Annotated in this window: 54 protein-coding genes and 2 pseudogenes (2 of these 56 running past the window's edge); 37 read left to right on the forward strand and 19 right to left on the reverse strand. The window is 70.3% G+C overall.

Annotated elements, in window-relative coordinates; genetic code table 11:
- Together ABZ898_RS03680 and ABZ898_RS03685 are read left to right on the forward strand one after the other, a co-directional pair.
- On the forward strand, positions 1-513 hold the 3' portion of the coding sequence (locus tag ABZ898_RS03680; RefSeq protein WP_361653098.1) for an ABC transporter substrate-binding protein. The gene continues 501 nt to the left of window position 1, outside the view; only the last 513 of its 1,014 coding nucleotides appear in the window; the start codon falls outside the window, past its left edge; it ends in the stop codon at positions 511-513.
- Between the two features lie 16 nt (positions 514-529).
- On the forward strand, positions 530-1,687 hold the full coding sequence (locus ABZ898_RS03685; protein WP_361652383.1) for an LLM class flavin-dependent oxidoreductase: 1,158 nt from the start codon (positions 530-532) through the stop codon (positions 1,685-1,687).
- A 39-nt stretch (positions 1,688-1,726) separates the two neighbouring features.
- Here ABZ898_RS03685 and mltG read toward each other — a convergent pair whose 3' ends face one another.
- Together mltG and ABZ898_RS03695 are read right to left on the reverse strand one after the other, a co-directional pair.
- Entirely contained in the window at positions 1,727-2,611 is an 885-nt protein-coding gene (mltG, locus tag ABZ898_RS03690) for an endolytic transglycosylase MltG (RefSeq protein WP_361652385.1), read from the reverse strand.
- A 43-nt stretch (positions 2,612-2,654) separates the two neighbouring features.
- Positions 2,655-4,472 (reverse strand): ABC transporter ATP-binding protein, encoded by a 1,818-nt coding sequence (locus tag ABZ898_RS03695; RefSeq protein WP_361652387.1) that lies wholly within the window; start codon positions 4,470-4,472, stop codon positions 2,655-2,657.
- 141 nt (positions 4,473-4,613) lie between these two features.
- Between ABZ898_RS03695 and ABZ898_RS03700 the strand changes: the two genes are divergently transcribed.
- The 5 genes from ABZ898_RS03700 to ABZ898_RS03720 all read left to right on the forward strand — a co-directional run bounded on the left by ABZ898_RS03700 (position 4,614) and on the right by ABZ898_RS03720 (position 9,899).
- Positions 4,614-5,060, forward strand: coding sequence for a MarR family transcriptional regulator (locus tag ABZ898_RS03700; protein WP_361652389.1), 447 nt, complete (start codon positions 4,614-4,616; stop codon positions 5,058-5,060).
- A 160-nt stretch (positions 5,061-5,220) separates the two neighbouring features.
- Positions 5,221-7,080 (forward strand): ABC transporter ATP-binding protein, encoded by a 1,860-nt coding sequence (locus tag ABZ898_RS03705; protein WP_361652391.1) that lies wholly within the window; start codon positions 5,221-5,223, stop codon positions 7,078-7,080.
- Entirely contained in the window at positions 7,077-8,858 is a 1,782-nt protein-coding gene (locus ABZ898_RS03710) for an ABC transporter ATP-binding protein (RefSeq protein WP_361652393.1), read from the forward strand. Before ABZ898_RS03705 ends, ABZ898_RS03710 begins: the two co-directional genes overlap by 4 nt.
- A 264-nt stretch (positions 8,859-9,122) precedes the next feature.
- On the forward strand, positions 9,123-9,593 hold the full coding sequence (locus tag ABZ898_RS03715; protein WP_361652395.1) for a DUF5709 domain-containing protein: 471 nt from the start codon (positions 9,123-9,125) through the stop codon (positions 9,591-9,593).
- 42 nt (positions 9,594-9,635) lie between these two features.
- Positions 9,636-9,899 carry a type B 50S ribosomal protein L31 gene (locus ABZ898_RS03720; protein ID WP_361652397.1) on the forward strand — a complete coding sequence of 88 codons (264 nt, stop codon included), beginning with the start codon at positions 9,636-9,638 and terminating at the stop codon, positions 9,897-9,899.
- A 14-nt stretch (positions 9,900-9,913) separates the two neighbouring features.
- On the opposite strand, the gene ABZ898_RS03725 is transcribed toward ABZ898_RS03720, so the two are convergent.
- Positions 9,914-10,708 (reverse strand): metal-dependent hydrolase, encoded by a 795-nt coding sequence (locus ABZ898_RS03725; protein ID WP_361652399.1) that lies wholly within the window; start codon positions 10,706-10,708, stop codon positions 9,914-9,916.
- Positions 10,709-10,853: 145 nt separating this feature from the next.
- On the opposite strand from ABZ898_RS03725, the gene ABZ898_RS03730 reads away from it, so the two are divergent.
- Both ABZ898_RS03730 and ABZ898_RS03735 read left to right on the forward strand, forming a co-directional pair.
- Positions 10,854-13,367 carry a DUF3516 domain-containing protein gene (locus tag ABZ898_RS03730; RefSeq protein WP_361652401.1) on the forward strand — a complete coding sequence of 838 codons (2,514 nt, stop codon included), beginning with the start codon at positions 10,854-10,856 and terminating at the stop codon, positions 13,365-13,367.
- Positions 13,368-13,386: 19 nt separating this feature from the next.
- Positions 13,387-14,253, forward strand: a complete 867-nt coding sequence (locus tag ABZ898_RS03735; RefSeq protein ID WP_361652403.1) for an acyl-CoA thioesterase II — start codon at positions 13,387-13,389, stop codon at positions 14,251-14,253.
- Here ABZ898_RS03735 and ABZ898_RS03740 read toward each other — a convergent pair.
- A complete protein-coding gene (locus tag ABZ898_RS03740) occupies positions 14,240-15,253 on the reverse strand; it encodes a DUF6397 family protein (protein WP_361652405.1) in 1,014 nt (337 codons plus the stop codon). The two genes, ABZ898_RS03735 and ABZ898_RS03740, sit on opposite strands and share 14 nt — an antisense overlap.
- Before the next feature lie 124 nt (positions 15,254-15,377).
- Entirely contained in the window at positions 15,378-15,791 is a 414-nt protein-coding gene (locus ABZ898_RS03745; protein WP_161150532.1) for a roadblock/LC7 domain-containing protein, read from the reverse strand.
- A gap of 93 nt (positions 15,792-15,884) precedes the next feature.
- Here ABZ898_RS03745 and ABZ898_RS03750 point away from each other — a divergent pair, with 93 nt between their 5' ends.
- Positions 15,885-16,313: a PPOX class F420-dependent oxidoreductase gene (locus ABZ898_RS03750; protein WP_361652407.1), complete on the forward strand. Its 429-nt coding sequence runs from the start codon at positions 15,885-15,887 to the stop codon at positions 16,311-16,313.
- A 7-nt stretch (positions 16,314-16,320) separates the two neighbouring features.
- Here the strand turns inward: ABZ898_RS03750 and ABZ898_RS03755 are convergent, their stop codons facing one another.
- The 5 genes from ABZ898_RS03755 to ABZ898_RS03775 all read right to left on the reverse strand — a co-directional run bounded on the left by ABZ898_RS03755 (position 16,321) and on the right by ABZ898_RS03775 (position 21,321).
- Positions 16,321-16,923: an ATP/GTP-binding protein gene (locus ABZ898_RS03755; RefSeq protein ID WP_361652409.1), complete on the reverse strand. Its 603-nt coding sequence runs from the start codon at positions 16,921-16,923 to the stop codon at positions 16,321-16,323.
- A 184-nt stretch (positions 16,924-17,107) separates the two neighbouring features.
- A complete protein-coding gene (locus ABZ898_RS03760) occupies positions 17,108-17,521 on the reverse strand; it encodes a DUF742 domain-containing protein (RefSeq protein ID WP_361652411.1) in 414 nt (137 codons plus the stop codon).
- Positions 17,522-17,539: 18 nt separating this feature from the next.
- Positions 17,540-17,977 (reverse strand): roadblock/LC7 domain-containing protein, encoded by a 438-nt coding sequence (locus tag ABZ898_RS03765; RefSeq protein WP_361652413.1) that lies wholly within the window; start codon positions 17,975-17,977, stop codon positions 17,540-17,542.
- Positions 17,974-20,499: a nitrate- and nitrite sensing domain-containing protein gene (locus ABZ898_RS03770; protein WP_361652415.1), complete on the reverse strand. Its 2,526-nt coding sequence runs from the start codon at positions 20,497-20,499 to the stop codon at positions 17,974-17,976. Before ABZ898_RS03770 ends, ABZ898_RS03765 begins: the two co-directional genes overlap by 4 nt.
- 48 nt (positions 20,500-20,547) lie before the next feature.
- Positions 20,548-21,321 carry an MHYT domain-containing protein gene (locus ABZ898_RS03775; protein WP_361652417.1) on the reverse strand — a complete coding sequence of 258 codons (774 nt, stop codon included), beginning with the start codon at positions 21,319-21,321 and terminating at the stop codon, positions 20,548-20,550.
- Positions 21,322-21,494: 173 nt separating this feature from the next.
- Between ABZ898_RS03775 and ABZ898_RS03780 the strand changes: the two genes are divergently transcribed.
- Entirely contained in the window at positions 21,495-22,094 is a 600-nt protein-coding gene (locus tag ABZ898_RS03780; protein WP_361652419.1) for a class I SAM-dependent methyltransferase, read from the forward strand.
- A gap of 87 nt (positions 22,095-22,181) precedes the next feature.
- Here the strand turns inward: ABZ898_RS03780 and ABZ898_RS03785 are convergent, their stop codons facing one another.
- Positions 22,182-23,081, reverse strand: coding sequence for an oxygenase MpaB family protein (locus tag ABZ898_RS03785; protein WP_361652421.1), 900 nt, complete (start codon positions 23,079-23,081; stop codon positions 22,182-22,184).
- A 106-nt stretch (positions 23,082-23,187) separates the two neighbouring features.
- Here ABZ898_RS03785 and ABZ898_RS03790 point away from each other — a divergent pair, with 106 nt between their 5' ends.
- Together ABZ898_RS03790 and ABZ898_RS03795 are read left to right on the forward strand one after the other, a co-directional pair.
- Entirely contained in the window at positions 23,188-23,475 is a 288-nt protein-coding gene (locus ABZ898_RS03790) for a hypothetical protein (protein WP_361653100.1), read from the forward strand.
- A gap of 142 nt (positions 23,476-23,617) precedes the next feature.
- Entirely contained in the window at positions 23,618-24,496 is an 879-nt protein-coding gene (locus tag ABZ898_RS03795) for a hypothetical protein (protein ID WP_361652424.1), read from the forward strand.
- Positions 24,497-24,551: 55 nt separating this feature from the next.
- Here the strand turns inward: ABZ898_RS03795 and ABZ898_RS03800 are convergent, their stop codons facing one another.
- Both ABZ898_RS03800 and xylA read right to left on the reverse strand, forming a co-directional pair.
- The gene (locus ABZ898_RS03800) at positions 24,552-24,734 is read right to left on the reverse strand and encodes a hypothetical protein (protein ID WP_361652426.1); all 183 of its coding nucleotides are present in this window, start codon (positions 24,732-24,734) and stop codon (positions 24,552-24,554) included.
- Positions 24,735-25,017: 283 nt separating this feature from the next.
- Entirely contained in the window at positions 25,018-26,184 is a 1,167-nt protein-coding gene (gene xylA / locus ABZ898_RS03805; RefSeq protein ID WP_361652428.1) for a xylose isomerase, read from the reverse strand.
- Between the two features lie 157 nt (positions 26,185-26,341).
- On the opposite strand from xylA, the gene xylB reads away from it, so the two are divergent.
- The 5 genes from xylB to adh all read left to right on the forward strand — a co-directional run bounded on the left by xylB (position 26,342) and on the right by adh (position 33,193).
- Positions 26,342-27,787 (forward strand): xylulokinase, encoded by a 1,446-nt coding sequence (gene xylB / locus ABZ898_RS03810; protein WP_361652430.1) that lies wholly within the window; start codon positions 26,342-26,344, stop codon positions 27,785-27,787.
- A 121-nt stretch (positions 27,788-27,908) separates the two neighbouring features.
- Positions 27,909-29,117 (forward strand): ROK family transcriptional regulator, encoded by a 1,209-nt coding sequence (locus ABZ898_RS03815; protein WP_361652432.1) that lies wholly within the window; start codon positions 27,909-27,911, stop codon positions 29,115-29,117.
- A gap of 481 nt (positions 29,118-29,598) precedes the next feature.
- Positions 29,599-30,201, forward strand: coding sequence for an N-acetylmuramoyl-L-alanine amidase (locus ABZ898_RS03820; RefSeq protein ID WP_361652434.1), 603 nt, complete (start codon positions 29,599-29,601; stop codon positions 30,199-30,201).
- A gap of 77 nt (positions 30,202-30,278) precedes the next feature.
- Positions 30,279-31,613, forward strand: a complete 1,335-nt coding sequence (locus tag ABZ898_RS03825; protein WP_361652436.1) for a GAF domain-containing protein — start codon at positions 30,279-30,281, stop codon at positions 31,611-31,613.
- 56 nt (positions 31,614-31,669) lie between these two features.
- A complete protein-coding gene (gene adh, locus ABZ898_RS03830) occupies positions 31,670-33,193 on the forward strand; it encodes an aldehyde dehydrogenase (protein WP_361652438.1) in 1,524 nt (507 codons plus the stop codon).
- Between the two features lie 161 nt (positions 33,194-33,354).
- On the opposite strand, the gene ABZ898_RS03835 is transcribed toward adh, so the two are convergent.
- Together ABZ898_RS03835 and ABZ898_RS03840 are read right to left on the reverse strand one after the other, a co-directional pair.
- Complete coding sequence (locus ABZ898_RS03835) at positions 33,355-34,743, reverse strand: integrase (protein WP_361652440.1); 1,389 nt, start codon at positions 34,741-34,743, stop codon at positions 33,355-33,357.
- Positions 34,740-34,937 (reverse strand): DNA-binding protein, encoded by a 198-nt coding sequence (locus tag ABZ898_RS03840; RefSeq protein WP_356401247.1) that lies wholly within the window; start codon positions 34,935-34,937, stop codon positions 34,740-34,742. The genes ABZ898_RS03835 and ABZ898_RS03840 overlap by 4 nt, the downstream gene beginning before the upstream one ends.
- Before the next feature lie 787 nt (positions 34,938-35,724).
- Here ABZ898_RS03840 and ABZ898_RS03845 point away from each other — a divergent pair.
- A pseudogene (locus ABZ898_RS03845) lies at positions 35,725-35,954 on the forward strand (transposase family protein); the annotation flags it as partial.
- A gap of 333 nt (positions 35,955-36,287) precedes the next feature.
- Here ABZ898_RS03845 and ABZ898_RS03850 read toward each other — a convergent pair.
- The 3 genes and pseudogenes from ABZ898_RS03850 to ABZ898_RS03860 form a co-directional block, all read right to left on the reverse strand.
- Positions 36,288-36,653 (reverse strand): annotated as a pseudogene (locus ABZ898_RS03850) (TrmO family methyltransferase); the annotation flags it as partial.
- A 191-nt stretch (positions 36,654-36,844) separates the two neighbouring features.
- Positions 36,845-37,546 (reverse strand): haloacid dehalogenase-like hydrolase, encoded by a 702-nt coding sequence (locus ABZ898_RS03855; RefSeq protein WP_361653102.1) that lies wholly within the window; start codon positions 37,544-37,546, stop codon positions 36,845-36,847.
- Positions 37,547-37,548: 2 nt separating this feature from the next.
- Entirely contained in the window at positions 37,549-39,099 is a 1,551-nt protein-coding gene (locus ABZ898_RS03860) for a helix-turn-helix transcriptional regulator (RefSeq protein WP_361652442.1), read from the reverse strand.
- A 154-nt stretch (positions 39,100-39,253) separates the two neighbouring features.
- On the opposite strand from ABZ898_RS03860, the gene ABZ898_RS03865 reads away from it, so the two are divergent.
- The 15 genes from ABZ898_RS03865 (at position 39,254) to ABZ898_RS03935 (ending at position 51,707) form a co-directional block, all read left to right on the forward strand.
- Entirely contained in the window at positions 39,254-39,694 is a 441-nt protein-coding gene (locus ABZ898_RS03865) for an ATP-binding protein (protein WP_361652444.1), read from the forward strand.
- Between the two features lie 233 nt (positions 39,695-39,927).
- A complete protein-coding gene (locus tag ABZ898_RS03870) occupies positions 39,928-41,805 on the forward strand; it encodes a glycoside hydrolase family 15 protein (protein WP_361652446.1) in 1,878 nt (625 codons plus the stop codon).
- 37 nt (positions 41,806-41,842) lie between these two features.
- Entirely contained in the window at positions 41,843-43,447 is a 1,605-nt protein-coding gene (locus ABZ898_RS03875; RefSeq protein ID WP_361652448.1) for an ATP-binding protein, read from the forward strand.
- Positions 43,448-43,476: 29 nt separating this feature from the next.
- On the forward strand, positions 43,477-43,905 hold the full coding sequence (locus tag ABZ898_RS03880; RefSeq protein WP_361652450.1) for a roadblock/LC7 domain-containing protein: 429 nt from the start codon (positions 43,477-43,479) through the stop codon (positions 43,903-43,905).
- 1 nt (position 43,906) lies between these two features.
- Positions 43,907-44,278, forward strand: a complete 372-nt coding sequence (locus ABZ898_RS03885) for a DUF742 domain-containing protein (protein ID WP_361652452.1) — start codon at positions 43,907-43,909, stop codon at positions 44,276-44,278.
- Positions 44,256-44,876, forward strand: a complete 621-nt coding sequence (locus ABZ898_RS03890) for an ATP/GTP-binding protein (protein WP_361652454.1) — start codon at positions 44,256-44,258, stop codon at positions 44,874-44,876. Before ABZ898_RS03885 ends, ABZ898_RS03890 begins: the two co-directional genes overlap by 23 nt.
- Complete coding sequence (locus tag ABZ898_RS03895) at positions 44,876-45,541, forward strand: GAF domain-containing protein (protein ID WP_361652456.1); 666 nt, start codon at positions 44,876-44,878, stop codon at positions 45,539-45,541. Before ABZ898_RS03890 ends, ABZ898_RS03895 begins: the two co-directional genes overlap by 1 nt.
- Positions 45,542-45,625: 84 nt before the next feature.
- Positions 45,626-46,882 carry an acyl-CoA dehydrogenase family protein gene (locus ABZ898_RS03900; protein WP_361652458.1) on the forward strand — a complete coding sequence of 419 codons (1,257 nt, stop codon included), beginning with the start codon at positions 45,626-45,628 and terminating at the stop codon, positions 46,880-46,882.
- Between the two features lie 111 nt (positions 46,883-46,993).
- Entirely contained in the window at positions 46,994-48,070 is a 1,077-nt protein-coding gene (locus ABZ898_RS03905; protein ID WP_361652460.1) for a helix-turn-helix transcriptional regulator, read from the forward strand.
- A gap of 94 nt (positions 48,071-48,164) precedes the next feature.
- Positions 48,165-48,641 carry a hypothetical protein gene (locus ABZ898_RS03910; protein ID WP_361652462.1) on the forward strand — a complete coding sequence of 159 codons (477 nt, stop codon included), beginning with the start codon at positions 48,165-48,167 and terminating at the stop codon, positions 48,639-48,641.
- Positions 48,638-49,285: a hypothetical protein gene (locus tag ABZ898_RS03915; protein ID WP_361652464.1), complete on the forward strand. Its 648-nt coding sequence runs from the start codon at positions 48,638-48,640 to the stop codon at positions 49,283-49,285. Before ABZ898_RS03910 ends, ABZ898_RS03915 begins: the two co-directional genes overlap by 4 nt.
- Complete coding sequence (locus ABZ898_RS03920; RefSeq protein WP_361652466.1) at positions 49,282-49,866, forward strand: DUF6624 domain-containing protein; 585 nt, start codon at positions 49,282-49,284, stop codon at positions 49,864-49,866. Before ABZ898_RS03915 ends, ABZ898_RS03920 begins: the two co-directional genes overlap by 4 nt.
- Before the next feature lie 39 nt (positions 49,867-49,905).
- The gene (locus ABZ898_RS03925) at positions 49,906-50,358 is read left to right on the forward strand and encodes a DUF6082 family protein (RefSeq protein ID WP_361652468.1); all 453 of its coding nucleotides are present in this window, start codon (positions 49,906-49,908) and stop codon (positions 50,356-50,358) included.
- Between the two features lie 90 nt (positions 50,359-50,448).
- The gene (locus ABZ898_RS03930; protein ID WP_361652470.1) at positions 50,449-51,528 is read left to right on the forward strand and encodes an endonuclease/exonuclease/phosphatase family protein; all 1,080 of its coding nucleotides are present in this window, start codon (positions 50,449-50,451) and stop codon (positions 51,526-51,528) included.
- On the forward strand, positions 51,525-51,707 hold the full coding sequence (locus ABZ898_RS03935; RefSeq protein ID WP_361652472.1) for a hypothetical protein: 183 nt from the start codon (positions 51,525-51,527) through the stop codon (positions 51,705-51,707). The genes ABZ898_RS03930 and ABZ898_RS03935 overlap by 4 nt, the downstream gene beginning before the upstream one ends.
- Before the next feature lie 31 nt (positions 51,708-51,738).
- Here ABZ898_RS03935 and ABZ898_RS03940 read toward each other — a convergent pair whose 3' ends face one another.
- Positions 51,739-53,061 (reverse strand): XRE family transcriptional regulator, encoded by a 1,323-nt coding sequence (locus ABZ898_RS03940; protein ID WP_361652474.1) that lies wholly within the window; start codon positions 53,059-53,061, stop codon positions 51,739-51,741.
- A 279-nt stretch (positions 53,062-53,340) separates the two neighbouring features.
- Here ABZ898_RS03940 and ABZ898_RS03945 point away from each other — a divergent pair, with 279 nt between their 5' ends.
- The 3 genes in view from ABZ898_RS03945 to ABZ898_RS03955 are tightly spaced (at most 18 nt apart) and all read left to right on the forward strand, a layout consistent with a single transcriptional unit that may run on beyond the window.
- Entirely contained in the window at positions 53,341-54,267 is a 927-nt protein-coding gene (locus ABZ898_RS03945) for a CoA ester lyase (protein WP_361652476.1), read from the forward strand.
- Complete coding sequence (locus ABZ898_RS03950) at positions 54,267-54,806, forward strand: MaoC family dehydratase (RefSeq protein WP_361652478.1); 540 nt, start codon at positions 54,267-54,269, stop codon at positions 54,804-54,806. The genes ABZ898_RS03945 and ABZ898_RS03950 overlap by 1 nt, the downstream gene beginning before the upstream one ends.
- Positions 54,807-54,824: 18 nt before the next feature.
- Positions 54,825-55,960, forward strand: partial view of a GNAT family N-acetyltransferase gene (locus tag ABZ898_RS03955; RefSeq protein ID WP_361652480.1) — the 5' portion only. Its footprint extends 25 nt past the window's final position; only the first 1,136 of its 1,161 coding nucleotides appear in the window; the start codon lies at positions 54,825-54,827; the stop codon falls past the right edge of the window.

Raw genomic sequence — 55,960 nt, forward strand, 5'->3', positions numbered from 1 at the left:
AAGGTCAAGTACCTCCAGCCGGCCGACGCCCTCGCCGCGTTCAACTCCGGCAAGGTCGACGCCTGGGCGGTCTGGGACCCGTACACCTCGCAGATCCTGCGAAGCAAGCAGGGCCGGATCCTCACCACCGGCGACGGTGTCACCAACGGGCTGACCTTCCAGGTCGCCTCGCCCTCCGCTTTGGGGAATCCCAAGAAGGCCGCCGCCATCAAGGACTACCTCGCCCGGCTGCGGCGCGCTCAGGACTGGGTGCACGGGCATCAGGAGGCGTGGGCCAAGGTGTGGGCGAAGGACACCGGACTGCCCTACGACGTGGCGCTGGACTCTGTACGCCGCAGCAACTCCACCCGTGTCTCCGTCGCCGTGGACAAGCCGCTCGTGGCATCCGAGCAGAAGATCGCCGACGCCTTCACCGAACTGAACCTCATCCCGAAGAAGGTCGACTTCGACGACTTCGTCGACCCCCGTTTCAACGGCGACCTGCCGCCCTCGACCACTGCCGCCAAGCACTGACAACGGAGGCTCCTTTATGACCGTACGACTGCACTGGTTCCTGCCGACCGGCGGCGACGGCCGCACCCTGGTCGACCGGCACGCCTACGGCTCCAACATCGGCCGCGAGACCCGTGGCCTGCGCACCCCCGACATCGAGTACCTGGCGCAGATAGCCAAGGCCGCCGAGCAGCTGGGCTTCGAGGCGGTGCTGACCCCGACCGGCACCTGGTGCGAGGACGCCTGGCTGACCACGGTGGCGCTCGCACAGCACACCGAGCGCCTGAAGTTCCTGGTGGCCTTCCGTCCCGGACTGCTCTCGCCCACCCTGGCCGCCCAGATGGCGGCGACCTACCAGCGTCTGACCCGCGGACGGCTGCTGCTCAACGTCGTCACCGGCGGCGACTCCTCGGAACAGCGCCGCTTCGGCGATTACCTCGACCACGACCGCCGCTACGAGCGCACCGACGAGTTCCTGTCCGTCGTGCGCGGCGTCTGGCGGGGCGAGCCGTACGACTTCCACGGCGCCCACTACGACGTGGACGGCGGCCTCACCTCCCTGCCTCCGGACCCCGTGCCGGAAGTGTTCTTCGGCGGTTCCTCACCGGCCGCGGGACCGGTCGCCGCGCGCCATGCCGATGTGTACCTGACCTGGGGCGAGCCTCCGGCCCAGGTGAAGGAGAAGATCGACTGGATCCGCTCGCTGGCCGAGCGGGAGGGACGCACGGTGCGGTTCGGCATCCGGCTGCACACCATCTCCCGCGACTCCTCCGCCGACGCGTGGTCGACCGCGAACCGCCTGCTGGACGACCTGGACGCCGACACCGTCGCGGCCGCCCAGGCGGCCCTGGGACGCAGCGAGTCGGTCGGCCAGCGGCGGATGCTGGACCTGCACGGCGGCTCCCGGGACCGTCTGGAGATCCACCCCAACCTCTGGGCGGGCGTCGGCCTGGTCCGTGGCGGCGCGGGCACCGCGCTGGTCGGCAGCCACAGCGAGGTCGCGGACCTGATCGAGGAGTATCACGCCCTCGGCGTCGAACACTTCGTGCTCTCCGGATATCCGCATCTGGAGGAGGCGTACTGGTTCGGCGAGGGCGTGATACCCGAACTGGCCGGTCGCGGGCTGCTGACCGCCGACACGGCGTCCCGCGCCACCGGGCGGCCCGCCCCGATCCTGACCGCCGGCGGCCGCTGAACCGGGAGCCCGCCCCTCACCGGCGGCCGCCCCACCGGCTCACCGGGGCGGCTGCGTGAGGGGGCTCCCGGACGGGCTCACGGAGGGCTTGCCCGACCGCGCGACGGTCTTCTGGTAGGCGTTGAAGTCGGCCACGTTCCGCAGGTGCCGGGTGTAGTCGGCGGTGAAGCGGGTGTCGCCCGGCTTGACGGTGACGAAGTACAGCCAGTCCCCCTTCGGCGGATTGGTGACGGCCCGCATCGCGTCCTCGCCGGGGTTGTCGATCGGCGTGGGCGGAAGCCCCATGCGCTGGTAGGAGTTGTACGGGCTCTCGATCCGGGTGTCGTCGATGCTGGTGTGGATGGTGTTGCGCTTCATGGCGTAGTTGAGGGTGGAGTCCATCTGGAGGGGCATCCCGCGTTCCAGCCGGTTGAAGACGACACGGGCTACCTTCCCCATGTCGCTCTTCGTGGCGGCCTCGGCCTGGACGATGCTGGCGACGGTCACCGCCTCGTAGACGTTCATCGCGTTGCGCTGCGCTCCCGCCGCGACCGGTGCGCCGTCGAACCTCTGGTTGGCCGTCTCCACCATGTGCCGGAGCAGCGACTCCGCGGTGATGCCGTCGGTGAGCGTGTAGGTCGCCGGGAAGAGGTAGCCCTCCGGGTTCCCCTCGGCGGCGGACGTCAGCTTCAGGCCCGCCTTGTCGACGGCCTTGCGGGCGCTGCCGGGCGGCAGCGCGAGTGCCTTGTCGACCGCCTCGTAGATCTGGCTCGCGCGCCAGCCCTCCGGGATGACCAGGGTGGCGGGCTCGTCGTCCTCCAGCGCCGCCAGGGTCAGCGGCACCACCACGGCGGTGCCGGCCAGAACGGCGCCGACTCCGACGAGGACGAGCCTGCCCCGGCGCGTCAGTCGCATCATGCTCCGTGACGGAGTCTTCGTCTGCATGCGGGCACGGTAGTATGCATACGACCGTAAACCCGACATATCTTCAGCTTGTCGGGCCTTGATCGCCCGTCATGCCCGCCTGCCGACCGGCGGGTTCGAGCTGAGCGTCCCGGCGCACCAGGGCCGCATAACGGCCGTCGAGCTCCAGCAGCTCGTCGTGCGTGCCCAGTTCGGCCACCCGGCCGGAATCGAGGACGGCTATCTGGTCGGCGTCCCGGACGGTCGAGAGCCGGTGGGCGATGGTGATGGTCGTCCGGTCGGCGGACAGCGCGTCGATAGCGTCCTGGACGGCCGCCTCGGTACGGGTGTCGAGTGCGCTGGTCGCCTCGTCGAGGATGAGGACGGGCGGGTCGCGCAGGATCGTGCGGGCGATGGCCAGGCGCTGCTTCTCCCCGCCGGAGAAACGGTGCCCGCGCTCACCGACGATCGTGTCGTAGCCGTCCGGCAGCGCGGTGATGTGGTCGTGGATCTGGGCGGCGCGAGCGGCCGTGCGCACTTCGTCGTCGGTGGCGTCGGGCTTGGCGAAGCGGAGGTTGTCGGCGACGGAGGCGTGGAAGAGGTACGTCTCCTGCGCGACGACGCCGACGGCCCGGGCGAGGGTGTCGAAGTCCAGGTCTCGGACGTCCACGCCGTCCACGGTGACGCGGCCCCCGGTGACGTCGTAGAGCCGGGGCACCAGGCAGCCGAACGTCGACTTGCCGGCGCCGGTGGGGCCCACCACGGCGAGGCTGCCTCCGGCGGGCACCGTGAGGTCGATCCCGTCGAGGACGGGGCCGCTCTTGTCGTCGTACCGGAACTCGACCCCCTCGAAGCGGACTTCGCCCTTGATCTCGTCGAGGTGGACGGGGTCCACGCGTTCGGTGATGTCGACGGGCAGGTCGAGGTACTCGAAGATGCGCTGGAAGAGCGCGAGGGACGTCTGGATCTGGACGCCGGTCGACAGCAGGCTCACGGCGGGCCGGAACAGGCCCTGCTGGAGCGAGACGAAGGCGACGAGTGTCCCCAGCGAGACTTCGGGACCGCCGAACTGGAGGGCCAGCCCCGCGGCCCAGTAGATGAACGCGGGCATCGCCGCCATCACGATCGTGATCACCGCCATGCGCCACCGGCCCGCCATGCTGGCCCGCACTTCGAGGTCGACCAGGCGCTCGGACTCCTCGGCGAAGCCGGCGGTCAGCGAGTCGGAACGGCCCATGGTCCGGCCGAGCAGGATGCCGCTGACGGACAGCGACTCGGTGACGGTGGCGGCCATGACGGCCATCTGTTTCTGGCGCCGGGTGGTGATCTTCTTGCGTTCGTCACCTACGCGGCGGCTGATCCAGACGAACACCGGGAGCAGGAGCAGCGAGACGATCGTGAGCCGCCAGTCGAGGGCGATCATGGCCACGATCGTGGCGACCACGCTGGTCGTGTTGGAGACCAGGGAGGTGGCGGTGGAGGTGACGGTGGCCTGCATCCCGCCGATGTCGTTGGCGATGCGGGACTGCACCTCGCCGGTGCGGGTGCGGGTGAAGAAGGCGAGGGACATCTGCTGGAGGCGGCCGTAGACCGCGGTGCGGAGGTCGTGCATGACGCGCTGGCCGACGGTGGTCGAGATCAGCGTCTGGAGCACCCCGAAGACGCTGGCGAGGACCGCGCTCAGGATCATGCCGAGCGCGAGCAGGCTCAGCAGTCCGGTGCGCCCCTGCGGGATGGCGACGTCGAGGATCTCCCGGAGGAGGAAGGGTGTGGCCACCGAGACCAGCGAGGAGGCGCCGACCAGCAGGCCGACGACCGCGAGGCGGCCGCGGTAGGGACGGAAGAGCCTGAGGATGCGACGCACCTGCCGGGGCTGCTCCTCGGCACCCTGCGGGGGTGGCATCAAGATCGTTTCTCGTTCGGAACTCAAAGGACTCCTACGGATGCGGGAAGGGCCGGCCCGAGGCGGGCCGACTCCAGATCACTGATCATAGCTCACTGTTACCTATACTCACAATGAACATGGTCCTGATATTGTTCCCGCATGACGACCCCAGATCCCGAGGGTGTGCTCGCCGAGCAGTTGCTGCGCCTGACCCGCCGGGTGCACCGCATCCAGAAGCGCCACCTCGAATGGCGCGATCTGGGGGTCACTCCCGCCCAGTCCCGGCTGCTGCGCACCCTCGCGCACTACGACTCTCCCCCGCGCATGGCCGACCTGGCCGAGCGCCTGGAGGTGGTGCCGCGCGCGGTGACGACCCTGGTCGACGGGCTCGAGGCGCACGGCAAGGTGCGGCGGGTGCCGGACCCGTCCAACCGGCGGGTCACCCGGATCGAGCTGACGGACGAGGGCCGCGCCACCCTGGGCGAACTGCGCGGAGCGCGCCGTTCCGCCGCCGAGGAGATCCTGGCCCCGCTGACGGAGAAGGAGCGGGAGGTGCTCGGCGTCCTGCTCGACACCCTGGTCGACGGCGACATCGCGCAGCGGTGAATCCACCCCGAGACCGGTGACCGAAACCCGGTGATTGTCGTGCGACACCGGGAAAACCGTTTGAAATTCACCTCCCCGCAAGGCGAACCTTTCACGGCTTGCCGCCACCTCCGGGTGTCGCGGCAGCCTGCCCTTCCCTGACACGAGCCACTGGGACGCCATGCAGATCCAAGACCTTCCCTACTCAGATCCAGGCGTACCGGACGCGCGTTCCGGCCCCCGCTTGCTGTGGTGGCTCGGGCGCAACCAGCTGGACGGACAGATCAAGGCGCTGCTGTGGGGCCTCCTGCACTTCGTCTCCGTCTGCGCGCTGCCGTTCTGTGTCGGCTTCGCCGTGCAGGCGGCCGTCGACCGCTCCGCCTCGCGCCTCACCCTGACGGGCGGCCTGATGCTGGTGTGCGGGGTGAGCGTCGCTCTGGGCGACACCTTCCTGCACCGAGCCGCCGTCACCAACTGGATCACGGCGGCCGCCCGGCTCCAGCAACTGCTGGCCCGCAAGGCCGCCTGCCTGGGCTCGGCGCTCACCCGGCGGGTCGCGGCGGGCGAGGTCGTCACCGTCTCGACCGGTGACGTCGAGAAGATCGGGTGGTTCGTCGAGGCGGTGTCCCGCTTCACCGCGGCCGCGTTGACGGTCGTCGTGGTCTGTGTGGCGCTCGTGGTCTACCAGCCCGCTCTCGGCCTGGTGATCGCCGTGGGGATGCCGCTCATCGCGCTGGCGGTGCTCCCCCTCCTGCCGCGGGCCACGAGCCGTGCCGACGTCCAGCGAGAGAAGGCCGGCCGCGCCACCGAACTGGCCTCGGACACCGTGGCCGGACTCCGGGTGCTGCGGGGCATCGGCGGCGAGGAACTGTTCCTCGACCGCTACCGCCGTGCCTCGCAGGAGGTACGCCACGCGGCCGTGCGCAGCGCCCGCATGTGGTCGGCCATCTCCGCTCTTCAAGTTCTGCTGCCCGGTGTGCTGCTCATCGTGGTCGTCCTGCGCGGTGTGCAGCTGGCCCGCGAGGGCCGGATCACGGTCGGGGAACTCGTCACCGTCTACAGCGCCGTCATGGTCGTCAACTATCCGCTGCGGCACTTCGTCGAGATCGCCATGGCGTACTCCTTCTCGCGTCCGTCGTCGCAGCGGGCCGCGCGGGTGCTGTCGCTGGAACGCCCCACGGACACCGAGGGCTCGCGCACGACCGGGGTCCCGGAGGGCGATCTGTTCGACCCCGACACCGGTCTGCTCGCCCCCGCCCGGAGGTTCACCGCGGTGGTGTGCGGCGATCCGGACATGGCGGGCCGGCTCGCGGATCGTTTGGGCGGGCATCCCGCCGAGCCCGGCCTGTCGGTACTGCTCGGCGGAGTTCCGCTGGACGAGCTTCCGCTCGACCACGCCCGCACCGCCGTACTGGTCCAGGACAAGGACCCGGTCCTGCTGTCCGGCACCCTGCGCGAGCTGCTCGCCGTGCCCGCCTCCGGCGCCGTCCGCGCCGAGGACGCCCTGGCGGCCGCCCAGTGCGCGGACGTCCTCGACTCGCTGGCGCAGGGATCGCTGGACGCGTCCGACCCGATGGACGCGCAGATCACCGAACGCGGACGCTCCCTGTCCGGCGGCCAGCGGCAGCGTCTCGCGCTCGCCCGCTCCCTCGTCACCGACCCGGAGGTGCTGGTGCTGGACGAGCCGACCTCCGCCGTGGACTCGCACACCGAGGCGAGGATCGCGGACGGACTGCGCCGCCTGCGTTCGGGCCGGACGACCGTGGTGCTCACCTCCTCCCCGCTGCTCCTGGACCGCGCGGACGAGGTCGTCTTCCTCCATGAGGGCGAGGTCGCGGCGACCGGGACGCACCGCGAGCTGATCGGCACCGACCCCGGATACCGCGCCGTCGTGACGCGCGAGACCGATGACGAGCACGGGAAACCGGCCGACGCTGACAGCACCCCGTCCGCGTCGGCGCAGGAACCACCCCGCGTCCAGGACGGAGCAGCTCTCCTGTGCGCTCTTGAGCCGCTCGAGGAAATCGAGGAAAGCGCATGATCGGCGTAGCACCTCCGGCCTACGACCCGGCGGCCCCGACGACCGCCACCACCCTGCCCGTCGGCGCGTCGGCGACCGTGCGCGACTACGTGAAGGAGCTCTTCCGCCGCCACCGTCGAGCCTTCCTCCTGCTCATCACCGTCAACACGGTCGCGGTCGTCGCCTCCATGGTGGGCCCGTACCTGCTCGGCGGCCTGGTCGAACGCGTAGCCGAACGGGAGCAGAACCTCCGGCTGGGCCTGACCGTGGGACTCTTTGTCCTCGCACTCGTCGTGCAGGCGCTCTTCACCCTGCAAGTACGCCTTCGCGGCGCGATGCTGGGCGAGCGGATGCTGGCCGACCTGCGCGAGGACTTCCTCGTCCGCTCGGTGCGGCTGCCGCCGGGCGTACTGGAACGGGCCGGCACAGGGGACCTGCTCTCCCGCATCACCACCGACATCGACCGGCTGTCCAACGCCATGCGGGAAGCCGTCCCCGAGCTGGCCATCGGGATCGTGTGGGCGCTGCTGCTGCTCGGCGGGCTCGTCGCGACGGCCCCGCCGCTCGCGGCAGCGGTCCTGCTCGCCGTGCCGGTGCTGGTGGCCGGATGCCGCTGGTACTTCAAGCGCGCCCCTTCCGGCTACCGCTCGGAGTCGGCCGGGTACGCGGCCGTCGCCGCCTCGCTCGCGGAGACCGTGGACGCCGGACGCACCATCGAGGCCCACCGCCTCGGCGCCCGCCGCGTCGCCCTCTCGGACGAGCGGATCGCCCAGTGGACGGCGTGGGAGAGGTACACGCTGTGGCTGCGGTCGGTGCTGTTCCCCGTGATCAACGCTGTCCACATCATCGTGCTGGGCTCCGTCCTCATGGTCGGCGGCGTCTTCGTCCTGCGGGGCTGGATGGACGTCGGACAGCTCACCACGGGCGCGCTGATCGCCCAGATGCTGGTCGACCCGGTCAACCTGATCCTGCGCTGGTACGACGAGGTGCAGGTCGCCCAGGTGTCGCTGGCCCGGCTCGTGGGCGTGCGCGACATCGAGCCGGACGCGGGTGACGCGTCGCTGGTGCCGGACGGACGGCACGTGCACGCGGACCGGGTGCACTTCGCCTACCTCGAAGGCGTCGACGTGCTGCGCGCGGTGTCCCTGCGGGTCGCACCCGGCACCCGGCTCGCGCTGGTCGGCCCTTCGGGCGCGGGCAAGTCCACGCTCGGCAGGCTGCTGGCCGGTGTCTACGCGCCCCGGGACGGCCAGGTCACCCTGGGCGGCGCGGAGCTGTCCGGGATGCCGGCCGAACGCGTCCGCTCGCACGTGGCCCTCGTCAACCAGGAGCATCACGTCTTCGTCGGCTCGCTGCGGGACAACCTCCTGCTGGCCCGTACCGAGGCCCGGGACCCCGAGTTGTGGGCGGCCCTCGGAGCGGTCGACGCGGATGCCTGGGCACGGGCGCTGGACTCCGGGCTCGACACCGAGGTCGGTTCCGGGGGTCTGCCGCTGACCCCGGCGCAGGCCCAGCAGATCGCGCTGGCCCGGCTGGTACTGGCCGACCCGCACACGCTGGTGCTGGACGAGGCGACCTCGCTGCTCGATCCGCGCGCCGCCCGCCACCTGGAGCGTTCGCTGTCCCGCGTCCTGGACGGACGCACGGTGGTGGCCATCGCCCACCGGCTGCACACGGCTCACGACGCCGATGTGATCGCGGTGGTCGAGGACGGCCGGATCAGCGAGCTGGGCAGCCATGACGAGCTGGTCGCGGCGGACGGAGCCTACGCGGCGCTCTGGCGGTCGTGGCACGGGTGAGAAGCGGTGCGCCCGGGCAGGCTGCGGCGCGGTACGAGGCCGGCTGAGGCAGTCTGGCGGGCCGGTGCACGGCCGTCCCGCCCGCGCCGCACACCGTTGCCGTTGCGAGGTCCCGAACCGGGGTGGAAGGCTGGATGGAGGCACAGGACCCGGATTCCGGGGGACGTTTCCCCGGCCGCTGGGCGGGACAGCAGGGCTGTGTGTACCGATGAGCCCGCGCCTGTCACCACGGCGCCGGGTCGTGCTTACCGGATGGAGGTCCCCGTGAACAGCGCCGACGGATGGGGTGACGACGTCTACCAGCCCGGCACCGACGAGATCCAGGAGGACTCGGGAGTGCTTGATGTCGAGGACACACTGGACGTCGACGGTGTCGACGATCCCCTCGACCGGGGATGGTCCCCGCCCGAGCGGCCGTGGGCGGTCGAGCACGACGGTGTGACGGCGGCGGAGCGCGCGGCCGGGGAGACCCTGGACCAGCGGCTCGCCGAGGAGCTGCCCGATCAGGCCGCCCCCGACGGCGACGGCCTCGGCGACTGCGACACCACCGACGGTGAACTGCTCGACAACGAGGTCGGCTTCCGCCGGTCCGGCCGCCTGGTGGCGCCCGACGAGGGCGCGCACGAGGACGAGGAGAGTGCGCTCGTGGCCACCGATGTCGGCATCGACGGGGCCGCGGCCTCCGCCGAAGAGGCCGCCGTGCACATCGTCGATGAAGACTCGCTCCCCGGCTGATCCGGAAGCCTCCCGCCCCACCGACTCCTGCGAGGTGCCGCCATGCAGCAGGACAAGCAGCCCGCTTACCGGCCCGTCGTCTTCCGCGACCGTTCGGCGGGCTACGCCTTTCTGACCCGGTCCACCGCGGTCAGCGAGCAGACCATCGACTGGGATGACGGCGAGACCTACCCGGTGATCGACGTGGAGATCTCTTCCGAGAGCCACCCCTTCTACACCGGGAAGGCCCGCACGCTGGACAGCGAGGGACGCATCGACCGGTTCGAGCGCCGGTACGGCGGGACACCTCCGGACGCGACCGCCTGACGGGGAGCGGCCCCTCAGATGAAGTTGAGGGCCGCCGCGCAGCCCACTCCCCCGAGCACCATGAACGTGGGCATGAGCACCCGCAGCTCGACCCAGCTGCCCGCCCGGAACCGCAGCGCCTTCGGCGGCCCGACCGGGTACCACCGCTTGCGCCCCACCGGGATGGGCCACAGCACGGGGCAGCCGGAGACGGTCAGCGCGTCCCCGATGTCGTGGACCAGGGCGCCCAGCACGACCGGGAGACCCAGCCACATGTACTCCTGGCCGGGATCGCCGAACAACCAGTCGGCACCCTGGCCCGGCTGGTCGAGCATTCCCGCCAGGATCCATGCGCTGGTCGCCGCGAGCAGCCAGACCAGCACATCGCTGCTGGAACCACGCGCCGCCCGCCACAGCAGGCCCTCGATCGCCAGCACCATGTGGACGAAGAGGATGGCCAGGACGCCCCAGCGGTCGCCGACGAGCGCCACCGCCGAGCTGCCGGCGCCGATCAGGACCGCCCACAGCCAGGTGTGGGTGAGCGTGCGGTGACCGCCCGAGCGGCGTGCGTCGCCCGGCTTGCGGGTCGCCTTGTAGACGGAGTAGGACAGCTTGTCGACGATCTCGCAGAGCCACTTGGACACCGGGCCGAAGGCCCGCGAGATGGTGGCCGCCTTGTGGTCGAGATCGGGGGCGAGCGCGGCGCCCGCGCAGATCAGGGCACCCACCAGCAGGACCGGCCAGGGCATCGGGTGTCCGGCGGCTGCCGCCGCCGCTCCGACCCCGAGCCAGGCCGCGGCCCCCGACAGTGAGTGTGCTGGTCCCATCATGGCCGCGTCCCGCCCCATTCCTCGTGTGCCGCTGTCCAGTTGACCTGCGGTGCTCATGCTGCTCCGGCGACACAGCGTAGCCTCCATGATCTTGACGCCCGCAGTCGATTCCCCGGTTGACGGCATGGGCAGGCAAGATGGGGGCGTGACCCTCATCGATCAGCTCCCGCGGACCGCCGACCCCGACGCCCTGTACGAATCCTTCGAGTCGTGGGCCCAGGATCGCGGCCTCACCCTCTACCCCCACCAGGAAGAGGCGCTGATCGAGGTGGTGTCCGGGGCGAACGTGATCGTCTCCACGCCCACCGGTTCCGGCAAGAGCATGATCGCGGCGGGCGCGCACTTCGCGGCGCTCGCCCGTGACGAGGTCACCTTCTACACCGCTCCGATCAAGGCCCTGGTGTCGGAGAAGTTCTTCGAACTGTGCAAGATCTTCGGAACCGAGAACGTCGGCATGCTGACCGGCGACGCCTCGGTGAACGCCGACGCACCCGTGATCTGCTGCACTGCGGAGGTGCTGGCCTCCATCGCGCTGCGCGACGGCAAGGACGCGGACGTCGGCCAGGTGGTGATGGACGAGTTCCATTTCTACGCGGAGGGCGACCGCGGCTGGGCGTGGCAGATCCCGCTGCTGGAGCTGCCGCAGGCCCAGTTCATCCTGATGTCGGCCACGCTCGGCGACGTGTCGTTCTTCGAGAAGGACCTCACCCGTCGCACCGGCCGCCCCACGGCGGTCGTCCGCTCGGCCACGCGCCCGGTGCCGCTCTCCTACGAATACCGGCTCACGCCGCTCACCGAGACGCTCACCGAACTGCTGGAGACCAAGCAGGCTCCGGTGTACATCGTGCACTTCACCCAGGCCCAGGCCGTGGAGCGCGCCCAGGCGCTGATGAGCATCAACATGTGCACGCGTGAGGAGAAGGAGCGGATCGCCGAGCTGATCGGCAACTTCCGCTTCACCACCAAGTTCGGCCAGAACCTGTCCCGTTACGTACGGCACGGCATCGGCGTCCACCACGCCGGCATGCTGCCCAAGTACCGGCGCCTGGTGGAGAAGCTCGCCCAGGCCGGTCTGCTGAAGGTCATCTGCGGCACGGACACCCTCGGTGTCGGCGTCAACGTGCCGATCCGCACCGTGCTGTTCACGGCGCTGACCAAGTACGACGGCAACCGGGTGCGCACCCTGAGGGCCCGTGAGTTCCACCAGATCGCGGGACGCGCCGGCCGCGCCGGCTTCGACACCGCCGGACTCGTGGTCGCCCAGGCGCCCGAGCACGTCATCGAGAACGAGAAGGCGCTCGCCAAGGCCGGCGACGACGCGAAAAAGCGCCGCAAGGTGGTGCGCAAGAAGGCTCCGGAGGGCTTCGTCGGCTGGACGGAGAACACCTTCGAGAAACTGATCGCCTCCGAACCCGAGCCGCTGACCTCGCGGTTCCGGGTGACGCACACCATGCTGCTCTCGGTGATCGCCCGGCCCGGCAACGCCTTCGAGGCGATGCGCCGCCTGCTGGAGGACAATCACGAGCCGCGCAAGCAGCAGCTCCGGCACATCCGCCGCGCGATCGCCATCTACCGCTCGCTGCTGGACGGCGGGATCGTCGAGAAGCTCGACGAGCCGGACGCCGAGGGCCGCATCGTGCGTCTCACGGTCGATCTCCAGCAGGACTTCGCGCTCAACCAGCCGCTGTCGACGTTCGCGCTCGCCTCGTTCGAGCTCCTCGACCCCGAGTCGCCGTCGTACGCCCTCGACATGGTGTCCGTCGTCGAGTCCACCCTGGACGACCCCCGCCAGATCCTCGCCGCCCAGCAGAACAAGGCGCGTGGTGAGGCCGTGGCCCTGATGAAGGCGGACGGTGTCGAGTACGAGGACCGCATGGAGCGGCTCCAGGACATCACCTACCCCAAGCCGCTGGAGGAGCTGCTCTTCCACGCCTACGACACCTACCGCAAGAGCCACCCCTGGGTGGGCGACCACCCGCTGTCCCCGAAGTCGGTCATCCGCGACATGTACGAGCGGGCCCAGACCTTCACGGAACTGGTCTCGCACTACGAGCTCGCCCGCACCGAGGGCATCGTCCTGCGCTACCTGGCGAGTGCCTTCAAGACCCTCGACCACACCATCCCGGACGACCTGAAGTCCGAGGACCTGCAGGACCTCATCGAGTGGCTCGGCGAGATGGTCCGCCAGGTGGACTCCAGCCTCCTCGACGAGTGGGAGCAGCTGGCCAACCCCGAGGTGATGACCGCCGAGGAGGCCCAGGAGAAGGCCGACGAGGTGAAGCCCGTCACCACCAACGCCCGCGCCTTCCGCGTGCTGGTCCGCAACGCCCTCTTCCGCCGCGTGGAGCTGGCCGCACTCGACCAGGTCGACCAGCTCGGCGAGATGGACGCCGACTCCGGCTGGGACGCGGACGCGTGGGGCGAGGCCATGGACAAGTACTGGGACGAGTACGACGACCTCGGCACCGGCCCCGACGCCCGCGGGCCCAAGCTGCTGGTGATCAAGGAAGAGCCGCAGAACGGCCTGTGGCGTGTCCGCCAGATCTTCGACGACCCGAACGATGACCACGACTGGGGCATCAGCGCGGAAGTCGATCTCGCCGCTTCCGACGCGGAGGGCCGTGCGGTCATCCGTGTCACCGATGTCGGCCAGTTGTGAACACAGGAGAAACCCACCGATGACGAATCCGGCCGAGAGCCTGGTCGACCTGCTCGACCTGGAGCAGATCGAGGTCAACATCTTCCGCGGCCGAAGCCCGCAGGAGTCCCTCCAGCGGGTCTTCGGCGGCCAGGTGGCGGGCCAGGCGCTGGTCGCCGCAGGGCGCACCACGGAAGGCGACCGCCCCGTGCACTCGCTGCACGCGTACTTCCTGCGCCCCGGACGCCCGGGCGTGCCGATCGTGTACCAGGTGGAGCGTGTCCGTGACGGACGCTCGTTCACCACGCGTCGAGTCACGGCGGTGCAGCAGGGCCGCACGATCTTCAATCTGACCGCCTCCTTTCACAAGCCCGAGGAAGGACCGTTCGAGCACCAGCTCCCGCCGGCCCGTGTGGTGCCGGACCCGGAGTCGCTGCCGCCGGTCGCCGACGAGGTCCGCAAGCATCTCGGCGCGCTGCCGGAGCAGTTGGAGCTGATGGCACGGCGCCAGCCCTTCGACATCCGCTATGTCGACCGGCTGCGCTGGAACGCCGAGGAGATCGAGGGTGCCGAGCCGCGCAGCGCCGTGTGGATGCGCGCGGTCGGACCGCTCGGTGACGACCCGCTGGTCCACACCTGCGCCCTGACCTACGCCAGCGACATGACCCTGCTGGACGCGGTCCGTATCCCGGTGGAACCTCTGTGGGGCCAGCGGAACTTCGACATGGCCTCGCTCGACCACGCCATGTGGTTCCACCGCCCCTTCCGCGCGGACGAGTGGTTCCTGTACGACCAGGAGTCCCCGATCGCCATCGGCGGCCGTGGCCTGGCACGCGGGCGCATCTACGACGTGCACGGGCAGCTGCTCGTGTCGGTCGTCCAGGAGGGTCTGTTCAGGTCCCTCTAGCTCGGTGTCCGGCCGGTGCGCTGCGCGTGCTCCGAGGGTTTCTGCCGCACAGCCATGTGAGCAGCTTGCGGGGCGGTCGCGGCGCGTCCGGGGCGGGCCCACGGTCACGGCGTACGAGCGGTGTGGGCGTGACCGCCGCTGTGGGAAGTTGTCGTACGCGCGGCGGTCGCGTCGTGTGATCGCGCTGATCGGATGCCGACGGCTTGGGGCGGCGGGTCGGGATTCTCGCGGCTTCCAGGTGTCGCGCCAGGTCGGCGCTCAGCCAGGCGATCTCGTCCGCGTCCTGCGCGGTCATGATCCGCTCTCCGAGCAGTGCTGAGGACGAGCCCGGGGCGCCGTGTTCGGGCAAGTACGGCCGGAGCCGTTCCAGCCGGGCTCGCTCCTGGGAGTTCCGGACGATCTCCGCGATCTGCGCGCTGGGCAGAAAGGCCGCGACGGCCCCGGCTCGCGTCCATGGGTCCTCGGCCTGGCGGAGCAGGAAGCCGAGGTGGCGTCCCCGCCAGTTCCGCGGGCGCAGGTCGAGCCCGGACGCCAGCTGCGTCCTGAGTGTCTCGGGTGTGGTGCCCTTGATCAGGTCGGCATGGTCACCGCTCGCCACGAACTGCCGCAGCTCTTCCGCCAGGTACAGCCACACCACGGCGCGGTAGCGGTTGAGATAGAAGCGCACCGGTACCAGGAGGCCCAGCCGGGCCAGGCGGGCGAACCGGCCTTCGGAGACGCCCATGAGGGAGGCGCCTTCCTTCGTTCCCACGACTCTCACCCGTTCCCGGAGCGTCTCGGGAAAGCCGGGCTGTGCCTGGAGGCGGGCGATCTCCGTCCGGGCGACCCGCCATCCACCACCGATCGCCTCGTCGGGCACGGTGCGGATGCGGCCGAGTTGGACGGCCAGGTCGAACTCGTAGCGTTTGAAGACCAGTTCCCGAGCCGCTCGGCTCGGTCCGCAGTGCTCGGGGCGCTGTGGGGTAAGGGTGGTCACGGATGCGATGGTGGTTCCCGGCATGGCGCTGCTCCCCCGTGGAGTCCGGCTCACGCCCTGCGCGTTCGCCGTGCACACACCGTAGCCAGATCCGCCCAGTCCGTGGCGAGCCTGTGGATAACCCCTCGGATCACCGCGAAATCGCAGGTCAGAGTTCGGATACCGGAGTGTGTTCGGGCTGCCGGGCGTTGACTCCGAGATGCTCCCCGACCCGGTTCACGAGAAGGGTCATCTCATAGGCGATCTGGCCGATGTCGGCCTCGGCACCGCTCAGCAGGCACAGGCAGCTGCTCGGCCCGGCGGCGGTGACGAACAGTACGGCGTCGTCGTACTCGATCATGGTCTGCCGGACGCGGCCGGCGCCGAAATGGCGCCCCGAGCCCTTGGCCAGGCTGTGCAGCCCGGAGGACACTGCCGCGAGATGCTCGGCGTCCTCGCGGCGCAACCCGGTGCTCGCCCCGGTGACCAGTCCGTCGTTCGAGAGCACCAGCGCGTGCCGCACGTGGTCCACGCGCTGGGTGAGATCGTCCAGGAGCCATCCCAGTCCCTGGTTCTGGGCCATGTTCGTTCTCCCCGTGTGGCTTCTCCCCCCTGGCTGGAGGAGCTTTCCGCAAGCCTTCCCCACCTCCGGCGTCCGGGCAAGCAGGATGGGCGTATGGCACACAAGATGACCGACGAGGAATGGCGGGCGTTCCTCTCGAACGGCACCCGAACCGGCAAGCTGGCGACCGTAAGGGCCGATGGAAGCCCTCATATCGCCCCGATCTGGTTCCTGCTCGACGGTGACGAACTGGTCTTCAACACCGGTGAGGAGACAGTGAAAGGGCGCAATCTCGCCCGTGACCCGCGGGTCGCGCTCTGCGTCGACGACGACCGGCCGCCGTTCTCGTTCGTGGTGCTGAACGGGCAGGCCCGGCTGTCCGACGATCTGGACGAGATCCGGCGGTGGGCGACCCGGATCGCCGCGCGGTACATGGGCGAGGACCGTGCCGAGGAGTTCGGCGCCCGCAACGGCGTTCCGGGTGAACTGCTGGTGAGGGTGCACATCGACCACGTGGTGGCCGTGAGCGATCTCGCGGACTGAGGCCGCCTCAGCTCACTGAATCGAGGAGCCGGGCGGTGTGCATGCGCCCGGCGTACTCGACGAGGCGGATCAGCACTTCCTTGCCGGAGTCGCGGTCGCGGGCGTCACACAGCACCACGGGTGTCCCCTGGTCCAGGTCGAGGGCGCGTGAGACGTCGTGGGCGCCATAGGGGCGCGCGCCGGGGAAGCAGTTGACGGCGACGACGAACGGGATGCGCCGGTGCTCGAAGTAGTCGACCGCCGGGAAGCAGTCCTCCAGGCGCCGGGTGTCGGCGAGGACCACCGCTCCGAGGGCTCCCTGCGAGAGCTCGTCCCAGATGAACCAGAAGCGGTCCTGCCCCGGCGTCCCGAACAGGTACAGGGCGAGGCCGGAACGGATCGTGATGCGGCCGAAGTCCATGGCGACGGTGGTCGTCACCTTGTGGTCCACGCAGTCGGTGTCGTCGACCAGTTGACCGGCCTCGCTCAGCAGCTCCTCGGTGCGCAGGGGCCGGATCTCGCTCACGGAGCCGACCAGGGTGGTCTTGCCGACGCCGAATCCCCCGGCCACCAATATCTTCAGCGCCAGGGCGGAGGCGTCGTCGGCGGCTTCTACTTGCTCAGAGGCCATGATCACTTCTCTCTCGGGAGAGCCGGCTGCGTTCGGAGCGTGAGGGGAGCATCATGGCAACTTCGCCGCTTCCCCGAGGGTTCGGACTGAAAGGCACCAGATGTGACCGACTCCTGGCCGATCGATCACCGGAAGCGTGCGGAACGGCGACAGAAGAGGCGCCGGGTCGGTCGTGAAGGTTCATCTACAGGGCCCGCAGCCCTTCGATGACCTCGCGCAGAATCCGCTCGTCCGGCAGATGCGCCGGTGGCACGGGGCGGCTGACGACGACGCAGCCCAGTTCCAGCAGATCGCCCAGGAGCACACGGACCACGCCCACGGGCAGGTCGGCGTCCGCCGCGAGTTCCGCGACCGACTGGGTGTCGGTGCGGCACAGCTCGATCAGGGTCCTGTGTTCCGGGCCGAGCGCGCTGTCGTCGTCGACGCCCGGTGCCGTGGGGTCGAGGGTGACGAGGGCGATCAGGTCGAAGGGCACGCCGGTGGGGCCGGGCCTGGTCCGTCCGCCGGTCATGGCGTACGGGCGCACCAGGGGCCCGGCCTCGCCGTCGTACCACTGGCTGCCCTCGTCCCGGAGCTCGCCCGGCGGGTTCTCGGTCATCCGTTCCGGCCTTCCCGGTCAGCCCGCTGCGGGCGGCCGTGACCCGGCACGCGGCGCCGTGTAGAGGTGTTCGCCGACGCGTCTGACCAGACGGGCCATCTCGTAGGCGACCAGGCCGATGTCGGCGGTCGCGGCCGTCAGGACGGCGAGGCAGGAACCGTCCCCCGCGGAGACCACGAAGAGGAAGGCGTCGTCGAGCTCCACCATGGTCTGACGGACCCCGCCGGCGCCGAAGTGGCGTCCCGTGCCCTTGGCCAGGCTGTTGAAACCGGAGGCCACGGCCGCGAGGTGCTCGGCGTCGTCGCGGCCGAGGCCGGTGGAGGCTCCGACCGCGAGACCGTCGTTGGAGAGCACGACGGCGTGGCGCACCTCGCCGACCCGCCTGACCAGATCGTCCAGGAGCCAGTCGAGTTCGCCGGATCGCTGGCTCTCGGTCGTGTTCGGCTGCTGGATCATGCGGGTTCTCCTTCGGTGCTGTCGCTGCCCGTGACGGGCTCCGGTGCCTCGCTGCCGGGGCGGCGACCGCCACCCCGGACCCAGCCGTCGCGGTAGGCCGCCATGCGGTCCCGTACGAGTTCGGGGGTACGCCCCTCCTCGTCCTCGGGTTCCGGGTCGGCTTCCGGTTCGGCGGGACGTTCCTGCCGGAGCTGGGGCGCGAGGCTGGCCTGGCGCACGCGGCGCGGCAGGTCGTCCGAGGCCGCGGAGTCGGTCGGTGGACGGTGGGGCCTCAAGGTGGTGACTCCGGGAGGCGGTGTGTCGGGAACGGGATCGGCGGGCGGGCGCACGGTCGCGGCCAGCGCGGGCCGTTCGGCCGGTGTGCTCACGGCCGCCGGGACGGGAACGGAGGCGGGCAGGTCGGGCACGCGCGCGTACTCGCGTTCCGGCTCCTGCCGCGCCGGAGGCTCGGCGGCGGGCTGCTCCGAGGCGCCCTGGTGCACCAGAGCGGTCGGCAGCAGCACCACGGCGGTCGTACCGCCGTAGGGGGACGTGCGCAGGTGCACCTTGATGCCGTGGCGGGCCGCCAGCCTGCTGACGACGAAGAGGCCGAGGCGGTCGCTGTCGAAGAGGTCGAGCGCCTCCGACTGTTCGATACGGCGGTTGGCCTCCACCAGGGCCTCGGTGCCCATGCCGAGGCCCCGGTCCTCCACCTCGAGCACATAGCCGTTGCCGACGGGTTCGCCGGACACGCGCACACGCGTGTGGGGCGGTGAGAACTGGGCGGCGTTCTCGACCAGTTCCGCGAGCAGGTGGGTGAGGTCGGCGACGGCGGCTCCGATGACGGACGCCTCCGGGAGCTGGCGGACCTCCACGCGCGCGTAGTCCTCGATCTCGGAGACGGCGGCGCGTACGACATTCGTCAGGGAGACCGGCATGCGCCAGGCCCGTCCGGGTGCCGCTCCGGAAAGGATGATCAGGCTCTCGGCGTGACGCCGCATGCGGGTGGTGAGGTGGTCGAGCCGGAACAGGTCGCTCAGCTCGTTCGGGTCCTCCGAACGGCGCTCCATGCTGTCGAGCAGGCTGAGCTGCCGGTGGACCAGTACCTGACTGCGGCGGGCCAGGTTGACGAAGACTCCGGAGATGCCGTTGGCGAGTTCGGCGCGTTCCACCGCCGCGTGCAGAGCGGCCCGGTGCACAGTCGTCAGGGCCTCCGCCACCTGGCCGGTCTCGTCCTCGGCGGGCGGGCCCGCGGGGGCCTCGGCGCGGATGTCGATGTCCGCGCCCGCACGGAGTTTCCGCATGGCCGCCGGGAGTTTACGGCGGGCGATCTCCAGAGCGTCGTTGCGCAGGCTGACGAGCTCGACCACGAGGGCGCGTCCGATCCGGACCGAGATCACGAGCGAGGCGACGACCGCGGCCAGGCCGAAGATCACGGCGGCTCCGGCCGGACTCAGCAGTCCGTGCGTGAAGGGGTCCGCCCGGCCGGCGACCGACCGGCTCGTGCCGGCCGCGATGGTGCTCATGTCCGCCTGCACGCGCGCGTGGGCGGTGGCCCAGGCCGAACCGGGTGCCGTGTCGACCGCCTTGGCTCCGGAGCCCGCGTCGAGGAAACGGTCCTCCGTGGCGGCGAGCGCGAGGTACGCGCCGCCGTGGGCGACACGGTTCCAGGCGGCACGCTGGGCGGCGGGCAGGTCGGCGACGGCGACCTGGGTGAGCGCGCGCCGGTTCGCCACGGCGCCGTCCAGCAGCCGAAGCCGCTGCCCGCGCAGCTCGTCGCCCGGACGCAGGCTGCCCAGGACAGCGTTCTCCTGGGCCAGCGCTTCGGCGGCCCGGGAGAACTCGAGGAGCACGCGCGCGTCGGAGCCGACGTCGGCCCGCTGGATGCCGGAGAGGGCACCGTCCACGGCGAACGCGGCGTCGATGGTCCGGGTGTACCGGTCGTACGCCTTGCCCCAGTCCGCCTCGCGGTCGAGCACGGCGGTGCGCAGCGTGCGGAGCTGCTCGGCGCCGCTGACGAAGCTCTCGAGGCGGTCGCCGACCCCGGCGGGGAGCTGCTGTCCGGCGGCGACGGTGCTGTCGTCGCCGAGCCGCAGCCCGGCCACCGCCCGGTCGGTGGTGGAGGCGAGTCCGCGCAGTTCGTTCCCGCGCGCCGCGTCCGGTCCGGCCGCGTACCGTACGGCTGCGGCACGCTCCGCCTGCAGCGCGGCGACTGCGGCCGCGACCGGAGTGCGCAGCTCGGCGTCGACGCGCTGGGAGCGGCGCAGTTCGGAGACGTCCTGGGCGGTGGTCACGGTGGCGTACGCCCACAGCGCGAGGAGGGACACCACCGGCACCATCAGAAGGCAGACCACTTTGGCGCGCACGGTCCGCGGGCGCATGTGCCAGCGGCCCGCGCGTGGGGGCATGTAGTCGGGTGCGAGGTCGAGGAAGGCGTCCGCGTCCTCGTCGGCCGGAGGCCCGGCGTGCGCGCGTCGGCCGCGCAGCGGGGTCGGGGACTGGGCCGGCGGCCCGGCTTTCGGGGTGCTTCGGGGTGGGCTCATGGCCTCCTCGCTCGGGCAGTGGGTCGGTGCTTCGGGGCGGGGCCGGCGCTAGCGGGCGGCACTCTCGACGGGGCGTTGGGCCGTCGCCGACGCCTGGCGCTCGTCCGCCGTGGGAGAGAGGGCGACGAAGGCCGAGGTGATGAAGAGGTAGGAGCCGAGGCCCACGGCCAGCGGGAAGATGAACTGCATGGCCGTGGCTCCGGGCAGGGTCGCGCCGGAGGGGCTGACGTGGACGCTCACGGCGAACATGCCGCTGTAGTGCATGCTGCTGACCGCCGCCCCCATGACGAGCGAGGCGAGAGTGACCGCGCGCGGGGACTTGATGTTGAGGCCCGCCCACAGTGCGGCCGTCGCGGCGACCACGGCGATCACGATCGAAAGACCGACGAGGACGGGGTCGTAGGCCACGTCTCCGTGCAGGCGAACGGCGGCCATGCCCAGGTAGTGCATGCTGGCGACACCGAGGCCCGTGGTGAGCCCGCCGACCAGGAGGGCGCGGTTGCGGTCCTTGCCGTAGCCGACGGCGAAGACGCCCGCGCAGACGACGACCATGGCGACGACGAGGCTCAGGATCGTCAGCGGCACGTCGTAGCGGATGTCGGTACCGCCGACGCGGAAGCCGAGCATGGCCACGAAGTGCATGGTCCAGATTCCGGTCCCGATCGCCGAGGCGGCCGTGATCAGCCAGTTGCGCCGCGCCCGGCCGGTCGTCGCCAGCGCGCGGACCGTGCAGCGCAGGCCGAGTGCGGCGCCGATGCAAGCCATCGCGTACGAGAGCGCCGGAGTCAGCCATCCGAAGGCCGCGTGGTCAAGATGTCCCATGGCCACCGGACGCTAGTCGCGGCAGGGGCGTGCAGAAGGGGCGCGTTTCGAAAGCTGTCACAACATGACACAGCGCGTGTCCGAACATGACGTGGAGCTGTGGTGAAAGGACCGTAACGCGGCCTAGCCACGCGCGTGCGGCGTCGACGCGACAGGTGCGAGATCATCGGAGCATGAGTGACGATCACACGCACGTGCAGGAGTTCTTCACCGCACGGGCGGCCGACTGGGACAACAGGTTTCCCGACGACGGTCCCGCCTATGCGGCCGCCACGGCGGACATGGGGCTGAGCGCGGGCGACCGGGTGCTCGACGCGGGCTGCGGGACGGGCCGTGCGCTTCCTTCGCTGCGCGCCGCCGTGGGGGCTGCCGGGTTGGTGATCGGGGCCGATCTGACCCCGGCCATGCTCGAAGCCGCCGCGCGGGCCGGCCGGGACGAGGACGGCGCCCTGGTGCTCGCCGACGTCACCGCGCTGCCCCTGGGCCCGGAGTGCCTGGACGCGGTGTTCGCGGCGGGCCTGATCGCCCACCTCCCGGAGCCGGGCGAGAACCTGCGGGAACTCGCCCGCGTGGTGCGGCCCGGCGGCACGCTCGCACTGTTCCACCCGATCGGCCGGGCCGCGCTGGCCGCCCGTCAGGGCAGGCAGCTCACCCCGGATGACCTGCGCGCCGAGGCCAACCTCGGCCCCCTCCTGGCTCGTTCCGGGTGGCGCATGACGTCGTACGTGGACGATCCCGGCTACTTCCTCGCGCTGGCGCTGCGCGAGTCCTGAGCACGCACCGGCGGCTTCCTCCGCACCGTCCTGTGCGCGTGCGCCGCGGACCGCTTTCGCAGGGGCGGTCGAGCGCGCGGCTCTCCCTCACTCCACCGTGCCGGTCGGCTTCACCTGTCTCACCGGGCAACCGCCCATCCCCGGCACCGGGTGGGTGCCCAGATCGGCGGTGCGACAGCCCTCCGGGTAGCTCTTGATCTCCGGGTTCTGCCGCGCGAAATGCGGGACCCGGCGGGGTGGCAGCAGCCGGACCAGCCGTCCGCGTGTCCGTACGGCACGGCGGACCAGGGCGGTGACGCGTGCACTCGGTGCCTCGTAGCGGAAGGCGCGCAGCAGCGGCTCGTCGAGGAGGGCGAGCGTGGCGGTCCTCAGCAGCGGGGCGAGCGGTCGCGGATACCAGGACGTCATGAGGCCGAGCGTCGCGTCGGACACCTGGCGTGACCGTGTGTCCCAGCCGAAGTGCGCCGCCTCGTACGCGTCGAGGAGCGCTTCGAACTCCTCGAACGTCTCCGGGATGCCGGGGATGCCCATGTGCCGCCCGAGAGTGCGGTAGTACTCCGTGGCGGCGACGATCTCGTGCCGGGACAGACGCCGCCAGCCGTAGGCGTCGATCCAGCGTCTGGGCATGACGACGAAGGTCGACAGCACGTAACGCATGTCGTCGTCGCTGATGTCGTAAGCGCGGTGCATCTGGTTGATGCGCCGGATCGCGGTACGGGCCTCCTCAGCGGCGAATCCGTGCTCCATCACGGCGTCCAGCAGGAGGACGGTGTCGTCGTACCGCCGCTGCGAACGTTCGGTCAGCTCCGCCGTCTCCGCGAGCAGTCGCCCGATGCTGGGGACGGCGTAGGTGCGGTAGAGGGCCAGCTCCAGCGCTCGCGTGTAGTCCCAGGGGAACTCGAAGGCGGCGCTGAGGCGGTAGATCTCCGCCGCGTCGGCCACCGGGTCCATCCGCCGTATCCGATCGAGCCGCTCGAAGCGCTTCACCGTGCTGTCCCCTTATGCCGCTGGATTCTCAACTCTACTTTGAGTGAGAAGACATGTGCGATGGGCGAGACCCCGGGCCCGGGAGAAGGTGGTTCGCGTGTTCGACATGCTGCGCAAGTACGCCGTCCGCCTGGGTGCTTCCCCGCGCGGGGAAGTACCCGTCGAGCGGAAGAAGCGCGGACACAACATTTTCGAGGCCGCGGCCGCCTATGTGACGGCTCGTGCGCAGGACGATCAGGACGGAGTGGACGAGGCGTCGTCGTGGGTGTCGCCGGAGGCGCTCTCCTTCGGTGTCGGTGAGTTGGCGAGCCGGGCCGTCGTCGCGCTGGCCCGCGAGCGTTCCATGACTCCCCGGGCGGTAGCACGCGACTTGCTCGGCCTGCCGGTGGACTGAGGCGGACTCCGGTCGAACGGAGGGCGGGCGGCCCTGCTCCCCGGAGGAGAACCGCAGTTCCGCCCGGTGCACGGAGTCGTGACAAGCCTCTCCCCCGCGCACTAGGGTGCGCGCCGACGGACGAACCACCGGGGAGGCTGGGATGGCCGGGTCGGACGATGCACCCGTGGCTGCTGCTGAAGAAGCGCTGTACGTGTTGACGGCGGTGCTGCTGACACCGGCGCAGTTCCCGAGCGTGCTGGGCGACGACTACCCCGCCGCCTGCGCGGCGCTGGGCCTGGCGCCGCTGGCCGACGGATACGGACTGGTCCTCGGGCAGGACGGTGACGGGGCCCGGTGGACCGCCGTCATCGACGACGTTTCCCTGGTGGCGGTGGCGATCGCCTCCTGGGACTGCGGCATGGAGCACGAGCTGTCACCGGACGAGCGCACGCTCGTGGCGGCCCTGCCGGGCTGGCCCCTGGCGGTCGCCGTGGCCGCACCCGACGTGCCCGCTCCGCACGACCCTGATCCCGGTGCCACCGACCGGCCTCCGCTCGCTCCGCCCGACACCAGCACTTGGGGTCCGGCGCAGCGGCGGCTCGGCGCGGACGAGATAGCGCTCCAGTGGGCGGAGTGGCGGGGCCGGCTCGATGACGCCGATGTCCTGCCGGGCTCACGGCCTCCCGGAGCCGCACCGGCAGCGGAGACCGAAGCCGAGGTGGAGGTCGAGGACGGTACGGAGGGCGAGGCCGAGCCCCCTGCCGAGTCCGGTCAGCCGGGCGTCCGGCAGGTGCTGGCCGAGGCACGCGCCTATGTCGATGCCCCGCCGCCCCTCGGGCGCGTCCGCTCCGCCTTCGCGTCCGGTGATGCGCGGATGCTGCGTGCCGACGGTCCCGGCTGGTCGATCGTGGCCCGCACCGACGACATCGCGTTCGTCCTGCTGGACGCGAAGCCCGGTGAGGTCATCCCCGTGGGGCGGGGGCCGGAACTCCCCGGCCTGCTGGAAGGGCTGGACAAGATCGCCGTACGTCCGATCTGACTCGGGGACCGGCCAGGTGCCGGTCCCCGCCGCACAGCAGGATCGAGCCGTCCGCTCAGCGGCCGATCTCCTTGCGCGCGACCCGGCGCAGCCGACGCCGCTGGGAGGGGTCCAGGGTCAGGTACGCGGCGGCGGGCACGCCCACCATGATCAGGAGCGCCGCCCACCAGGGCAGCCATATGAGCAGGATCAGCCCGACCGCCACACCGCCCACGGCGATCTTCGTGTTTCTGGACATGCGCTCCGCCTCCTTCGTCACGACCGCTGCCGTTCTCTGCATGGAAAACGGCCCCGAGGCCGCCACGGTTCCGGCCCTGGCCCCTGAGACATCCCTGGACTCCGACCCTGAGGAACCCCGAGACGCCGTTCGCACCGGGACCCCGCCCAGGAGCACGAGTACCCGCACCCACCGTCAGCGACCCGCCGCACCAGCGCTCGCGGCCGCGTCCGGGAATGGCGACGCGCGTGTGGTCGGCCACGGACGGCCGACCACACGCGCGTGCGCTGCGCTCCCGCACGTCTCAGCCGCGTGCGCCGAGCAGGTGGTCCATGGCCAGCTGGTCGAGTCGCTCGAAGGCCATGCCGCGCGCGGCGGCGGTGTCGACGTCGAAGTCCTCGTAGGCCGAGCGGTCGGCGAGCAGGGCGTCCAGGCCGTCCGCGGCGGTGGGCTGCGCCAGCTCGTCCAGACGCGAGGCGCGCAAGGCTTCCTGCACCTCCGGGTCGGCGCGGAAGGCGGCCGCGCGGTCCTTCAGGATGAGGTAGTTGCGCATGCATCCGGCGGCCGACTCCCAGACCCCGTCCAGGTCCTCGGTCCGCGGCGGCTTGAAGTCGAAGTGGCGCGGTCCTTCGTACCCGGCTCGCTCCAGGAGGTCGACGAGCCAGAAGGCGGCCCGGAGGTCACCGGCGCCGAAGCGCAGGTCCTGGTCGTACTTGATGCCGGACTGACCGTTGAGGTCGATGTGGAAGAGCTTGCCCGCCCACAGCGCCTGCGCGATGCCGTGCGGGAAGTTCAGCCCGGCCATCTGCTCGTGCCCGACCTCGGGGTTGACGCCGTACAGCTCCGGACGCTCCAGGCGCTCGATGAAGGCGAGGGCGTGGCCGACGGTGGGGAGCAGGATGTCGCCGCGGGGCTCGTTCGGCTTGGGCTCGATGGCGAAGCGGAGGTCGTAGCCCTGGGCGGTGACGTACTCGCCGAGGAGGTCGAACGCCTCCTTCATGCGGTCCAGGGCCACCCGGACGTCCTTGGCGGCACCGGACTCGGCACCCTCGCGCCCGCCCCAGGCGACATAGGTCCGCGCGCCCAGCTCGGCGGCGAGATCGATGTTGCGGATCGTCTTGCGCAGCGCGTAGCGGCGTACGTCGCGGTCGTTGGCGGTGAAGGCGCCGTCCTTGAAGACGGGGTGCGTGAAGAGGTTGGTGGTGGCCATCGGCACGACCATGCCGGTCGCGTCCAGGGCCTGGCGGAAGCGCTTGATGTGCGACTCGCGCTCGGCCTCGGAGGCACCGAAGGGGATCAGGTCGTCGTCGTGGAAGGTCACTCCGTGCGCGCCGAGCTCTGCCAGGCGCTGCACCGACTCGACCGGATCGAGGGCGCGGCGGGTGGCGTCGCCGAACGGGTCCCTCCCCTGCCAGCCGACGGTCCACAGGCCGAAGGTGAACTTGTCCTCGGGGGTGGGCTGGTAGTTCATGCCGCGGCTCCTCGGTGCGTACGACTATTTCGTCATGGCCGTTTACAAATTAGTATGCGGAAGCGCCCCTGGGAAGACCAGAGGTCTTCGGCACCGGAGCGCCATCGACGGACGGCGTCGCTGCCGGTCGATGACACCGCGGAACAGGGAGAGCCCGATGTCAGCAGCCGAGGGTCCGCTCGTCGTCGGGGTGGACACGTCCACCCAGTCCACGAAGGCACTGGTCGTCGACGCTTCCACCGGGCGCGTGGTGGCGAGTGGCCAGGCCGCGCACACGGTGACGTCGGGTGCCGGACGCGAGAGCGATCCGCGCCAGTGGTGGGACGCGCTCTGCGAGGCTCTGCACCAGTGCGGCGAGGCGGCGCACGAGGCGGCCGCGGTGTCGATCGGAGGCCAGCAGCACGGTCTGGTCACACTCGACGCGCACGGCGAGCCGGTCCGCCCCGCCCTGCTCTGGAACGACGTCCGCTCGGCCCCGCAGGCCCGCCGCCTGGTGGAGGAACTGGGCGGCCCGGACGCCTGGGCGGAGCGCACGGGCAGCGTGCCGGGCGCGTCGTTCACGGTGACGAAGTGGGCGTGGCTCGCTGAGCACGAGCCGGACGCGGTCCGTGCGACGAAGTCCGTGCGTCTCCCCCACGACTACCTCACCGAACGCCTCACCGGCCTCGGCACCACCGACCGGGGCGATGTCTCCGGCACCGGCTGGTGGGCGTCCGCGACGGAGTCGTACGACGTGGAGACCCTTGAGCACGTGGGACTCGACCAGGCTCTGCTGCCTCGGGTGGTGCGGCCGGGCGAGGTGGCCGGCACCGTGCGCGACAGTCATGACCTGCCGTTCTCCAAGGGCACGCTGGTGGCGCCCGGAACCGGGGACAACGCGGCCGCCGCGCTGGGGCTCGGGCTGCGGCCCGGCACCCCGGTGCTCAGCCTCGGCACGTCGGGCACGGTGTACGCGGTGTCCGAGCGCCGGCCCGCCGATCCGACGGGCACGGTGGCGGGTTTCGCGGACGCGCACGGCGACTGGCTGCCACTGGCCTGCACGTTGAACTGCACCCTCGCCGTGGACCGGCTCGCCGCACTGCTCGGCCTGGACCGTGAGGCCGTGGAGCCCGGCACCTCGGTCACCCTGCTGCCGTATCTGGACGGGGAGCGCACCCCGAACCTGCCGCACGCCTCCGGCCTGTTGCACGGCCTGCGTCATGACACGACGGCCGGTCAGGTGCTCCAGGCCGCCTACGACGGGGCGGTGCACTCGCTGCTCGGCGCGCTAGACCTGGTCCTCGACCCGGACGCCGACCGCACCGCTCCGCTGCTGCTGATCGGCGGCGGCGCCCGCGGAACGGCCTGGCAGCAGACGGTCCGACGGCTCTCCGGACGGCCGGTGCAGATCCCCGAAGCGGGGGAACTGGTCGCGCTCGGCGCCGCCGCTCAGGCGGCCGGGCTCCTGACCGGCGAGGCCCCGGCGGCCGTGGCACGCCGCTGGAACACGACGAAGGGGCAGGTCCTGGACGCCGTGGAACGGGACGAAGAAGCCCTGGCCCGGATCGCCGGGGTAGTCTCCGACGCGTCCGCGCTTCTGGAGCGAGGAGCGGACTCCCGCTGAGCGCGCCCGGCACCGATGGACACTCCACCGGGAAGCGCGAGCCCCAAGGCCCCACAGGCGTGAGACCGACCGACCCACGAACCGCGCTCCCGACCATGGAACACCGAGGATCGACGGAGGCATGACCGCACCACCGCACGACACCCGCACGACGGGGAACGCACGCACCCTGCCGGACACACAGCAGGGCATGCGTCGGCGCAACCTGGCCCGGGTCATGCACACCGTCAGCTCGGACGGCCCTCTGTCGCGGGCCTCGATCGCCTCGCACATCGGTCTCACGCGCGCCGCCGTGTCGTCCCTCGTGGATGAACTGGTCCGCTGGGACCTGCTGGAGGAACTGGGGCCCGAACGGCCGAGCCGGGTAGGGCGGCCCGGTTCCGCGCTCGCGGTGAGCGGTCGCGGCCCCGCCGGGCTGGGCGCGGAGATCGGCGTCGATCACCTCGCGGTGTGCGCCGTCGACCTCCAGGGCGTGGTGCGCGCCCAGGCCGTGCGGCGCGGCTCCAACCGGGCTCGCTCCCCTCGGTCCGTGGCTCGGGAACTGATCCGGCTGACCCGTGAGGTCACGGTCACGGCGGAGAAGGAGGGGCTCTGGATCTCCGGGCTGGCGGTGGCCGTACCCGGCTTGGTCGCCCGCGACGGCCGTACGGTGGTGCGCGCCCCCAATCTCGGCTGGCACGACGTCGACCTCGGCGGCCTGCTGCCCGAGGGGGTTCCGGTGACGGTGGACAACGAGGCCAATTTCGGCGCCCTGGCGGAGCTGTGGCTCGGCGCCGGCACGCCGGGCGACTTCCTGCATGTGTCAGCGGAGATCGGTATCGGCGCGGCGATCGTCGTGAACGGGCAGTTGCTGCGCGGCACCCGCGGTTTCGCGGGCGAGCTGGGTCATGTGCCGGTCCGGCCGGACGGTCCGGCCTGTCCGTGCGGGGGACGCGGCTGCCTGGAGCAGTACGCCGGGGAGGAGGCCGTGCTGCGGGCGGCCGGGATGGAGCCCCGCGAGGACGTGGTGGGAGTGCTCGCGGAAAGGGCCGAGGCGGGCGATGAGGCGGTGCGCGAGGCACTGGACCAGGCGGGCCAGGCACTGGGCATCGCTCTGACCGGCGCGGTCAACCTCCTCGATCCCGACACGGTCGTCCTGGGCGGGGCGCTGGCGGCCCTTTCCCCATGGCTGCTCCCTTCTCTCCAAGTTGAGCTGCGCGGCCGTACCGCCGGCCCGGCATGTCCCGTGGCGGTCTCCGAGCTGGGCCCGCAGGGCCCGCTGCTCGGCGCCGCGCACTCGGCGGTGCGGGCCGTGCTCGACGATCCGGCGACGGTGGCTGAACGGTCCTGACACATCGGCGGATGCCCGTGCTGGAGTCCCGCCACGCCCGCTGCCCCCTGAAGCCCCTCGAACGGGTGGCCGACATATCCACATTCCGCCGTCTGTCCACGGACTCGACTCTCGGCCTTCTGGCCAACTCATCCGCCCCGTAACGTGATTCACGCGAGCCGCAACCCTCTGCCGCGAGCGTTGCGGGCACAGTCCGCACTCATGTCGGGCGACAGCGGGACACAGACTTCGGGGGAGACACGCACGTGACATCGACCGGCGCACGGCGACAGGACCGACACCAGCACGGCCATTCCTGGTCCCGGCCGGAAGTAGCTGACACCCTGTCAGCCATACCCGCGCAACCACACCTCTGAGCTGTCCGTACCGCCCGCCACGCGCGACGCGTCCACCAGGGGTGCCCGGGGACCGCGCACCCGTACACGCACCCGCCGCCCCACCACGGCGGGCGCCACCTCACACTGCTGAAGGGCAGCCGGCGATGGAGACGAACCGACCCCGTACCCACCTCACCCGACGCGGCATCCTGAAGGGCGCGGCACTCGCCGCCCTCCCCTACGCGCTGCTCCCCGGCCCCCAGGCGGCCGCACAGACGGCGGTCGACTATCCGGCCGGCGAGTGGCAGCCCGCGAACAGCGGCAACTACACGGCGTCCAGCCGCCCGACGGCCTACACGATCGACCGGGTGATCATCCATGTCACCCAGGAGACCTACACCGACACGCTCGGCATCTTCCGGAACCCCGAGAAGCAGGTGTCCGCGCACTATCTGGTGCGCTCGGCGGACGGGCACGTCGCCCAGTGCGTCCGGGAGGCGGATGTCGCCTGGCACGCCGGCAACTGGTCCTACAACACCCGCAGCATCGGCATCGAGCACGAGGGCTGGGTGGACGAGCCCGCCTATTTCACGGACGCCCTCTACGAGCAGTCCGCCAGGCTGACGGCCGCGGTCTGCGACAAGTACGGCATCCCCAAGGACCGGGAGCACGTCATCGGCCACTTCGAGGTCCCGGGCACCGACCACACCGACCCCGGAGTGCACTGGGACTGGATCCGCTACCTCAGACTTGTCAATTTCTCCTGACCTCACGCCGCCCCGGTTGTCCGCGAGGCGTCCAGGCGTGACGATGACCCGGGTGACTGCCTCACAGGGAGGACGAGTTGACCGATCAGTGGGTGGCTCTGGAACCTGGAGCCGACCCAGACGAGAGAGTCCGGGTACTGCGCCGGGCCCATGAGACCTTCACGACCGTCGGCACGGTTCCGCGTCCGGTCCGGCCGGTGGTGGCCGAGTCATGGCGGCGCAGCGCGCGGGCCGGCGTGGGGCCCGACGGCACGGCGAACGTGGAGCTCACCGACGACGACCTCGGCGCCTACCGCGCCGAGCACCCCCTGGCCCGGGTCATGCCCCTGGTCCGGGAACTGGTGGGCACGTTCGCCGCCGACGGCTCGCATCTGCTGGCGGTGTGCGACGCGCACGGCAGGCTGATGTGGGTCGAGGGACATCCGACGACGCTGCGACTGGCGGACCGGATGAACTTCGTGCCGGGGGCGCGGTGGTCGGAGGCCGCGGTGGGGACCAACGCGCCGGGCACGGCGGTGGCGGTGGACCGGCCGGTGCAGGTCTTCGCGGCGGAACACTTCATACGGCGGGTACAGCCGTGGACCTGCGCGGCCGCGCCGATCCACGACCCCCACACCGGTCAGGTACTCGGAGCCGTCGACATCACAGGAGGGGACGGTCTGGCTCATCCGCACAGCCTGGGCTTCGTGCAGGCGGTGGCACGCGCGGCCGAGTCGCAGCTCAGCCTCCTCACTCCGCGGGGGCGGGCGGAGGACGGCATGACGCTGAGCGGGCTCGGCCGGGACGAGGCGGAACTCCGGCCGGGCGGCGGTCGCCGGATCACGCTGAGCCGTCGGCACAGTGAGATCCTCGTGCTCCTGGCCCGCCATCCCGAGGGCATGACCGGGGACGAGCTGCTGTGCGCGCTGTACGCGGACGAGTCGGTGACACCAGTGACGCTGCGCGCCGAGCTGGCGAGGCTGCGTCCGCTGCTGCCGCCCGGGCTGCTGGCGTCCCGGCCCTACCGGCTCGCGCTGCCGGTCGAGTGCGATGCGGACCTGGTGGAACGGCAGTTGGAGACGGGTGCGCTCACGGCCGCCGTACGGGCGTATCGGGGCCCGCTGCTGCCGGGTTCCCAGGCGCCCGCTGTCGTGCGGTTGCGGCGTCGGCTCACCCTGGCCCTGCGGACGGCGCTGATCGCTCGCGGCGATCCTGACCTGCTCGCGGACTGGGCTCACGCTTCCTGGGGTGAGCACGACCTGCCGGTCTGGCGGGCCCTGGCCGCCGTGCGGCCGACCGGTCCGGTGCGGGCACGGCTCGCGGCATTGGAGGCAGAGCTGGCAGCACCCGGTACGCCGGGCCGGCACCCGCATGGCCGTCGGACACTCCGGGTGACCAGCGGTGCAACATACTCGCAACGTCCGCCCGTCTAGCCTCACGACGGGAGCTGCCCAATGGCGGGCAGCGCTGCACCGGGAGGCCTGCCAGCATGACCCGTTACGCGACGCCCGGCTCCGAGGGCTCGATCGTCTCCTACCAGCCGCGCTACGACCACTTCATCGGCGGGGAGTACGTCCCGCCCGCGCGCGGGCAGTACTTCGAGAACCCGTCACCGGTCAACGGGCAGCCCTTCACCGAGATCGCGCGAGGTACGGCGGAGGACGTCGAGCGGGCCCTCGACGCGGCGCACGCGGCCGCACCCGGTTGGGGCCGCACGTCGGTGACGGAGCGTTCGGACATCCTGCTGAAGATCGCCGACCGGATGGAAGCGAATCTCGAGGCCCTGGCGGTGGCCGAGAGCTGGGAGAACGGCAAGCCGGTCCGCGAGACGCTGGCGGCGGACATCCCGCTGGCCGTCGACCACTTCCGCTACTTCGCGGGGGCGATCCGCGCGCAGGAGGGGTCGCTGGGCGAGATCGACGACGACACGGTGGCGTACCACTTCCACGAGCCGCTCGGAGTCGTCGCGCAGATCATCCCGTGGAACTTCCCGATCCTGATGGCGGCCTGGAAGCTGGCGCCCGCGCTCGCGGCGGGCAACGCGGTCATCCTCAAGCCGGCCGAGCAGACCCCGGCGTCCATCCACTACTGGATGAGCCTGATCGCGGACCTGCTGCCGCCGGGCGTGGTGAACATCGTCAACGGTTTCGGCGTGGAGGCGGGCAAGCCGCTGGCCTCCAGCCCCCGGGTGGCCAAGGTGGCGTTCACGGGCGAGACCACGACGGGGCGGCTGATCATGCAGTACGCCTCCGAGAACATCAAGCCGGTCACGCTGGAGCTCGGTGGCAAGTCGCCCAACATCTTCTTCGACGACGTGTGGGCACACGACGACGACTTCCGGGACAAGGCCCTCGAAGGCTTCACCATGTTCGCGCTCAACCAGGGAGAGGTGTGCACCTGCCCCTCCCGGGCGCTCGTCCAGCGCGGGCACTACACCGACTTCCTGGAGGCGGCCGTCGCCCGCACCCAGCAGATCAAGCCGGGGCACCCTCTCGACACCGACACGATGATCGGCGCCCAGGCGTCCAACGACCAGTTGGAGAAGATCCTCTCCTACCTGGACATCGGCCGTCAGGAGGGCGCCAAGGTACTCACCGGCGGCGAGCGCGTCGAGTACGACGGCGAGCTCAAGGGCGGGTACTACGTCCAGCCGACCATCTTCGAGGGCGACAACCGTATGCGGGTCTTCCAGGAGGAGATCTTCGGCCCGGTCGTCTCGGTGACGTCCTTCGGCGACTTCGACGACGCGATGAAGATGGCCAACGACACGCTGTACGGTCTCGGCGCTGGCGTCTGGACCCGCGACATCAACACCGCCTACCGCGCCGGCCGTACGATCCAGGCGGGCCGCGTCTGGACCAACTGCTACCACGCCTACCCGGCCCACGCGGCGTTCGGTGGCTACAAGCAGTCCGGGATCGGCCGCGAGACGCACAAGATGATGCTGGAGCACTACCAGCAGACGAAGAACATGCTGGTGTCGTACTCGCCGAAGAAGCTCGGGTTCTTCTAGACACACGAGAAAAGGCGTCTGACCTGGGCCTTTACCCGTCAGGCGCCTTTCGCTCGCCCCACTCAGGGCAAGGACTGGTTTGTGCTGTAACTCCCAGTTCATCCCACGACCATCCCGCTCCTGACCAGCTCTTCCGGTCTATTTCCGGTCCAGATCCCGGCTCACCCCGTGGGGGCCGCGCCCTGGCTGACGCGATCCCACTCCTGCATGGACTCCTCGATGAGACGGTTGGCCTGCTCCCGGACGCCGTCCAGGAACTTGGCGTAGTGGCGGAAGAGGACTTCGATGCTCTGGCCCGCGCGACGAGCACATTCGGCCGGGTCCACACCGGAGTACAGCCAGAACGAGATCCCGGCATGCCGGAGATCGTAGGGCCGCTTGGCCAGACCGGAGGCGCGCTCCGTCCGGGTCAGGACTCGCTCCCGCGCCCGAGCCCACGTGGTGCCGTATGCGGCAGGGTCCACATAGTTGCCAGCCTGGTTTCGGAACAGTCGGCCGTCCGGTGCCACGCCGAACCGTTCGATGTGACCACGGAGGATACGCACGAACTGCGGCGGGATGGGCACAGGCCGAGTCGCGGTAGCCGCACGCCGCTTGAGCGAGTGCACCTCGTGCACTGCACCGTCGTCCGTCCACTCCTTTCCCGCGATGACGACTCCACCCGACAGATTGAGCATCCCCCAACCCGTCTTGGGCAGGTGGCACTGTTCATGCCGAAGGTGAATGACCTCCGCTGGTCGCATGGCCGCGTAGTACATACAGCCGAAGAACGCCTCAAGGTGAGGTCCGCGCCCACCTTGCTCAGCAACCGCCGCGAGCAGGCGGAGAACCTGGGCAGGATTAGGAACGGCAGCCGGGTCCACCTCCTCGTTGACCGCCGGAGCGTTCCACCTGAGCCCGTTGAGAGGATTCTCCGAGAAGTACCCCTTCTCGACAGCGATGTTGAGGACTTCGTTCAGCGCGGCCCTCTTGCGCCGTGCCGTCTTGGCCGCGGCCGCTTTGCCGTCCAGCTTGCGGCACACTGCGTCCAGCGCCCGCCTCAGCACGTCAGCTTCCGCGAGAGCACCGACGGGCAGCGAGTTTCGCCTCATCCAGTCCAGCGCCTCCCGCCACTCCCCGGCTGGCTCTTGGTCCCACGCGTTCTTATTGAACGCCCACGCGTAAAGGGCGCGCCGCAGCACCCGCGGATCCGAATAGGTTGCGTCAGGGCGCACCAGGGCAGGCGTGATGGTGGCGAGAGCATCGGCCAGGGTGCGGCGGGTGTTTCCTGGCGTGCGATCCCACCGTTGGTCTAGATATTCATGGGCGAGGTCATACCACGTCGTCCGCTGCTTGATAGCTCGCAGCTCGGACGCTGGCAGACCCGTGTGCTCATCGAACGGCTCCCCCTCGCGCGCCGCGGTCATGAGCTTCGCCCGCCTGCTCTCAGCGAGCCCAGCAGTACTGAGCGATTCTGACCTCTCGCGCCCATTGACCGTCCACCGCACCTGGTAACGATTGCGCCGCCCAGGGCGCTCGCGTATATCCCAGAAACGGACGTTGTAACTCATCGCCAAGTATCAGACTCCTTCTCACACGCGTCCCACCAGGCGTCCAAATCCGCGCGGCGGCAACGGAGTTCGCCATTGGGTAGCTTGATCATGCGGGGTGCTTGTCCGCGAGCACGCATTCGGTAGAACGCCGAATGGCTCATGCGAATCTCCGTAAGAACCTCGGCAAGCTTCAACGCCGGAGGACGAGCCATTAATATCACCTTGAGAGTTAGGGACGTTTTTACCCTGGGGGGCATCCTCCGAGATGCGACGCACACCTCCGATGGATGCGCGAATATCCGGCACTACCCACTACGTCCGCACCGGCTCCACCGCCAAGCACAGCCACGGGCGAACACCCTCAATGGTCGTCACGATCGCCGGTTTGGCTAACTGGGGACCGTCGGCTATGTTCCGCCCGTGCCGGCCCCGCTCCGCCTGGGTAGCCCGCCAAAACATCAGTCGGCAATCCCTCTGACGCCCCGACGCTCCCCTGGTCCGCGGCCACTAGCTCCACCTCGCAGAGGTGTTGGCGTCGGGTGGCAGCAACACTTCCCTCACGTCAACTTGCGCTGCAATGAAGCGCCTTACCGACTCGAGGCTCCCGGCCACATACGTCAGAATTTGGCATTCGAGCAACACTCTCGTCGCAGGGATCCGCCTCAAAAGGGCCCCTGCACATACGTACAAACAGCCGACTGAGCCGGATACGCGTAGTTCAATTGAGTGTGCGCTGGCCTCGCATTCAGCGATCCCAGAGCGATATGGGCAGCGGAATTCAGCCGCACAGCTAGGAATGCATACGTCGACAGAGGAGACTCCCCATAGGGTCGCCCGGTGGGCCGCTTACCGACCCAGTGCGTCCGGGGTGTTGTACCTTGACATAACCCCGGAGAGGGTTCCAGTCTTTGGAAGGTCTTTCTCGTCTGCCGTGGGCGAATGCCCGCCGTAACGCCGCCATGCCGACTGCGGCACGCCGTCGTGAACCACCTGTTGCGCCGCGCACCCGGACTGCATCCTGCGGGAGACCGACCCCGAGTACGTCCTGCTTGACGGAACACTCGCCAAGTGCGACCGCGTCGGCAACGGCCAGACCGACTGCTCCCAGGTGCACCGCCGCCACGGCGTGAACCTGCAGGTCGTGACCGATCCCGCTGGCATGCTGCTGTGGATCTCTCGTACTGCCTGGACGCACACACGACCTGACAGCCACCCGTTTCTACGGCGTGGGCTTGTCCGTGATCGAGGACGTAGAACTCGCCGTCTCCGAGCTGGTCACCAACGCCATCGAGTACGGAACGGGCGATGCCGTCGCGCTTCGGCTTCGATTCCCCGACAGCGGCCTCCTCATCGAGGTTGAAGCCGGCAACACGAGTCCGGGCGGCTCTCCGCAACGCCGACGAAGGTTCCGAATCGGGGCGGGGGTTGTGGCTCGTCGCCGCCTTCGCCCGGGACTAGGGGGTCAGCAGCGACGGCCGGACAACGTGGTGCACCTTCCGCGTCAATGCTGGGCAGGCCCGATGATGACTACACCTATCCCCATCGCGTGTGGCGTGCTCTCACTACACAGCTCGATCGGCCGCGTCGGTCCAGTAGCAAGGGTCGAGCATCTCGCTCGGCCAAGCGGGCTGGCGTACAACCCCGCGGGGGCCCATCTGCTCGAAGTACGGCGCGAGATCGAGTACCGGTGTTCCGTCCACAGCGTCGAGATCGGTGACCACGAGGTCCCGGCCTTTCACTTCGAGCAAGCGCGGATAGCTGATCGCCAGTTGGTGGGGGCGCCGGTGGTTGCGGTGGACGAATGTGCCGGTCGCGGGCCAGTCCGGGTTCCCTCGTGGGCTGCGTGCATGGAGCTGGACGTCCTCGGGGCGTGCCAGGTGGAAACGCCATGTGACCGTCAGGTGGGAGAAGGCGTCGATCCCCTGCAGCGGCCGCCCTGACGCAAGCCGACTACGCCGCCCTCTCTACGGCCCTTTGCCTTCGCAATTCGATCGGCCCGCGTTACTGCTCCGATTCTCCTGGCGCTCGGGCGGCGTAGCGCCTGAACAGCCGTCGACGGCCGGGAACCCACACCGCGATGCTGTCCGGCGGGCGCACGCCAGCCAGCGGAGCCGGCGTTCTATACGCACTGCGCAATGAGTTCGAGTAGGTGCTGGGGATCGGTGAGGTCCGGTATGACGTGGTGGGCGCCAGCGGCGGCCAGATCATAGGAGGAGGTTGTCCCGGACGCGACGGCGATTACGCTGGCGCCTCCTTCCCGTCCGGTGCGAACGTCTTCGAGGGAGTCGCCGATGATCACAGTCGTTTCGCGGGTGAAATTGCAGCGGTAGCGGACGCCAGACCGCTGCTGCGCCACACGCACCAGTGCAGGACGGTGGGAGTTGTCGGACGCGTACCCGCCCGTGGCGAGATCGAGGTACTTATCGAGACCCAGGGCCTTGAGCTTGATCTCGGCGCTTCCTCGCAGATTGCCGGTCACTACGGTCGGCAGGAAATCGGGCCGCTGGTGGACAGCAGCGAGCGCGGCGGCAGCACCGGGCATGACCTCGCCCGTGCGGACGATGTCGTCGTGATGGCTACCGAGTTGCCCGGGCATTCGCTGGACGATCTCTTGGGCGAGTTCCTCGATCCGGCTTGGTTCCACCGTGTTGACGCGCAGGAGTTCTCGCACCGCGAGTGGCATGGTCACCCCGGTTCCGCGCGCGGGAAGATGCTCGGCGGGGCGGCCGACTACCTCTTCAAACAGCTCGCTGTACACCTGCCGGTCGATGTCGCCGGTGTACAGCAGAGTGCGGTCGATGTCCCAGAGGACGAGGGTCAGATTCACGCCACCACCCGCTCGCTCAGTACGCTTCGCCCCCGGTCGAGGAGATCTTGCACGGGCCTGTAATCCCGGTTGAGACGGGCTTCGTCCAGCATGGTTCGCAGGTGATCGTCGAGACGGACGGAGCGTACTCGAACTACTAGGTCAAGGACCTCGTGCGCGGTGAGGCAAGCAGCATCGGCGTCACCGGCCCGCATCTGGGCCACTGCGGCGCGTGCGAGGAACTGGGCACTAGTTCGCGTCTGATCGAGCAGCAGAACCTTACGTGCGTCAGCGAAAGCACGGGCGGCTTGGTCCGGCTTGCCTAGATCGAGGTAGCAACTGCCGGTCTGCCCAAGGATCTCCCCCGGATTGATCCAATACAGCCAGTGCGGGTCATCCTCACCGGCCCCCCGCCTGCACAGCTCTTCGGCTTCGCCAAGTGCCGCTTTGACGTGGTGCTCTTCGCGCAGCTTGGCGTGCCCTCGGGCCTGGCGGGTGAGGAGCATGGCGTGCAACGCGGGCGCGTCCTGGTCTGTGATGGCCTGACGTGCTGCACGAGCTGCCGTGATGGCGTCGCGGGGATCGCCTGCGGAGTATCCGTGGATTGCCAGGAACCCGAGAGCGCCGGCGCGTAGGCGTGAGTCCTCTGAGGCATGAGCCGCACGGAGCGCCCCGAGAAAGAGGTGTTGCGCGGCGTGGTGGTCGCCGCTGTCGAACGTGTACCAACCAGCCTGCGAGGCGGTGTCGGCGGCAACGGCTGCCAGACGGCGGAGGAGTGCTTGACTGCAGCGGCCGTTCTTGAGTAGTCCGACCAGCATCTGCAAGTGATTCCGGGCGGTCTCGGCAAGGGCCCCGCTGCCGCCCACGGCGTCGGCACGACGCAGAGCATCGGTGGTGCCTTGCAGAGAGTCGACCAGGCCCTCGGTGACGGTGGTGGTGCCGGAGGACGCCAGAGCTTCTACCGGGGCAACAGCGGACTGCATGACGTACTGAGTGAGGGTAGCGCCGCTCAGGGCGGTGAGCACACGGCGTCGCTTCATGGCGGTGGTACCTCCGATTGCCACTTCAAGTGACGCCACCATACGGTCCGCCGTCCAGGGCAGCGCCGCCTCAACCGCTGCGCTAAGACCCGGTTTTGGTGCATTCCGGCTGAGGGGCGCCAGGAGCAGATGCTGCAGATCCTCAGGAATCCCGAGACCATTCAGCAGGTCAAGGAGGGTAGCGGGGCTGCCGACCTGTTTATGACCCTGCTCCAGAGCTGAGATGAAGGACTGAGGCAACGCTGTCAGGTCGTGTACAGCCATTTGCGATAGTCCTGACCGTTTGCGCACCAGGCGGAGCACTTCGCCGAAGTCCCAAGCAGCCAGGGCTTGGTGGACGGCATCTTGCCGCCACGCTCGGTCGGGCACCCCAGGGGCAGACTTCGCCTTCGCGCACGCAGCGCAGAGGTCCCCCGAGTTGTACTGGCTCAGCTCGGTCGTGCACTGCGTGCAGGTACGGGTCGGCGATTTCAAATCATCCCCCTGAATGGAACCCTCAACCGCTCCACACGATAGGCGGGATTCCATATCTCTACAGAGATATCGCTACAGAGATAGGCCCAAGGCCGCTCCGGAATCACACTCGTGTCCCCTGAAGCTCCCCATGTAGGGGAGGTCGGTCGCGGCGCGAGCAAGCCCTTCCCGTGCCCGATCCAATGCCCGTTCACTTGGGAGGCACCGGATGACTCTGGACCGAGCTGGTGCGTTGGCCTCCGTACCCGATGTTGTGCCGACGGCACCTCCCTTCGAGGTGGTGTTCGCAGCAGAGCGCTCCTGCGTACGGATCGCGCGTCGGATGGCCATCCACTACCTGACGGTTCACCGTCTGGACACGGCGCTGTTCGAGGATGTGGCCGTCGTCGTCTCCGAGTTGGTGACCAACGCCGTCGAGTACGGCAGGGGCGCCGCGGTCGGCCTCCGGCTTCGTTGCCACGACGGCGAACTTCGCGTCGAGGTCAGGGACAACAATCCGGCTCCCGCGATCCTGCGCACCCCCACCGACGACGACGAGTCGGGGCGCGGCCTGTGGCTCGTCGCTGTCCTCGCGCGGGACTGGGGTGTCTCCTCGGATGGCCGGATGACGTGGTGCACCTTCCGCATCAGGGGCGGGCGAGGCTCGTGACGTCTACGGGCGGCCCCGAGCTGGCGTTGATGTCCGGCTTCGGTGCTGCCCTGGTCACGGTCACCGTCGCCATGGCCGGGTTGATCGTGCGGGGCGGCCGCCAGTCCGCCGGCCAAGACCCGGATGAGCCTGCCGACCGTCCGGCCGAAGACGGTTGAGGCGCCGACACCCTCTCTGTTCACCACTACCTGCGGCAGCCGCGGTGCGGCGTGCGCTTTTGGAGCACTGACACGATGATTTCCACTCCCCTTATCGAGGAATTCGCCCTCATCGGTGACATGCGCACGAGTGCCCTCGTCGGCCCGGGCGGCTCGATCGACTGGCTGTGCTTGCCCCGGTTCGATTCGCCTGCCCCCTTCGCGACCCTGCTGGGAGCACCTGAGCACGGCTCCTGGGTGCTCGCTCCGGCGTCCGCGGACGGCGCCAGCGGCCGAGCAACTGTGGTCCGGAGGTACGTGGGGGACTCGCTCGTCCTGGAGTCGGAGTGGGTCACCGGCACGGGGACGGTGCGGGTGCGGGACTTCATGCCGCCGCACGCCCCGGCGCCGCAGGTGATCAGGGTCGTGGAGGGCCTGTACGGCGAAGTGGCGATGGTGTCCCGCCTGTGTCCGAGGCCCGGGTACGGCCGTACCGTCCCCTGGATACACACCGTGGGCGGCCGGGCGGTGGCCGAGGCCGGTGCGGACGCGCTCTGGGTCGACACCCCGGTGGAGCAGACCGAGAAGGAGGGCGCGCTCGCCGGCCGTTTCCGGGTGGCGGCCGGACAGACGGTGGCGGTCATGCTGAGCTGGTCGCCGTCGCACGCGCCGGCCCCGGAGGTGCCGGACCCGGAGGAGTCGCTCACCGCGACGCTGGAGTTCTGGCGGGAGTGGGTGGGCCGGTGCACGTACGACGGGCCGTACCGCGAGGCCGTGATCCGGTCCCTGATCACCCTGAAGGCGCTGACGTACGCGCCGAGCGGCGCGATCGTGGCGGCGCCGACCACGTCGCTGCCCGAGGACATCGGCGGTGTCCGCAACTGGGACTACCGCTACGCCTGGCTGCGCGACGCCTCCATGACCCTCTCCGCCCTGCTCAGCACCGGTTACCGGGATGAGGCGGCGGCGTGGCGGTGGTGGCTGTTGCGGGCGGTGGCCGGTGACCCGGAGAACCTCCAGATCATGTACGGCATCACCGGCGAACGCGACCTGCACGAACGGCAGTTGCCGTGGCTGCCGGGGTACAAGGGCTCGGCGCCGGTGCGGGTCGGGAACGGGGCCGCCGATCAGCTCCAGCTCGACGTGTACGGCGAGGTGATCGACACCCTGGCCCTCGCGCACGCCAGCGGGATCGCGCGGTGCGCGGATACCGCCGCTCTGCACCGGCAGCTGGCCGGGCAGCTTGTGCGCCGGTGGCGGGAGCCGGACGAGGGGATCTGGGAGGTCCGGGGTCCGCGCCGGCAGTTCGTGCATTCCAAGGTGATGGCCTGGGTGGCGGTGGACCGCACCATCCGCCTTGCCGAGGCCGGGGCGCTGGACGTGGACCTGACCGAGCTGGTCGCGGTGCGCGACGAGATCCACGCCGAGGTCTGCGCGAAGGGCTTCGACCCGGTGCGCAACACGTTCACCCAGTCCTACGGCTCCACCGAGCTGGACGCCGCCCTGCTCGTGATTCCGGGCACCGGGTTCCTGCCGCCCGACGATCCGCGCGTCATCGGCACCGTCGAGGCCATCCAACGCGAACTGACCGTGGGCGGCTTGGTGTGGCGGTACAACACCGACGGCCAGCACGCGGGGGTGGACGGCCTGGCCGGTGACGAGGGCGCTTTCCTGCTGTGCACGTTCCGGCTGGTGGATGCCCTCACGCTGATCGGCCGCGTGGCCGAGGCCACCGAGCTGTTCGAGCACCTCCTGACCCTGCGCAGCGACCTGGGGCTCCTCGCGGAGGAGTACGACCCCGAGGCTGGCCGCCAGCTGGGGAACTTCCCGCAGGCGTTCAGCCACCTGGGCCTGGTGCTGAGTGCGCTGCTGCTCTGGCAGCACACGCGGCCGGCCGACGCGCCTGCGGTGAGCGTCGCGCTCGGGACCGAGAGGGACTTCGCGCCCTTCTCCTCGCCCGCGCCCGCCGCCTGACCAACCCCGAACTGTCCACGTCTAGGTGAGGATCTTCATGTCCGACCGCGCGTCCCCCACCCGTCCGGTCACGCGCCATCGCGCGGCGCCGACGAAGCGCGAGGCACCGTGTTCCGGGCTCCGCCGTCGAATACGGCTGATCGTCGTGCTGCCGGTGGCCGTGACGCTGTTCCTGACCGTGGGTGCCTACTGGTTCATCACGACGTCCGGGCTGTCCGACCGGGCGTGGCCGGTGTGGGCGGCCGTGGTCATCACCGGCAGCGTCGTTTCCGCTTGCGTTGCCGGGCGGTTGGGAACCGCCGCCGTAGTAGAGGCGAAGCAGGAAAGGGCGGCCCTCGACCAGCAGGTGGAACAGAGCGTCGCGCAACTCCGCTCTGTTCTCCCCGATGCTCTGCGGGAGGTGGATGCCACCGTCCGGCGGGTGCGCAAGGGGGAGGCGCCCGGCGTGCGCCAGGCCGAGACGGCGCGGACGTGCGGCCCCTTCGCTCAGTTGGAGTTGGACCTCGGACAGTTCGTCGCCGATGTGCAGCGGCGTGTGGCCGACAGCTCGGTGTCATCGGAGCAGGCGGCGCTCCTGACCATCAGCCGCAGGATGCAGAGCCTGGTCGGCCAGGTGCTGACCGGGTTCGACCGGCTCGAAGAGAGCATCGAGGACGCGGAGATTCTGCCCGAGGTGTTCAAGCTGGATCACGGCGTCACGCGCATCCGGCGCCTGGCCGACAGTTTCGCGCTGATCGGCGGGGCCCTCCCGCGCCGGTCCGCGACGCCGCTCCTGCTTGCCGCGGTCATCCAGCACGCCATATCCCAGGTGGATCATTACACGCGGGTGCAGCAGGTGACCGTGGTCAATGACCTCGTGGTCGGTGAAGTCACCGTGCGCCTGGTCCACCTCCTGGCCGAGCTGATCGAGAACGCCACCATGTTCTCCTCCCCCGACACCCCGGTGATGGTGCGTGCCGAGCGGGTGCCGGCCGGGGTGATCATCGAGATCGACGACCGCGGCAAGCTGATGCCGGCCGCCACCATGCAGCACCTCAACCGGTTGCTGGCCGCCGACTCCCGCCAGCTCGGCGGCGAGTTCGCCCGTGACGGCCGTATCGGGATGCGCGTGGTGGCCGAGCACGCCCAGCGGCTCGGCGTACAGGTCCAGTTCCGGCCCAACATCTACGGCGCCAACCAGGCCGTCGTCCTGATTCCGCACCGGCTGTTCGTTGCCGACGAGGAGCCGGCGCAGGCGCAGGCGAGTGGGCAGCCGGGCGTTTCCCGGTTCCCCGAGTCGGCCGATCCCGATCTCACCTCCGCCACCCTTCAGATGGCCGCCGTCCCGCCCCGCCCGGTGGCGGGGAGGACTCCCACGCCCGATCAGGTGCCGGCTCCGTCGATGCCGCTACCCAGGCGACCCACGGAGCGGACCTCCGCCCGACGGGAGGTGACCCCTGCCGTCCCGGCTCCCTCGGCCGGGCACACCTCGTCGGCGCCACCGTTGCCCTCCCGCGATCTGTCCCAGTCCTACCTCGCCCCGGAGCTGCGCGATCGCCCGCAGGCCCCGGCGCCCGACCGCAAGACCGCCGACCCGTTCGCGTTCGCGCAGTTCAAGGCCGGCCAGGAAAAGGCCGCCGGTGCGACGCAGCACACCGACTGAAACCCCACTCCCCCTCATGGAGACCAACCGTGACCCCCAAGACCAGTGAACTCACCTGGCTGCTCACCCAGTTCGTCAAGGAGACCAGCGGTGCCCGCGCCGCGCTGGTGACGTCCCGTGACGGGCTGCTGATCGCGCACCACAACCTCACGGACGACGGGGACGCCACCGCCAGTCGGCTGAGCGCCATCACCAGCGGCGTGCTCTCCCTCGCCAAGGCCGCCTCGGAACTCCTCGAAGGCGAAACCGCTGTCAACCAGATCCTGATGGACGTCGGGGGCGGCTGCCTCTACATCATGGCCGCCGGGAGCGGAGCCCTGTTCACCGTGCTCGCGAGCAGCGAGGCCGACCCTGGAGTGATCGGCTTGGAGTCGTCCCTGCTGATCAAGCGCTTCCCCAGCGACATGTCCGTCCCCGCCCGCGAGCTGACGGGGACCGCGGGCAGGCCGGTGCAGTGACATGGCCCCCGAGGGCAGCAAGTGGAGCAACGAGGCCCTGGGGGCCGTGCGGCCCTACGCCCTGGTGCGCGGGCGGGTCACGCCGACCCGCGATCTCGACCGGCACACGATGCTCCAGGCCAGCACGGACCCGCCCTCCGCACCGCTGCAACCACACCACGCCCAGGTCCTGAGCGCGTGCGGCCGGCAGGGGCCGCGGTCCGTGACCGAGATCGCCGGACGCGCCGGCCTTCCGCTTCACGTCACCAGAATCTTGCTGTCCGACCTCCTGGACGACGGCTACCTGGTCGACGCGATGCCCGTCGGCTTCCGCCACGCCGAACGCGACCCACACATTCTGGAGAGGGTCCTTGCAGGACTACACCAACTCTGAACTCCCCGTCCTCCCCCTCAAGATCGTCATATCCGGTGGATTCGGGGCCGGGAAGACCACCTTCGTCGGCGCCATCAGCGAGATCCCGCCGGTGCGCACGGAGGAGGAGCTGACCCAGGCCAGCGCCGGCACCGACCGCCTCCATGGCGTCGAGCGGAAGACCGGCACCACGGTCGCGCTCGACTTCGGGCGGATCACCCTGGACCTGCCGCCGATCCGCGTCCAGTTGCAGCTCTTCGGCACCCCCGGCCAGGACCGGTTCTGGTTCATGTGGGACGACCTCGCCCTCGGCTCCGTCGGCGCGATCGTGCTGGCCGATACCAGACGCCTGGAGGACTGCTTCGCCGCCGTGGAGTACTACGAGCGACGCGGCCAGCCCTTCATCGTCGCCGTCAACAACTTCGACGGCGCCCACCGGTACACCGAGCAGGACATCCGCGGCGCCATCCGGCTGCACGAGCACGTACCGCTGGTCTCGTGCGACGCGCGCCTGCGGGCCTCCACGAAACAGGTACTGATCGCCCTCGTCCGCCACGCCCGCAAACAGTCCCTCGCCATCCCGTCTCCCGCCCCGACTCCCCAGACTCAGGACGCCTGATGCCCACCTTCAACCCCGCCAGCGGCCTCCACGACGGCCCCGAGGACCCCGACCTCGCGCGGCGCAAAAAACTGCTGCCGCACCTCGGACTCGCGGAAGACCGTCCCGTCCCGCAGTTCGACGACCTCGCCCGCAGGCTCGCGGCGGCGGCCTCGAAGCTGGTCGGCCACCAGCACCTGGGGACCATGGTCAACATCATCCAGGACGACCAGTACTTCGCCGGGCTCTACCTGCCCGCCGGCGGCGCGAGCCAGGCCGACACGCCCGCCACCACCAGCATGCGCAGGATGCCGCTCAGCGAGGGATGGTGCGTGCACACCCTGCACCGGCGCCGTGCTCTCCCCCTGAACGACGTGCACGCCATGCCGCGATGGTCCGGCAACACCGCCATCAGCAGGCTCCGCGTCCAGTCCTACCTCGGCGTCCCGCTGATCCACCCTTCCACCGGCGTCGCCCTCGGCACCGTCTGCGCGATCAGCACCGTCCAGAACAACTGGGGCCACGCCGGGGTCGACCTGATCAAGGACTTCGGCAAGCAGGCGCTCGACCTCATCGACCACATCGCCACCGAGCACCAGCAGACGCAGCGGCACAACCCGGAACCCACCGGCATCCCGGCACCGGCCGCCCTCACGCGCCACATCCGCGAGACGAACCGGTACTAGTCCGGCCTCGCCCCCCCCCACCCGGAAGCCCGCGCGGCTCATCCGGCCGCCGTCCACCGTGCGACTTCACCCAGGGAGAGGGAAATGACCACGACCGTCCCACCCGCGCTCACCGCCTTCCTCACCGCCGACCACCGACAGCTGTGGGACGAGGTGGATACCTTCGGCGCCGAGGAGGTCGCGCCGCGCGTCGCGGGCATGGAGGCCGCTCCCGACGTGGTGGAGCGCGAGATCGCGGACCTCATGGCTGGCCAGCGTTGGTTCGCGCTCACGGTGCCAAAGCGGTACGGCGGGCTCGCAGCCGGGCAAGTCGCCAAGACCGTCGTGATCCACCGGCTGGCGCGGGTCTCGGCCGCGTCCGCGGCCATCCTCCAGGCCACCCACATCCCCGTCGGCGCCCTGATGTCCTTCGCCACCCACGAGCAGAAGGCCCGGTGGCTGCCGCCGGTCGCCGACGGCAGCGGGCTGCTGACGATCGCGGCCACCGAGCCCGAAGCCGGCGGGCACATCGGCGGCATCGAGACCACCGCCGTGCACGACGGCGACGACTGGGTCCTCACCGGCAGCAAGGTCCACGTCGGCAACAGCCACATCGCACGGGGCCATCTGGTGATCGCCCGGACGGCACCCGTCGGGGTCAGGACGTCCCAGGCACTGACCGCGTTCCTCGTCGACGCCGACAGCGAGGGACTCACCGTCCAGCCCCACCGGCCTGCCATCGGCCTGCGCGGCTTCTCCGCCGGACGGCTCGACCTCGCGCACGTCCGCGTCCGCAAGGAAAACATCATCGGCAAGGTCGGCCAGGGCATGGACGTGTCCCAGTCCAGCAGCATCCTCTACGGCCGCCCGAACTTGGCGGCGGTCAGCCTCGGCGTGCATGAAACCCTCGCGGAACTCACCGATCGCTACCTCCAGAACCGGCAGCGGTACAGCGGATCGCTCGCGGACATACCCGCCGTCCACCAGCGCATCGGTGCGGTGGAATCCCGTGTGCGCGCGGCCCGTGACCTCGCGTACCTGGCCGTGCACCTCCTCGACCGCGGCATTGCCTGTGACCCTGAGCTGATCAACTCCAAGCTCCTGGGGCACCGTTACGCCGCTCGGAGCGCCCAGGACGCGATGGAGCTGCACGGCGCCCGGGGTTTGGACGGGACCGGCCTGCTCCAGCGCCTGTGGCGCGACATCCAGTGCACCTACGCGCCCGCCGGGACCGGCATGATCCAGCTCCTCCGGCTCGCCGACACCGCCCTGGGCACAGCCCCCGTCCAGTGGTCCGAGCGGCTGGCCGCCACCACGGCGTGGGCCCGGTCCGACTCCGACCTCGACCCCACGCCCGCCTAGACCCCCGTGCGCGGCGGCCCCCTCCTGACACACGCCGCCGCGCACGGGCCACCCCCTGCCGTCGGCCTCCCCACCCCCGCCGGAGGCCGTCGGCAGGGCTCCCCACCACCCATGGCACGACGAGAAGACGAGATGACCGAGCACACCAAGCTCCAGCTGTCCCCCGCCGAGCACCGCATCGCCGTTCTCCTGGCCAGGGGCATCCCCAGGAAGCAGATCGCCAAGCGCCTGCGTCTGTCACGCCACACGGTGAACGGTCACGTGGCGGGCATGCGCCGGAAGACCGGCAGCCAGTGTGGCAGTCTGCCCGCTCTCGTCCACGTCCTTCTGGTCTGCGGCCTCATTCCGACGCCCAGGCCCCGCCGCGCGGCCCCCGACCTCGCGGCCGGACACCGCAGCCTGCTGGAAGCACTGGTACACGAACACAACCGCGACGCCGTCGCCAGGAAGATCGGTCTCAGCCTCGTCGCCGTCCGCCAGAAGATCCAGCTCCTGTGCACGGTGACCGGTGCGCGCACCGCCGAGCATCTGGTCGCCCTGGCTCACGGGTGGCAGCTGCTCGGGGCCCGGCAGCACGCGACCGGGTGCGTCCCGAGCGCGGTCGCCCTCCCCTCCCTGACTGACCGCCACTCGGCCGCCACGATGACGGGCACCGGATCGGTCAAGGTGCCCGCCAGCCGGGCCACTCCCCTGCTCACGCCGACTGAGCGGCGCATCGCCACCTTCCTCGTCCAGGGTGTCGAGGTCCGGGACATCGGCCCGCGGGCAGGCAAGACGGTGGACGCCGTCAAGGGCACGCTGAAGGCCGTACGCCGCAAATTCGGATGTCCCGGCTGCTCGCAAGCGGTTCTCGCGTACCGCCTGCTCAGCAGCGGCTCGCTCGTGCCTCCCCCCGCGCCCTCGACGACGCCTCCCTCCCTCAGCACGGAGGAGAAGAGGCTGCTGATAGCGGTGGCCACCCTGTCCACTCGGCGGGAGATCGGCGAAAGCCTGGGGTTCGGAGGTATCGACACGGTCAAGCGGCGAGTCGGGCATCTGCTCACTGCCACCGACAGCGAGCACCCCCTCGACCTCGTCGTCCGGGCCTACGGCTGGAATCTCTTCGACGCCTCCAGCGGCGAGAACACCGAAGCGCGAGGCGCGGTCAGCAGGTTCGAGGACCGGGCTGCCCATGCCCCTTTCGTATAGCCACCGCACGGCGCCTCCAGCCGTCCCCGGTGCCCGCTCCACGCCAGGGGCCGACTGCCCCCCTGCTGTCCTCTGTCGTCCCCCAGGAATCCCGATGGCATCATCCCCGTCGCTTCAACTCACGACCGATCAGCAGTGCGTCGCCGACCTCCTGGCCCAGGGAGTCCACGCGCTGAAGATCCCGTCCCGCTCCGGCCTGGGGCTGGTGGTGGTCAACGCCGCCCTGCACGATCTGCGCTGCATGCTGGGCTGCCCCGACGCTTCACGGGCGGTCCTCGCGAATCTGCTGATCGTCAACGATCTGGTCGACCCGCCCCGCGTGCCGCCGGGCCCGGAACCCACGCTCAGCCACGGCCAGCTCAGCCTCATGGCGGCGGTCGCCACGAACTCCGCGCTGAAGGACATAGCCCGCGCCTCATCCATGCCACGCGCTCAACTGGACTGGGAGTTGCCGCGGCTGTTCGCGGCGACGGGAAGTGCGAACAGGCTCCAGGTCGTCGTCCGCGGCCACGGCTGGGGACTGCTCGGCGCTTCCAGCCCGAACGCTGCTGCGCAGGAGGCGTGCCCATGAGCCCGCACCTGTCCGGCGCCACGCCTCCGGCCGAGACGCCCACCGGCCCGGTGCAGCCCTACGCCGCCTACGAAATGCGGCCGCTGCGCACCGACGCCGACTGGGCCGAGGCAGCGGCGCTCGTCACCGACCGGCTCGAATGGCTCGCCCGCAAGTACGCGCCGCGCATCGGGGCCGCGAACGTCCCGCAGCTCTCCCGCGAGACGTCCGTGCCCGTGGGCCTGTATGACGACGGCCTTCTGGTCTGCTGCCTGATGCTCGACCGCGACCCGGACACCCGGCGCTGGGGGCGCGAGGATGGCGGGCCGGCCCTGCTGCTGCGGCACGTCTACACCCTGCCGGGCCAGGGCGGCATGGGCGTGGCCCGGCTGCTGACCATGTGGGCGGCGGACTTCGCCGCGCGGTCCGGCCTGCCCTGGGTCCGCGTCGAGGCGCTACTAGCGGCCGGCACCGCCACGCCCGCCGAGGTGGTCGCCCACCTCATCGAGTACGTCGCCGCCCTGGGCTGGACCAGCCTCGGCACCGCCACCGGGTCGCTCGGAGAGCGCGTCACCCGTCTGCACCGGCCGGCAGAACACATCCCCACCCTGACCGTCGCCATCCACTGCACCGTCCCCCTCACCGAATTCCGGAGCACGTCATGAACGTCCCCACACCCCAGCAACCGTCTCTGGCACGGGAGTTACTGGCACGTGCTGCGCGGGCGGCCGAGAGCTGGGCCAAACGCGAGAAGGACCAGCTCGACGGCGTCCGGCTCTGGACGGGCCGCCACGACGACTACGCCAGTGGCAGCATCCTGCGACGCGTCATCGCCGAGCACGGCTGGCCCGGCCACCGTCTCGTCGGCCCGGACGCCGCGCACGCGGCCTGGCGGCTCGCTCTGCACGCCGATGACCTTCCGGACCTCCAGGCCGTGGCCGCCCGCCTGATGCGCCGGGCCGCGGACGGGGGCGACGCCTCCCTGCGCGACTGGGCGCACCTGCACGACCGGGCCCTGCTCGGCTGCCGTGGCCATCAGGACTTCGGCACCCAGTACTGGCTCGGCCCGACCGGGCCGCAGCCCTGCCCGGTGCACGAGCCGGACGGTCTCGACGCACGACGCGCCGACGTCGGCCTGCCCCCGGCGGCAGACGCGCTCGCCGCCGTGCGAGCGCGCCTGGCCTCGATCCCGACCAGCGACATGACCACGACGATCACCCCGACCGTGCTGGCCGTTGCGGCCTGAAGCCCCACCACCTCTCCCTCTGTCCCGGAAGGCTCTCCCATGCCCATCCGCACCCCGCACGTCCTTCTCCTCCTCGCGGCCGTCGGCGTCACGCGGCTCGTGCAGAGCGAACGCCACCAGCACCAGCGCAACCACATCGCTCTCACCGCTCTGCACACCGACTGGCTCGGGGTGCTCGTCGACAACCCCGAACTCGCCGAAGCATGGGCTCCTGAAGGCGCGGACATCGAGCAGTGGAAGCGACACCTGCACCTGAACCGCCAGCTCTGCGGACTCGCGCTGCGCCACCGGCTGGGCGCCATCGGCGGCGCTGGTCTCCGGTTCGTGGCTGACTCGGTCATGGAGCGTGAGGTCGGCCGCAGCTACTGGAAGACCTACGGAACCTTCCGCCAGAAGGAAGCCGCCGGGGACCCGGCCGCCATGGCCTTCCACACGGCCTTGCAGGACGCCTACGTCGCCGCCTGCCCTGACACCGAGCCCACCGGCTACTGAGCACCACCACCCACACACCGTGGGACGGGGCTCGGAGCACCGGGCCGCGTCCCACGGCTCCACGGAGCGGACAGCAGAAGGAGCGCCACCGTGCCTGGCGACCATGACCCCATCCGGCTCATCCTCATGAACCTGGAGTACGACGGCGGCCCCGAGCCACGACCGGGCGTGCTGCCCCGCCGCTGGCTCGACGCCGTCGAAGGGGTTCTCGCGCCCCTGGAACCGGACTGGGTGGCACTGACCGAACTCACCCACTCCCAGACGCGCCCCGAGGCGAGTGCGCAGGAACGGGAGGCTGCCGAGCGGCGGTGGCGTGCTCTGCAACGGACGCTCGGGATGCGCGGCTTCCGGGCGCGCATGGGCCAGGGACGCAACCCGGTCGGACTGCTCGTGCGCCCCACCACCTTCACCATCGGGCAGCAGCGGGACTACCCGCACGTACACCGCACCCCGCCCGCCAGCACCGTCATCACGCTGCCCGAGGTGCCCGACGTCCCCATCATCACCGCGAGTTTCCACCACAGCTTCTGCTCCCCGGTCGGGCGACTGGCCGAAGTGCAGGAGATGACCGCTCTGGTGGACAAGGTGCGCGCTCAACGCCGCCCACCGGACTCCGGCTGGTCCGCGTGCTGGCTGGCGGGCGACACCAACTCCTACCCCGCCTCGGCCGGCGAGACGGTTCCACCGATCGACTGGTCCTCGCCCGCAATCACGGACATCGTCCACCGACAGCACCGGGCCCAGAGGCAGACCGACGGGTCCTGGGCCAGCTGCACCGTGGTGGACAACGTCCTGCTGGACTGCGGAATGCACGACCCCGCCCGATACGCGGCCCGCGTGCTCGGGCAACCCGACGCCCTGACCGCCACCGCCGGGTTCGCACGCCCCGACCAGGGCGGCCCCTGCCGCATCGACCACTTCTACCTCGACCCCTGGTCCGTGCAAGCGGTGACCTCGGTCACCGTGCTCGACATGACCGGCCTCAGCGACCACGCCGCGGTCGTGGTCGACCTCTCGCGCAGCCGACTCATCGACGCGCTGCGGCGGAACTTCGCACCGCTCGCCCCTCAAGCGCTCATCGACGGCCCCACGATCCCGGAAGGCACCCCTGTCACGCCCTCTGCCGCACCGGAGTCGGCTATCGGCGCACACCAGCGGAGCACAGCGTGACGGTCTCCTCGCCGCGGAGCGCGAACCGCGATCTGGCGTCCAGCCTGCGCGGCGATCTCGGGCGGCTGGCACGCATCTGCTACTTCCGCGCCCCCGCTTCGAAGAACTCCTCGGCGCGGCACCGCGTGGGCGACGCCGGGTCACTACCTGCGGGCGCCGCGCCGCCGGAAAGCCGGTGAGATGGTGAACGCCTCCCGCCAAACTATCTCGTCACGTGACGGCGTGCAGCAGGGCGGCCACGCCTTCCGCAGTCCTGTAAGGAGCGAAGGCGGGAACCATGTCGCGAACGAGCTGAGCGCACCTTGGTGCGCCAATCCGTTCGGCCAGATGGAACGCTTCCAAGGCGTCGACGGCCGCGGACTCAGGTTCACGACGGCTGAGGTGGCCCTGGGCCCGGTACGCGAGGAAGACGCCACGCGTCTTGTCGCGACTTTCCGGCAGCAGAGCCTGGCCGTCGGCGATGAGGGTCTGCGCCTGGGTGGTGTCACCGAGATCGAGCAGGCAGCGGCCCGAGTCCACGGCGAGGTCGGCAACCGACATCCACGAGCACCAAAGGGGGACGTCGCGTGCGTTCCCGGTCCCAAGCAGACGTTCTGCCGTGCTCAGCGAACGCAGGGTGGCACGGGACTCGCCGAGCGCAGCTTGGGCTCGTGCCAGGCGCAAGTGCAGCAGCGAGCTGGCTACGGGGTGGGTGCTGCGAGTCAGGGCCTTCGTCAGGATGCCGGCGGCGGTGCTCGGGTCGTCACGCCAAGATGCCTGGTACGCCAGATCGCTGAGGAGGGCTGCACCCATGTCCCGGTCGTCTCCGATATGGGCGGCGTGCAGCCCCGCGATCCAGTACCGACTGGCGGCGCTGTACTCGCCGCGGTCAAAGCGGATCCAGGCGACCGTCTGCGAGAGGCTGGCAGCAAGCTTGTGCAGGCGCATTCCCAGGGGTCGGGAATATCGTCGTCCATCGATCAGGTCGGTGACGTGAGTGAGGTGCGCGTCATAAAGGGGCGCGATGTGCTGGCGCTGTTCGGTGGCCAGCACATTAAGTCGGGCACTGGTCTCTTCCAGCAACGCCACGATGTCCTCGCCCACCGCAGCGCCGGGGCGATGAGGTACGGCGGCGAGAGCCTTGGGTTCGGTTCCGGCCCAGGCTCCGGCCAGCGCGACGAACGCAGAACCTGGGAGGACACTGAGGAGGGTTCGGCGGTCCATGGTGTTAAGGGCCTCTCGCAGAGCGGGCGCGGCGTGGGCGTGGCCGAGCGGTATAACCCCTCTGTCGACGCGAGGAAGCCATGTGGGCCAAGTGGCCGGGTCGATGTCAGCCTCGGGGATGCCCAGGGCTTCCGCGATGTAGGTCTGGGAGACGGCATCGGGCAGTACTCCGTTGACCTCCCACTTGCGTATCCGAGCCTTGTCGGCACCGGAGCGCAGTCCGCGACGACGGGCAGCGTCATGCATGGCTTCGGCGAACTCAACACGGTTGTAACCGCGTGCAGTTCGGACTGCGGCCAGCGGGTGGGGCGTGCGCTCGTCCTCGTCCACGACGAAATCCAATCAGGCGGGCTCGGCCTGAGCGTACTGCCGCAGCGTGCAGGACTCCCGCGGGACTCCCGCCAGCCTCTACATCTGTGCGCACAGTTGGTCGACACTCGATCACCTCAGCGACTGAGGGCATCGGCCTACGGAGCCCGGCGCACCACCGACACCGCTCGACGTCCGATCACGCGGGTGCCGTTGCCCTACTCCTCGTCCCTACTTTCAGCCCGGCGTGCCCGTACTGGCGCACGGATGGACTGCTCCGCTGTTCGAAAGGGGATCGACATGCAGTCTCCGTTGGATCGGGCGAACTCCACGACGCCCGCGCCTGCCGGGCCCAGTGGGCCGACCTGGCTGGTGACTCCTGGAATCGCGCCCGCACGCTTCGAGACTGCCATCACCTCCGGCGCCGAAGTGGTGCTGCTCGACCTGGAGGACTCGGTGCCGGCCGGGTCCAAGGCCGATGCCCGGACGGCCGTGCTCGCTTTCGTCGGGGACCGCGCGCGGGGGGCCAGTGGGCCGCTGTTGGGCGTACGGATCAACGCGGTGGACGGCTCTGAGGGCCTACGTGATGTCGCCGCCATGGGCGAAGGGAGCCTGTGGCCGGACCTCGTCGTCGTGCCCAAGGCGGAATCAGGCCGCGAGATCGAGGCCGTGGTTCGGGCCGTGCACGGGGCGCGCGCGGCGACTCGGGTCTGGGCGCTGATCGAGTCTCCCCGGGGGATCATGGGCTTGCCCGGCATCATGCGCACTCCGGGTCTGGCGGGGGTGCTGTTCGGCGCCGCCGACTACGCAGCGGCGGCCGGGTGCCAGATCACTTCCAGGGCAATGTGGTACCCGCGCGCGCAGCTCATCACCGCAGCCGCCGCTGCCGGCGTCCCCGCCGTTGATTCGCCCTACTTCTCTCTTGAGGATCAGGACGGGTTACGCCGGGACTCGCTGGAGGCGGTCGAGCTGGGCTTCGCGGGGAAGGTCGCCGTCCACCCGCGTCAGCTGAGCATCATCGCGCAGACGTTCGCTCCTAGCCCGCGCGAGCTGGAGGCAGCCCGTGCGGTGCTCGACGCAGCCGCCGCGGCGGTCGGGACGGGAAGCGGCATCACCACGGCGGACGGCGCGATGGTGGGGCCACCGCTCGTCGAAGCCGCACGCGCTGTGGTCCGCCGGGCCGACCGCCGCCCTGCCGCCACTGCCCCTTCTCCGAAAGCGAGTTGATGATGCAGCAGCACTTGTCCGCTCCCGCCGGATTCCGCCGGGTGAAAGCGGACCTGATCCGGGAGGTTGTGGGCCTGGGCCTGGACGACCTCGTCCCCGGCCTGGTCATCGAGCACCGGCCGGCGCGGACGGTGACCGAGACGGAGCACGTCCAGGTCCTCGCGCTGATGGGCAACGAGGCGCCGATCCACTCTGACATCGAGTACTGCCGCCGTACCGGGAACCCGCAGGTTCTGGTGTGCGGGATGCTCACCCTCAACATCGTGCTCGGTATGACGGTGCGCTCCACCAGCGGCATGACCACTGGCAACCTCGCCCTGGACGAGGTCTGCTGGAAGACGCCCGTCCACGTCGGCGACACCCTGTCCGCGCGCAGCACCGTCCTGTCCGCTCGCCGCTCGGGCAGCCGCCCCGACCAGGGCATCGTCACTTGCCGGGTTGACGGGTTCAACCAGCGTGAGGATCTGGTCGTCACCGGCATCCGCACCTTCTTCGTCCCCGCCGATCCGGACGTCGTTCGCGACGCCACCGGCTACTAGAAGCGGGGGAGCCGCACCGTGGACGTGGAGTTCACCGAGGCCGACAACGCCCAGTGGGAGGAGTACGACGCTCTGGCCCGCCGCGCCTACGGCCAACCGGTGCCTGACATCACGCGTCTGGGACCGTACGCGGACCGGCGGGTGGCGCTGCGCGGCGGCCTGGTCGTCGCTGGAGGTATGGGCATGCTCGTGCCGCAGTGGTTCGGAGGCAGGCCGGTGCCCGCCGCGAGCATGGGTTGCGGCTGCGTCGCCCCGGAGGAGCGCGGTGGCCGACTCGCCGCCCAGCTCGTGCAGGAGCGGGTGCGCGCCTTGCAGGACCAGGGTGCGGTCCTCGCCACGCTGTGGACGGCCTCCATCGGCTACGTGCGTCGGCTGGGCTGGGAAACCCCGGCGCAGGTATTCTCCTGGACGGTGCCCACGCTCGCCCTCAAGCACGCGGCCGGCGACACGTTGGAGATCACCCACGGTGACACCGTGCAGCTGGCGGAGCTGCGTGACCGGCTGGCCGGGCGGTGGAATGGGCCGTGGCAGCGCCCCGCATGGTGGAGCACCTGGCAGCAGGAACGGCATCCGGACCTGGAGACCTACGGGTTCGCCGAGCGCGGGCTGGAGCCGAGCGGCGCCCTAATGGTGGCGACGCAGCACACTCCCGGCGGCCGGCATCTGGTCGTCCACGGCTTCTGGGCCGCCGACGCGGCGGCTGCTGATGCGATGCTCGCCTTTCTCGGCCGCCACCATGCCCGCATCCCTACCGTGATGTTCGAGCGCACCGGACTGCCGCCTGCCTCGTTGCTGCAATATCGCCTGCCCCGTGCCGTGGCGGCTGCCACGGCCTGGCATCCATGGATGCTGCGCGTGCTGGATCTGCGCCGCGCTGTCCAGCTACGCGGCTGGTCCCAGGAGGCGGACCTTGATCTAACAGTCGCCATCGTGACGGAGGACGGCACGGCTGTTGATCGGTTCTCTTTGCGCATCGCCAGCGGCGAAGGCGAGCTGAAGCCCACTGACCGCGAGCCTCAACTGACTTTGACAAGAGGCCAGTTCGCGGTTTGGTTTGCCGGCGGATACCGGAGTGCGGCTGCGGCTCTGCTCTCTGGGCTGGAGGGGGATCCCCGCACGCTCGGCCGCCTCCTCACTGCCACCACGGAGCGCGA

This window comes from Streptomyces sp. NPDC046860 (genome assembly GCF_040645115.1).
GTDB lineage: Bacteria > Actinomycetota > Actinomycetes > Streptomycetales > Streptomycetaceae > Streptomyces.

Coding starts and splice junctions, on each gene's coding strand:
- ABZ898_RS03685 (WP_361652383.1), top strand. CDS start 530: ATGACCGTACGACTGCACTGGTTCCTGCCGACCGGCGGCGACGGCCGC.
- mltG (WP_361652385.1), bottom strand. CDS start 2,611: ATGCAGACGAAGACTCCGTCACGGAGCATGATGCGACTGACGCGCCGG.
- ABZ898_RS03695 (WP_361652387.1), bottom strand. CDS start 4,472: ATGCCACCCCCGCAGGGTGCCGAGGAGCAGCCCCGGCAGGTGCGTCGC.
- ABZ898_RS03700 (WP_361652389.1), top strand. CDS start 4,614: ATGACGACCCCAGATCCCGAGGGTGTGCTCGCCGAGCAGTTGCTGCGC.
- ABZ898_RS03705 (WP_361652391.1), top strand. CDS start 5,221: ATGCAGATCCAAGACCTTCCCTACTCAGATCCAGGCGTACCGGACGCG.
- ABZ898_RS03710 (WP_361652393.1), top strand. CDS start 7,077: ATGATCGGCGTAGCACCTCCGGCCTACGACCCGGCGGCCCCGACGACC.
- ABZ898_RS03720 (WP_361652397.1), top strand. CDS start 9,636: ATGCAGCAGGACAAGCAGCCCGCTTACCGGCCCGTCGTCTTCCGCGAC.
- ABZ898_RS03725 (WP_361652399.1), bottom strand. CDS start 10,708: ATGATGGGACCAGCACACTCACTGTCGGGGGCCGCGGCCTGGCTCGGG.
- ABZ898_RS03735 (WP_361652403.1), top strand. CDS start 13,387: ATGACGAATCCGGCCGAGAGCCTGGTCGACCTGCTCGACCTGGAGCAG.
- ABZ898_RS03740 (WP_361652405.1), bottom strand. CDS start 15,253: ATGCCGGGAACCACCATCGCATCCGTGACCACCCTTACCCCACAGCGC.
- ABZ898_RS03745 (WP_161150532.1), bottom strand. CDS start 15,791: ATGGCCCAGAACCAGGGACTGGGATGGCTCCTGGACGATCTCACCCAG.
- ABZ898_RS03750 (WP_361652407.1), top strand. CDS start 15,885: ATGGCACACAAGATGACCGACGAGGAATGGCGGGCGTTCCTCTCGAAC.
- ABZ898_RS03755 (WP_361652409.1), bottom strand. CDS start 16,923: ATGGCCTCTGAGCAAGTAGAAGCCGCCGACGACGCCTCCGCCCTGGCG.
- ABZ898_RS03760 (WP_361652411.1), bottom strand. CDS start 17,521: ATGACCGAGAACCCGCCGGGCGAGCTCCGGGACGAGGGCAGCCAGTGG.
- ABZ898_RS03765 (WP_361652413.1), bottom strand. CDS start 17,977: ATGATCCAGCAGCCGAACACGACCGAGAGCCAGCGATCCGGCGAACTC.
- ABZ898_RS03770 (WP_361652415.1), bottom strand. CDS start 20,499: ATGAGCCCACCCCGAAGCACCCCGAAAGCCGGGCCGCCGGCCCAGTCC.
- ABZ898_RS03775 (WP_361652417.1), bottom strand. CDS start 21,321: ATGGGACATCTTGACCACGCGGCCTTCGGATGGCTGACTCCGGCGCTC.
- ABZ898_RS03780 (WP_361652419.1), top strand. CDS start 21,495: ATGAGTGACGATCACACGCACGTGCAGGAGTTCTTCACCGCACGGGCG.
- ABZ898_RS03790 (WP_361653100.1), top strand. CDS start 23,188: ATGCTGCGCAAGTACGCCGTCCGCCTGGGTGCTTCCCCGCGCGGGGAA.
- ABZ898_RS03795 (WP_361652424.1), top strand. CDS start 23,618: ATGGCCGGGTCGGACGATGCACCCGTGGCTGCTGCTGAAGAAGCGCTG.
- ABZ898_RS03800 (WP_361652426.1), bottom strand. CDS start 24,734: ATGTCCAGAAACACGAAGATCGCCGTGGGCGGTGTGGCGGTCGGGCTG.
- xylA (WP_361652428.1), bottom strand. CDS start 26,184: ATGAACTACCAGCCCACCCCCGAGGACAAGTTCACCTTCGGCCTGTGG.
- xylB (WP_361652430.1), top strand. CDS start 26,342: ATGTCAGCAGCCGAGGGTCCGCTCGTCGTCGGGGTGGACACGTCCACC.
- ABZ898_RS03815 (WP_361652432.1), top strand. CDS start 27,909: ATGACCGCACCACCGCACGACACCCGCACGACGGGGAACGCACGCACC.
- ABZ898_RS03820 (WP_361652434.1), top strand. CDS start 29,599: ATGGAGACGAACCGACCCCGTACCCACCTCACCCGACGCGGCATCCTG.
- adh (WP_361652438.1), top strand. CDS start 31,670: ATGACCCGTTACGCGACGCCCGGCTCCGAGGGCTCGATCGTCTCCTAC.
- ABZ898_RS03835 (WP_361652440.1), bottom strand. CDS start 34,743: ATGAGTTACAACGTCCGTTTCTGGGATATACGCGAGCGCCCTGGGCGG.
- ABZ898_RS03840 (WP_356401247.1), bottom strand. CDS start 34,937: ATGGCTCGTCCTCCGGCGTTGAAGCTTGCCGAGGTTCTTACGGAGATT.
- ABZ898_RS03860 (WP_361652442.1), bottom strand. CDS start 39,099: ATGGAATCCCGCCTATCGTGTGGAGCGGTTGAGGGTTCCATTCAGGGG.
- ABZ898_RS03865 (WP_361652444.1), top strand. CDS start 39,254: ATGACTCTGGACCGAGCTGGTGCGTTGGCCTCCGTACCCGATGTTGTG.
- ABZ898_RS03870 (WP_361652446.1), top strand. CDS start 39,928: ATGATTTCCACTCCCCTTATCGAGGAATTCGCCCTCATCGGTGACATG.
- ABZ898_RS03875 (WP_361652448.1), top strand. CDS start 41,843: ATGTCCGACCGCGCGTCCCCCACCCGTCCGGTCACGCGCCATCGCGCG.
- ABZ898_RS03885 (WP_361652452.1), top strand. CDS start 43,907: ATGGCCCCCGAGGGCAGCAAGTGGAGCAACGAGGCCCTGGGGGCCGTG.
- ABZ898_RS03895 (WP_361652456.1), top strand. CDS start 44,876: ATGCCCACCTTCAACCCCGCCAGCGGCCTCCACGACGGCCCCGAGGAC.
- ABZ898_RS03900 (WP_361652458.1), top strand. CDS start 45,626: ATGACCACGACCGTCCCACCCGCGCTCACCGCCTTCCTCACCGCCGAC.
- ABZ898_RS03905 (WP_361652460.1), top strand. CDS start 46,994: ATGGCACGACGAGAAGACGAGATGACCGAGCACACCAAGCTCCAGCTG.
- ABZ898_RS03910 (WP_361652462.1), top strand. CDS start 48,165: ATGGCATCATCCCCGTCGCTTCAACTCACGACCGATCAGCAGTGCGTC.
- ABZ898_RS03915 (WP_361652464.1), top strand. CDS start 48,638: ATGAGCCCGCACCTGTCCGGCGCCACGCCTCCGGCCGAGACGCCCACC.
- ABZ898_RS03920 (WP_361652466.1), top strand. CDS start 49,282: ATGAACGTCCCCACACCCCAGCAACCGTCTCTGGCACGGGAGTTACTG.
- ABZ898_RS03925 (WP_361652468.1), top strand. CDS start 49,906: ATGCCCATCCGCACCCCGCACGTCCTTCTCCTCCTCGCGGCCGTCGGC.
- ABZ898_RS03945 (WP_361652476.1), top strand. CDS start 53,341: ATGCAGTCTCCGTTGGATCGGGCGAACTCCACGACGCCCGCGCCTGCC.
- ABZ898_RS03950 (WP_361652478.1), top strand. CDS start 54,267: ATGATGCAGCAGCACTTGTCCGCTCCCGCCGGATTCCGCCGGGTGAAA.